Here is a 57,671-nt window from a genome sequence, read left to right as displayed (position 1 = left end):
CCATTTTTTGTATTTGAAAAGTATTGCGCTTGATTGTGATCAGGATTCATTGCTAATTAAAGTGACTCCTGACGGGCCTACCTGTCATACCGGAACTGATACATGCTGGAACGAAGAAAATCATGGTAAGATCTATTTTCTTCAGCAACTGAGTGAGGTTATCAAAAGCAGGAAAAATAATCCTGACGGGAAGTCATATACAAGCTCATTATTTGCAAAAGGCACTAATAAAGTAGCACAGAAAGTTGGCGAAGAAGCAGTAGAGTTAGTGATTGAAGCTATGGATAATAATGATGAGTTATTTAAAAATGAGGCCGCAGATCTCCTATTTCACCTTCTGGTACTCCTTGAACAAAAGAATATCGGATTAGATGAAGTACTTGATGTGCTGATTAAAAGACATAAATAAAAGTCATAATAATTAGTAGGAAAATTAATTAGCAGGGAAGTCCCGACAAAGTCATTTATGCTTTGTCGGGACTTTTTAGCTTATTATACCTTTAATATAGTCTGAAGTCCTCTTGTCTTTCGGATGTTCCAGCACTTGTTCTGCTGGGCCATGTTCAATAATTTCGCCGAGATACATAAATATAATGTAGTCGGCTATACGTATAGCCTGTCTAAGTATGTGGGTTACCATTACAATAGTATACTTATTTTTAAACTCTACAAATTTTTCTTCAATGTGAGCACTAGAAATGGGATCCAGCGCAGATGTTGGTTCATCTCCAAGAATAATTTCCGGTTTCACTGCAAGACCTCTTGCAAGACAAAGCCTTTGTTGTTGTCCTATTGATAGTCCTGATGCTGGAGTATAAAGTCTGTCCTTGACTTCATCCCACAAACTAGCTTCCTTCAGGTAATATTCAACGATCTGATTAAGTTCTGATTTTTTCCTTGTACCATGTATTCTTGGCCCGTATGCTACATTATCAAAAATTGACATAGGTAAAGGATAAGGTCGCTGAGACAAAAGTCCCATTTTTTTTCTGATATTAATCACATCCGCATGAGGGTCAAATATGTCTTCTCCATTTAACATTACTTTACCTGTAACTTTAGTTCCGTCAATGGAATCAATCAAACGGTTAAAGCATTTAAGCAAAGTTGTTTTTCCGCATCCTGAAGGACCGATGATTGCCGTGATTTTTTTTGCTGGTAAGGTAATGTTAATATCCTTGAGAGCATGTCTGTCTCCATAGTGGACATTTAACCCCTCCACACAAATATTACCTTCGGCACAAACGTCAGTCATTAGCGGAATGAATATTTCAGTTGCCTTTTTCATCTGTCTCAAATTTTAAACTAAACTTTATGTTTAGTGAATTTTTTCGTAGCTATTCGGGATAAAATACTTATTATAAGTATGATTAAGGTAAGCACTAAAGCAGATGCATAGGCTCTGTCTTGGACTTCAGGGATAGGTGTACTCAACTGAAAGAAGATGGCCAGGGGCAGATTTGCGGCGGGTTGCATCAACGAAGTTGGAATTCTATCTGTAAATCCGGAAGTAAATAACACAGAAGCGGCATCGCCGATACTTCTTCCAAAAGAAATTAAAATAGCAGTGAGAATTCCTGGTAATACCTGTTTGCTTACTACCTTCAGAGATGTTTCAAACCTGGTTGCACCAAGTGAATAAGAGGCATCTATCAAACCTTTTGGCACCGTCATTATAACTTCATCCATAGCTCTTATCATTATAGGTATAACCATTAAAGTAAGGGTAAAAATTCCTGCAAGTAATGAAGCTTTTAAACCGACCAATAGCATGATTGCAAATCCGAATGCACCATACACAATTGAAGGAATTCCCCACAAAACATCCAGACAAAGCCTGGTAAAATTTGCAAATCGGGATGTTTTTGTTCTGTAAATATTCAGATAAAGGGCAACAGGTAGACTAATGAATAATCCCAGAATTGTAGAACCTCCGGCTAGATATAATGATCCGACAATAGCATTTAAAATTCCTCCACCTTTTCCAAGGAAGAAACCTCCTTTTGGTGTTTGAGTGACCATTGCCCAGGATAAGGATGGCAAACCTTTTCGAAGTATACTGTAAATAATTAAAAATAGACTGGCTAATACAAGTAAAGTAGATGCCTTCATCAATACTTTAAAAATCCCTTCTTCCACTTTATTAATGTTCATAGTCTTAGGCAATTTTTCTTTCTATATTTTTAAGAATTCTTCTGGATATGAAATTGAAGATCAATACTATAACAAAAAGGATAAAGGATGCCAGCATTAATGCTGAATCGTAAAGAGGGATAGACATCATTTCACCATAATTATTAGCTATTAAAGCTGTAAGGGGATATCCAGGATCTAGAGGGCTGATAGGAATCATAATGACATTCCCAACAACCATTAATAGCGCAAGTGTTTCTCCAAAAGCTCTGGAAAGTCCCAGTACAATAGCAGAAATTACTCCCGGTGCAGCTTTTCTAAGAATTACGAATTTCACAGTTTGCCATTTAGTAGCTCCTACAGAAAGCGAAGCGCTTTTAAGATCTTCCGGGATTGTTTCAAAAACTTCCAGCAGAACGTGAATGATGATAGGAAAAATCATGATGGAAAGGACAATGCCCCCCGTAAGAATGGTATAGCCAGAAGAAGTAGTTCCGAAAGCAGGGGCAATAAAATCCCTAACTAGTGGTACTACTTCAATAATCCCCCAGATACCGAAGATAACTGAAGGAATACCTGCAAGGATATCAATCAAAGGGTTAACAAAGGCTATGATCCTTTTATCAGCATATTCAGAAAGGTATATGGCACTCAGAAGACAAAGTGGTACTGAAATGATAATAGCAACTATAGTTACATAGAGTGTGCTAATAATAAATGGAAGAAGACCAAATTTCATTTTCAAAGGCTGCCATTCTGTGGTAAAAAATAAATGTCCTAATGAAGTTTCTTGTAAAATGGGTATGGACTTGAATATTAGTCCTATTAATATCAAAAACAGAAGGGCTATTGAAAAGTAAGTCAGTCCTTTCATTGCCCAGAAGCTAAGCTTCTCTACCCAGAGCCGCCTATGATATAAATCTATTTTTCCCAAGATATCCCCCTTTGGTAGTGTGGTTTAGTATAACCTTATGAATTAATCTTATTTACCTTTCAGTGGAAATAAAGTTTGTCAGCAAACAAGAATTTTAAATAAATTCATTTTCATACAAATTTATGATGGATGGATTCTCCTACGGAGTTGAGTTGATGTATTTTCGTTGAAAAAGTTCATCTTCCGGAAATGTTAATATGGAAAAGAGGTTAGTTGTATTTTGGTATTTCCCGCTTTAGATGTTTTCTCCAAAATGTTATCTGAAGATTTGACGCGACATAAATCACATAATTTTGAGTCATTCAAAATGCAAAATTAAAATTGAGCAAGATGGATAATTGAGCTAAACTAAAGTTTTGGGAAGGGGAGAGTTCCTGAAACTCATTGGTGGCAGGTGCTACCTTGAATTAATATAAGGTGCCTTATATTCTTCTTTAAGAATTTCGGGAAAAAGAACTTTTTATCCGAGGAGAATAGATACTTATTGACTTACTTTAATTTTTTAATTTCTGCATCAAGTTGATCTTTGGATAGATTTACATATCCTGCTTCTTTCACAAATTTCTGTCCGTCCGTCAGTACCCAGTTTAAGAAGGTTTTAATTGTTTCTGATGTAGGTTCACCTTTAGTTACAAAATATAGTGGACGGGCAGGAGGATGAGGAAAAACTCCTTTGGCTATTCCTTCCATAAGTTCACTTAGAGTACCGTAAAAATTCTCTTCCGGACTAATTCTACCATTTCCATCAATGTCGATTGGAATGACTTGGATGCCTGGAAATGGTTTGTTTGTTTTGAGATCATATACATATGCGATGTTATTAAATCCAATTGCAAACTTGTCTTGTTTCACAACTTGAGCAAGACCTGGGTCTCCGAACACTCCAACACCTTTTAAGTCCTCCTGTTTTTTACCAAGATATTTGGCCCAGGTTTCGGGTGCGCCTGCAGCATCCGAACGGGTATAGACTTTGATAGGATCCTTGGATGTTGTCCCTAATGCATCTCCCCATGTTTTTAATTTTTCCGTGATCCAAATATCTTGAAAATTTTCTTTTGTCATTCCTTTTTTTTGTACTTCAGCGAGATTTGGATTTTTGTCATTAATGGTTGGAATTACTGCATCTATAGTGACTGCAATTCCGAAAGCTCCTCTCTCAAGTTCCACTGGATTAATTTCTCTGGAGACCATTCCTAAATCTACATTCCCTGAAATGACATCAGCCATTCCTTTTCCAGCTCCTCCTGCGGTAATGTCTATTTTCACCTCAGGATGAATTTTATTATATTCTTCAGCCCATTTTATAGCAAGAGGGTACAAGGCAAAGGCCCCTGAAATAGTTATATTATTTTCATCGTCTCCACAAGATGAAAAAAGCGTAACAATGAGTAAAAATAAAACGACCCTCTTCATAGATTATAAATTTATAAAAATTGAATAATGAAATTAGTGAATGCTGGAATCAATTCCAATTAGGATTTTCAGCTTCCTCTTTCTTTAATAGATAAGTTATTTTTTTGTTCAGGTTCAACTCATCTTACCTGATTTCCTTATCTTGTTTTTCTTTAAAAAGTTATTTTACAGTTTAATTATGTAAATAGACTAAAATAGCAAAATAAAGATGTTTGTTACAATTGTAAAGTATTTACGTTGTACTTTTTTATTTATATTTTGATATTATTTATTTTTGTAAATAAAATCCATTTTATGGCAAATAAATTGAGAGTTTACAATTATAAATAGCCTGAAATTTACATTAAACCTATTGCTAATAATATTAGTATTTTTAAAATTTTAAATAATAATTATTTTATAATCAGTTTACAAGTGTGATTATTTTTAACTTTTACTTTAAATATGCTACGAGTTATAAATTGCACTCCTTAGAAGTTTCGGTTGAGGTTTAATAAGGAAATTAATAAGGGTAATATTGTAGTATTTAGTTTTATTTATTAGAAAAGTTACATATTTATAAATGTAAATTGTATTAGATTACATTTGTTTTGTTCTAAAGTTTATAAATGTAAATAGCTTGCTTTGATATTTAATTAATGAAAAAATACAATTGTTGATTGGGGTACTTTTTGCTAAGTTTAACAATGAGGAATTTGAAAGTGTTCATTGAATAAGTACGATATTGCCTACAATCAAAAAGAACCAGAGATGAAGTATATATTCAAACTTTTAATTTCAGCAGCTATAATTCTTGGAGCAGCATTTCTGTTACCAGGAATTTTGATTAAGAGTTTTGGAGTTGCATTGTTGGTAATGTTCGTTCTGTCTATCTTAAATGTGATCCTTCGTCCTGTTTTAATCCTATTAACAATACCGGTAACCATCCTTACTTTAGGTTTATTTTTGTTGGTAATTAATGCCGTGATAATTCTATTGACAGATTGGATGATTGATGGGTTTGAGGTCAGAAATTTCTGGTGGGCGCTTTTGTTTAGTTTGATAGTGTCGTTGGTCAATTATATAGCGGACCTCATAATCGGGGATTAATTCATGGAAGTTGAAAGAAGAAGTTTTTATCAGAGTTTTCTGTTTCCTTTTATTTACTTAATGGTACTTTGGGGAGTGAAGGTGTTTGAACTCAGATATGGTTATGATCTGAGTAGATTTGGTATTTTTCCAAGAACGTTTATGGGGTTGACAGGGGTGTTTTTTGCTCCCCTAATACATGGAGATTTCAATCATTTAATATCAAATTCATTTCCCTTGCTCATTTTGGGAATGGCAATGTTCTTCTTTTACCGGACTATTGCTTTTGAAATTTTCCTCTGGATTTATTTCCTTCCAAATATCTGGGTATGGATTTCTGCAGTAGGTCAGGGGTATCATATTGGATCTAGTGGTATCATTTATGGTGCGGTAAGCTTCCTTTTCTTCAGTGGAATTTTCCGTAAAAATCAAAAATCGATGATCCTTGCCTTGATTATTATATTCATCTATGGTAGTTTGGTTTGGGGAATTTTTCCCTTTACCCGAGGTGTTTCCTGGGAAACTCACTTCTTCGGTAGCTTATCAGGTGGACTGGCAGCCTATTTTTACAGAAAAACAGGAGAGGAATATTTGAAAAGTAAAGAGAAGGAACCAGAAGCCCCTGGTAATGATTCTTTAATTGGGGAAGAACATAATGAAAGTTAAAATCAAAGAAAACTCTTATATAGCGAAAATGGCAGCCTGGTATATGGGTTCCAAAAATATAGCTATTGTGTTCGGTAAAACCATTCATTTGCATGGTGTTAACAGAAAGGAGTTTATGTCAGTGGAGCAATGGGTGAACCATGAACTCGTGCATGTGAGACAGTTTCAGCGCTATGGTTTTTTTACGTTTTTGGCCATCTATGCAATAGAAAGCATGAGAAAGGGGTATTATAATAATAGGTTTGAAGTGGAGGCAAGAATAGGGGAAACAACCGGAGAAAAAATAACCATTCATTAAAAGTTTAATGAATGGTTATGAAAATTCGATTAGTAAAGTTGTCGAATAACTCGTACTTCAATTCTATTTTGCGGACAACATCTTACTAATTAATTGGGGATTAAAGCATCTCGTTTGCAAGATTTGCCAGCTCTGAACGCTCACCTTTTTCCAAGGTTACGTGGGCATATAATTTATGATTTCTCAACCTGTCAATCAGGAATGACAATCCATTACTTTGAGAGTCCAGATAAGGAGTATCTATCTGATAAATATCCCCCGTGAAAATAATTTTAGTGTTTTCTCCAGCTCTTGAAATGATGGTTTTTACTTCATGCGGGGTCAGGTTCTGAGCTTCGTCTACAATAAAACATATATTCGAAAGACTTCTTCCTCTGATATAGGCCAAAGGTGTAATGACCAGCTTTTCTTTATTTACCATTTCGGTAATTCTCTGATAATCACTGTCGGTCTCGTTGAACTGATTTTGAATAAACTTCAGGTTGTCAAACAGAGGTTCCATATATGGATTCAATTTGCTTTTAATATCTCCCGGAAGGTATCCAATATCTTTGTTGCTTAGTGGCACAATCGGTCTTGCAAGGTAAATCTGTTTGAAGTTTTTCCTTTGTTCCAGTGTTGCAGCAAGTGCAAGAAGCGTCTTTCCTGTACCAGCTACTCCTTGCATAGAAACAAGCTTGATATCCGGATTCATGATTGCATGAATGGCAAAAGTTTGTTCTGCGTTTCTTGGCTTTATGCCATAAACAGTCTTTTTCTCTACATGCTCAATGCGATCCTCGGATGCATTGTAATACCCTAGAACTGAGTTCTTCTCACTTTTTAAAATGTAATAATGGTTTTGAATCAGCTGTTGCTTAGGTATTATTGAACTTGGGATTGATCCTTTTTCATAGATCTGATTGATATCTTCATAAGGAACATTTTCAATATATGTTCTTCCTGTATAGAGACTGTCGACATCTTTGATCTTTCCAGTTGAATAATCTTCTGCAGGCAAATTCAGTGACTTGGCTTTCAACCGCAGGTTTATGTCTTTGGTAACAAGAACAACTTTTGCGTCTTTAGCCTCATGCTGTAGATTCAGAGCAGCATTCAGTATTCTGTGATCGGCTTTGTTATCATTAAAAACTCTTTCTGCATCAAGAGTAGCTTTGCTGGTGGTGTTCATTACCACCTTAAAGCGGCCTTTGTTGCTCCCCGGAAGCTGAATCCAGTCCTGCAGCATATAAGTTCCGGAAAGGTCATCCAGAAATCTGATAAACTCTCTGGCTTCAAAGTTAATAATGTCGTTGCCTTTCTTGAAATTGTCAAGCTCCTCCAAAACAGTTATGGGAATCGCTATATCATGTTCCTGAAAATTTTTGACTGCATTGTGGTCATACAGTATGACTGAAGTATCCAGCACAAAAATCTTTTTATCTTTTTTCGCTTTAGCCATTTTAGAAGACGATTAAAAATGAATATTAAATGTACCTCTGAAATATAAGAGATATAGATATAAAACTTTATTTTATTCCTATTATTATTTAAAATATGTTTACGACCTTTTTTTAAAAATGGCTGAATAAAATAGCTCTTTCAGATAGCCTTTTTCATATACTACATTAAAACCAGATTGAAGTATTTCTGTTCGCAGGTCAATGAGAGTTTTGCCGCTGATAGCTGTTGTATTTCTGAAGAAGAAGTATAACATCTTAATATAAATGTTATTCATGAAGGTTTTGAAGGTTTTACCTCTGCTAATCTGAAGATCGGTAAAATAAAATAAACCTTCTTCAGATAGCTTGTTATGTATTAACCTGATCCAGGCTTTTACTTCATCAGGACTAAAAAGGTCCAGAAAAAAATTAGTTACTATAAGATCAAATTTTTCATCTTCAGTAATTCTGTCCAAGCTACCTCTTCTGAACTCTACATTACATTTTTGATTTAAATCTTTGATTTTGTTGGATGCTTGAGAAAGCATTTTTTCAGAGATGTCCAGATACACAATGCGTGTAACCTTGCCAGAAATAATAAGTGATCTTAAAAAAGTTCCAGTACCTCCCCCAATAATCAAGCAACTTTTTTTCTGGGGAAGGAGAGGAATTAATTCATTCTGACTTTTTATAAAACCTCTTCCGGGAGGAATTAAAAGTAGATAATCATAAATTGCAGCAAGTCGGTTAAAACCTTTTCTTTGTCTTTCCAATTTTAATTTGACCAAAACCCGATTAAATTTACATTTTAATTTTATTTCTATGCCATCTTTCGATATCGTAAGTAAAGTTGATCCGCAAACATTGGACAATGCTATCAATGTTGCTAAAAAAGAAATTCTGAACAGATATGATTTCAGAGACTCCAAAAGTACCATTGAGCTTGATAAAAAAGAAAATGTTATTAATCTGGTAAGTGAAAACTCAATGCGTATCAATGCAATGATTGATGCCATACTGACTCGTATGGTAAAGCAGGGTATTGATGGTAAGTCGTTAGATATGAGTGAGGAAGAATATGCTTCAGGAAGCATGATCAAAAAGAACCTTAAAGTAAGAACGGGTCTTGATAAAGAAGTATCTAAAAAGGTGGTAAAGCTCATCAAAGACTCTAAAGCAAAAGTAACACCTGCTATCATGGATGACATGGTCAGGGTCACAGGTAAAAAAATAGATGATTTGCAAGAAATAATAGGACTGCTAAGAAGAGAAGACCTGGGCATTCCACTGCAATTTACGAACATGAAATCTTAACGAGGCTTTAGTCGATCATATATAAAAGAGGTCAGGTCAATAAACTTTTAAGATAAGTGGTCTGGCTTCTTTTTATTTTTGACTTTTCTGACTTTTCTGAATGAAATTCTTTTAACAGTATTATATCTGAGTAGTCTTATTTTTTTGAATTGAAATTTTTAAAGTTTATAAATTCAGATTTCTGTTTCTGGTTTATTTTAATCTTTCATCCCAATTGTCTCAGTTATACCTTGATGTTCATTAAAGCTCACCATTTTGATTTGTATTTTTCAAGTTTTAAGATCAGAATTTTTCAGTGATTGACCTATCGCTTAAGTGTTTTTGCATTCCCGATAACATTAAAAGAAAAGTGCTTGTTGTAATAGTAGATTGTTAATAAGCGCGCAGAGATGAAAGTACCAAGTTCAAAATTGTATGATGTAATAATTATAGGGGGAGGGCCAGCAGGCTTAAATGCTGCATTGTTATTGGCCAGATGTTTAAGAAAGGTACTTTTATTCGATTCCGGAAAACCAAGGAATTATAAGAGTCAAGCCCTACACGGATTTATCTCAAGAGACGGAATAAATCCTTTGGAATTGCTTCGTATTGCAAAGGAAGAGCTTAATAACTATGATGTTGCTTTTGAAGAGGGCAGAATAGTAAAAGCTGATTTTTTCGAAAATGATGCATTTGAAGTAACCGATGAGGAAGGGAAAAAATTCTATTCTAGAAAAATTTTGCTTGCAACAGGCATTGTAGATCAACTGCCACCAATAGCTGGCATAGATCGCTTATATGGAAGAAGTGTTCACCATTGCCCATATTGCGATGGCTGGGAAGTGCGGTTGAAACCAATTGCGGTAGTTGGAGGAAATGGAAAATCAGGTTTGGGATTAGCCGTATCACTAACCAATTGGTCAGATGATATCGTTCTTTGTACTAATGGTAAGTTTGTAAGCAGAGATGAGATGGAGTGGATGGACATGAAAGAAATAAGAGTAGAAACCAGAAAGATTGCAAGACTAGAAGGTAGGGCCGGGCAACTGGAAAAAATTATTTTCGAGGATGGAGATTCACTGGAACGCTTTGCCTTGTTCTTCAGCAGTGATAAATTTCAACGATCAGACCTGGCAGTGCAACTGGGATGTAGATTTACGGACAATGGACTTATTTATACTGACAAATATCTTCAAACTTCTGTCAAAGGAATATTTGCAGCAGGTGATGCTGCTAAAGATATGCAGCTTGCAGTTATAGCAGCAGCAGAAGGAGCGAAAGCTGCTTTAGTGATTAATAAACTATTACAGAAAGAAGAAAAGAAATTTCACAGAGCTAAATTGTTAAGACCGATGTAGTAAAAACAATTTTTTCCAAGTTGGGTTAACTTAATAAATTTTTATAAATATTCTATTATGATAGTATTGTTGTTCGTATTTATCGCATTTACCGTGATACTGGGCATTATGTTATATGCCAATGTCAGAGCAAATAAACCAAGGCAAAACTTTGTGGTTGCTCTTCATGGAATTTTAGCCGGAGCAACGCTGTGCACACTTACTTTTGTAGGTGCAGACTATATCGGACAAGGCAATGTATTGTTTAATTTTTCCTATATGCTGTTCTGGATTGGTGGCATTCTGGGGGTGTTCATGCTCATGAAAGATAAGCTCTTTACTAAGGGTATTCCAACTTGGCTTGCAGGTTATCCTGCCGGAAAAGGGGGAATACCAAAATTCCTACCATTAGTGCATGCAGGAATTCAAATTGTAGCTGTTATTTTGCTCGTTTTGTTTGTAATAGGAAAATAATAACATTCATCAAACTATATAATTATAAAAGCCAGAGGTTATTAAAATATAATCTCTGGCTTTTTTTGTCACCTTTTGTTTATTTCTCCTCTTTTAAATTATATTAAGATGACTACGCTCTAATAGAGAAGAATTAGGATGAAGTCCGATTTAGGAATTCATAAAAAAAGCGAAGATCTTCTTCGCTTTGTACTTTGCTAGCATCTTATTTTTAGCTATTCATCAAAGAAAGCACCTTTCTTTTATGAATATTAAAAAAAGATTCCCAGTCGCTGAGTAGACATTGGTTAAAATTTATACTATGGTTTTCCAACTCACTTCTAAATTCTTCCCAGCTCAAGTTGTACCAACCACTTATTCTTTCATTGAATTTACTTATCCCAAAGTCAATGTATAATACTTTGTAAAATTGGGTCAATGCAAGAGCGAGCTCTGTGTTATTTATTTCATTCACTAATTCTATCTCCATCGTTTTTTTCTTTACTCAACCATTACTGTTAAAACCTGCTGACATGCAGCATTGTTTTGATAATGAAAATTTTTAATTTGAGTTATAAAGAGAAATGCTTATAATATCATTAAAGACCCATTGGTAATTGGCTCACTTTGTTCCAATGAATCTTTTAAATCTTTAAAGATTAATAGTGAGCATTCTTAATAGTTCAGGTTTTGGTATAAGGCCAGACTGTCTCCATTTTATCTGTCCTTTATGAAATAATATTAATGTAGGAATACCTGAAATTTTATAAGCTGTGGAAACAGCAGGATTCTTTTCAACATCTACTTTAATAACTTTAATTTTTTCAGACATTTCATCAGCAATCTCTGCAATCATAGGGGCCATTGCCTGACATGGACCGCACCAGTCCGCATAAAAGTCAACTAATACAGGTTTATCTGAATTGCTTATTAAATCTGCAAAATTAAGTTTAGTCTTTGTTTCCATAAATCAATTTGTTTCCTCTTATTAATTCAACAGTATCAAATATGATTTGTTTCCAGTGCCCTGGTATTCGTTAGTCCTTTTGAATCTCATCCATTGTTTCCAGTATAAGGTTACAAGAAACTTTTATTTCTTCTTCATTAATTACCAATGGTGGCGCTATTCTCATAGCATTATCGCAAAAAAGGAACCAATCAGTGAGTACACCCTTCATGATTGCTTTATCAATGGTCTTTTTAAGAATTTCAAAAGATTCCATCTCAACGGCCATCATCAGTCCTTTATGTCTCACGGAATGGATCAAAGGATGCTGCAGTAGTTTAATAAAGAGTTTTTCTTTTTCAGAGACCTGTTCCGACAGCTTTTCTTCCTGTACTATATTTACTGTTGCCAAGGCGGCAGCACAAGATACTGGGTGGCCTCCGAAAGTAGTAATATGCCCCAATACCGGATTTAATGACAGTTCTTTCATTAGTTCTTTAGGGGCTATAAAGGCACCTATAGGCATACCACCTCCCATACCTTTGGCGCAAACCACTATGTCCGGGATTATGTCAAAATTTTCAAATCCCCAAAAAGTACCTGTCCGACCGAAGCCGGCTTGTATTTCATCAACAATGAGAAGAGTTCCCGTTTCACTACAACGAACACGTAGTTTTTTAAGAAAGTTATTTTCAGGGACTCTCACACCTGCTTCGCCCTGAATACTTTCTACTATTACAGCAGAGGTATTGGTGGTAATGAATTCAAGATCTTCTTCCTTATTATAATTAAGATGTCTTATTCCTGGCATCAATGGTCGAAATGCTTGCTTAAAGTATTCATTACCATTTAATGCCAGCGAACCTGTAGTGCTTCCGTGATAAGCATTTTTAAAAGATATAATTTCATATCTTCCTGTAACTCTTTTCGCTAGTTTAATGGCTCCTTCAACAGCTTCGCTTCCGGAGTTTACAAAATAGACATTGTCTAATCCGGGAGGGAGGGTTTTAACCAAAGCTTCGGCAAGTTTTACTTGGGGAGATTGAATAAATTCTCCATATACCATAAGATGTAGGTATTTGTCAAGTTGGTCCTTAACAGCCTGAATGACTTTTGGGTGCCTGTGTCCAACATTGCTCACACCTATCCCGGAGATTAGGTCGATATATGCTTTTCCGTTTTTATCAAACATCTTGACACCTTCTGCTTTTTCAATTTCCAGCATCAAAGGGGCATCAGAGGTCTGAGCAAGATATTGAAGAAATAAATGCCTTTGTGAAATCATGCTTAAATTTACTAAGCATAAGGTTAAAATAATAATGAAGTTAAAGTAGGGGTATTATTTGTTATTGTACAATCTTAGAGTGGTAGTAGCTCCGGAGCGTATAGAAAAGTTTTGAACGTCTGTAAAGTTTGCCCCATTACTTTTTTTTGTTCTGAAGATAAGTTTGTAATTGCCAGGCTGCATGGTAAGCATGGTTCTGCTGGTTTCATTCTCCAGATTATGAATGAGGACCTGTTCTCCATTAGGTTTTATTTCGTAAATACTGCCATAGCCAACCAATTGGTCAATGATGTTTAATGAACCAGGCTGAACAATATCTAGAACTGTTGTTTCGCTTTGTTTGATTTTAACATCGTTAAAAATTGTTCTTGGCAATGTAAGCACTTCAATGTCATAGGTCCCAACGAGGTACTTTTCTTTAATGCCGGCATTCTGAATGTTTAACGTTTCGGATTTTTTTGCTTCTCTTACTACAGCTTTGAGTGTTTTGTATTCTTTTGAATTTTCCTTTATATATAAAGAGCCCTGTGGTGCTTTAATAGTAATAATATTTTCTTTACCTCCTATAAGGCCTATATTTTTTTTCTCCACCTTAGGGATGGTGTTTACGACGAGATCATAAGTGAGAATAGCATCTACCTTAAGTTTATCTGGTTCACCTTTGGCATCAAGATAATGTACAAAATCATAAACGGGCTCCTGAGTTACGGAATTAAAAAAGGTAATATTTACATTAGTCTCTGTTGGCTTATTGTCGCTATCCAGAATTTTTACTCGCACAGATGTTTCTGATAATGTCTGATGCAGGATCAGATTCATCATGTTTTTGAATTTATTCTCATTAATAGCATTAAAGTATTGGCCCATACATTCAAATGCTTTATCCCAGCTTACATCGTTTCCTATCCCTATAATAAACGGTTTAAGAAAGATCTTTCTTTTTTGCAGTTCTCTGGAAAGATCGCAGGGGTCGCCTCCGCACGATTCAATGCCGTCTGTAAGTAGTATGATTACATTTCTGGAATTTTTATCTATGGGAAAATCAGAAGCTGCTTCTTTAAGACTGTGAGCAATAAGTGTAGTACCTTTAGGCTCAATGTTTTTAATTCTCAACTTTATTGCTTCATGATTTCCAGGGCGGAATGGGACTTCCAGTTTTGTATCCTTGCAGTTATTATATCTTTTGTCCCATTCATGGCCATACACTCTAAGGCCAATCTCCAGATAGGGAATATTTTTAAGAGAATCTACCAGTTCGCAAAGCGTTTTTTTAGCTACTGTCATTCTGGTGCTCCGTTCCCATTTGTCAGACATACTGCCAGAAGCGTCCAGTATGAATAGTATACGGGTAACAGGGGGAGTTTTTTCTACTTTGGTCTGACAAAAAGTTTGCTGAACGTAAAGTAGAAATACTACTAGCAAATAGATGTAATTTTTATACTTCACCTTTTATCTAAATAAAAAAGGAGCAGTTCTCTACTCCTTTCTTAAAAACCCTATAAAAGGCTCATTGTTTATTTTAATATCTGTTCAGTATGGTTTTCTGTCGTTACTTTGGAGATAATTTCTTCAATTACACCATTTTCATCTATTACAAAAGTAGTCCTGACAGTGCCCATATAAGTTTTACCAAAAGTGGTTTTTTCCTGCCATACTCCATATTGTTCATTGATGATTTTATCAGGATCTGCAATCAACGTAAAGGGCAAATTGTATTTCTTAATAAATTTCTGATGCGATTTTTCATCATCGCTGCTTACACCTAATACCACATAGTTGGCTTTAAGGAGAGCTTCATAATTATCTCTCAGGTTGCAGGCCTGAGCTGTGCAACCAGGTGTATCATCCTTAGGATAAAAATAAAGGACAACTTTCTTCCCTTTATAATCAGATAGCTTCACTACTTTTCCATCTTGATCCTTGCCTTCGAATAGGGGAGCTTTGTCTCCTGTATTTAATGTCATAGAAGTTTGATAATTTTTTGAAGCATCAATATCTTAAAACAAATACCCTAAATCAAGGAATATTGGTCGAAAATGTACTGATGTTTCCTGCTTGATCTTTTACTTCTAATTTAAATGCCCCTTTGAGAGGCACCGTTTTATCATATCTTTCAGACCACAATAGATTTCTCTTGTGGTCATAGTTCATCAAAATCCATTCGTCATTTAATGTAGCCCTAAACGAATCGATTCCTGATTTATAATCCCCAATTGAAAATTTTATACAATTGCCAGATACTCCCAAACATTTAATTGTAGGCTTGATTGAATCTTCTACAATTACAAACTTTCCAAAGCTCTTTGTCTTAAATGCAATAGTGTTTTCATTCCAGCATCCTTTTTCATGCTGTTGGCCACGCATCTTGTTTTTTATATTTACATAAGAACATCCTCTGTCTATTGCTTCGGGATGGGCTGCTTCATATGAAACATCTATCCCGTTGAAAAGAGGTGTAGAATAGTGTCCCAGTATAAATGATTCTTTACCCTCAAATGTAGTATCAATATTAGTTTGCAGATAAAGTGTATCAAATATGGCATCAGCTGGAATTTTCACCGTCATATTACCTTTTCTTATTGTCTTTTCTTGTCCTGGAGGAATGCATGCAATGAAATTAAAGTTGAGATTTTTATTATCTAAGACTACAGAATCAGGTAAACCTTTTCTCAGATCATATAGATAAATAGCTTGTCCGTTTTTAAAGTAATCTGGAGTAAGGGTAAATAAGCCCTTTGAGCTATAAAGCTTTGCAGATGCATTGTTACTTGCTTTACCTCTTATTTTTAAGACATTTTCCGAAACTTCGAAATCGCATGTTGCTTTTGAATTTGGAACAATTGCTCCTTTGGTAGGCTCAGTTGATTGAATATTGAATGCAAGTTTTGAAATATTATCATAACTATCTTCAATCTCAATTTCTATTTTATGGTTCTGACCATCTGTAAGATTAAGAAGACCTTTCCCCAGACTTCTGTTGTATGTACTAAGCTTATCGCCATCACTGATATAACATTTCTGAAACTTAACACCTCTTTCAAGAAGCGCTTCATAGTCCATGTGAACATTGATATACCTGTTTTCATGAAAACCGAAAGTAGACAGATCATGGTCAAATATTATTTTTCCATCAGCGTATACTCTTATGTATTTAACACCATATGAGTTTGCTGTTCCATTCATTTTGTCAAATACCTTAACTTGAAGACCAACATTTCCCCAGGCGTTAATTTTTGTAGGAATAGTATAATTAGTCCCAACTTTTGTTGCTTTAAATTCAAACCTCCCGAATTCCTGGTTTACTCTTGATTTGTCATCAGTGGCAATGAGCGCTATTTTATCAAAAGAAGGAGCAATGTTGTCTTTCAGCTCTGTGAACTTAAAGTCTAAAGGGTTGAGAAGGTTTTCTTTCACGTCTCTGATTTCATAGTGAAGATGAGGACCTCCCGAACTACCTGAATTTCCTGATAAAGCGATGATGTCACCCTTTTTAATAGGAAGCTTACCTTCTGTCGGATTGAAGTCTACCTCAAATTGCTGATTCTCATATTGGTACTGGCGTACAAAGTCACCTATTTCTTTATTAAATTTATCCAAGTGGGCATAAACTGTGACCAGACCATTGGGGTGAGTGATATAGACGGTATTTCCATATCCGAAAGAAGAGACTTTTAATCTGGATACATATCCATCGGCAGATGCATAAACAGGAAGCCCGATTCTCATATCAGTCTTTACATCAAGTCCACCATGAAAGTGGTTAGGACGTAATTCCCCCATATTTCCAGCAAGAAAATTTTGTTGACCTGGTTTTATCGGAAACAAGAAGTAGCCGACGGGAACTTGTGTTTGAGAAAAAGAGGTAAGAGGTAAAATAACCAATAAATATTTTATCAGCTTATTTAACTTCGAAATCAATAAATTTTTCATTTTCAATAAAACCTTCTAATCTGTCGCCAATCTTAACAGGGCCAACTCCAGCAGGAGTACCAGTGAAGATGATGTCTCCCTGTTTTAATGTTATGAATTTTGATATATAACTTATAATTGCATCAAAATTATGTATCATTTGTCCGGAATTTCCAGACTGTTTTAGTTCTCCGTTTTTTACTAGTGAAAAGCTGAGGTTATTCAGATCTTTAAAATTTGTTTTCTGAACAAATTCAGAGATGGGAGCACTTCCATTAAAACCTTTGGCAAGAGTCCATGGTAAGCCTCCAGCTTTAGCTTTATCCTGGATATCTCGGGCAGTAAAGTCAATTCCAAGGCCAATTTCCTGATAATACTTATGAGCAAACCTCTCTTCAATATTCTTCCCTTCTTTTGAAATCTTAATTACTAACTCAACTTCAAAATGGATGTTATTGCTGAAGTCAGGATAATAAAACGGAGAATTATTTCGGAGTAATGCAGTGTCGGGCTTTAAAAATATTACAGGCGCTTCAGGCTGCTCATTTTTTAGTTCCTTAATATGATCTGCATAGTTTCTCCCTATAGCAAGAATTTTCATATAAAATTTTGGCGCAAAAATAGCATAAAATCTCAATGCAAGTATGTTGAAAACAATACTTTTCCCTAAATGGTTTCTAATATAGGACCAAAATGGAGATGAGATTGATGAAGATGTTAAACAAAGGGAAGTTGATACTATTGTCATTGGCCATAGCCATAGGCTGCAGCAAGGTTCCCGTGACAGGAAGGAAACAGTTGGATATTGTTCCTAATTCGCAGGTGCTTGCCCTTGCAAAGTCAGAATATAATGAGTTTTTAAGAACCAATAAGGTCGTTAACAATACTTCACAGGCAGAAGAAGTAGAAAGGGTAGGACGGAATATAGCGAATGCTGTGGAGGTTTATCTGAAAAGGGAAAAACAGACTAAACTGCTTGAAGGATATAATTGGCAGTTTAACTTGGTGGAAGATCAACAGGTCAATGCCTGGTGTATGCCTGGAGGGAAGGTTGTGGTTTTTACTGGTATTATGCCAATCGCTCAATCTGAAGCAGGGCTTGCAACAGTAATGGGACATGAGATTGCACACGCCGTTGCAAGGCATGGTAATGAAAGGATGAGCCAGGGGTTAACTGCTCAGCTTGGAGGTGTTGCATTGGATGTTGCTTTGAGTAGTAAGCCAAATGAAACCAGGAATTTGTTTATGGCAGCGTATGGAGTTGGAGCAAATGTGGGAATTTTACTTCCCTACAGCCGCTTGCAGGAATCAGAAGCGGACCGTATAGGATTGATATTTATGTCAATGGCTGGTTATGATCCGACAGAAGCTATAAACTTTTGGGAAAGGATGGAAAAAGCTAGCCAGGGAGGGCAACCACCAGAATTCCTTTCTACTCACCCAAGTCATAAGACTAGAATTGAGGAACTGAAAAAACAACTTCCGGAAGCGCTTAAATATTATAACCAAAGCGTCAGTAAAAGATAAACTGTATAAATGCAGAAAGCTTCCATCTGGAAGCTTTCTGCATTTATTTATTAAATATTTTATTGTTTTAAATTACAAGCCTTGCAAAAATATACTTTTAGCTCTTCTTCTTTAAATAGCATAAAATTAATTTTATCATTACCGAAAAGACTACAGAACCTTTGTGCATTCATATCTTTAGCTTTAAGAAAGTAAGATTCAAATTCCTTTTTTTCAAAAAGATCTGGTCTTGTAATTGCAATAGCCAGAAAGTTAAATAACATATCTTCCGAATATTCACCTTTTTGCATAATTGGAAATAAAATTTCCAGCGCCCATGCTGGGCGACCGTTTTCTGCAAAAAACTTTGCTACAGTAAGCAAATCGTCTGAATTTAACTCAGTTGTTTTATAGTATTTTTTAACCAGATTAATAGCGTCGTCTCTATATTTAAATTTTTTATTGGTAAGGAAATAAGGGGATATAAGAATCTGAAAGTTCAGGTATAATTTATTTACCAGTTTCTTATCAATCTTTGTATTGTAAAGGGCTTTTATATTTTTCATAAAGCCTTCAGGTGACTGAAGGAATGCTGAGTCTGCAGCCCAGGCTTTTAAAGTGAGATCGCAGATATTGTATTTGATAAATACATTGGTCGGGTCTAATGCCGAGGCCTGATTTAACTCTCCTATATAATCAAATTTCTGACCAAGTTCCTGCCTGAATAGGATCTGGTTGTTGATCAATTGGGCAAATTCTTTTGTCTTAGGAGGATTCAATGAAGTTAGTAAGTCTGCTGAAAGCTCTTTATTACTAATAGCATCAAATATAGCTGTCTGGAGCGTTGTGGCTACAGCAACATCTTTTTTAGCTAATGCATTCTGGTAATGAATAGCCAGGGAATCTTTATTCCTTGTTAAGTCTATCCGTTCAACAATTTTAAGGAATAGGATAGCTTTGCGTTCCCTTGCAAGAAGAAATTCCATTGCTTTGGAAAGACTGTCTTTCTGGAGTGCTTCTTTTATTTTTTCTTTACTTAATGTCGTAAGATAATTGAACGGGGTATTTTTAACATCACGGTAGAACTGGTCCCAGTTTTCCTGAGCTTTAATGACACGTTTTATGGTATCATTAAGCTGAAAAGATTGCAATACTTGGATGATACTTTCAGCCCTGCTTTTCTGCAATTCCTGATTTCTTTCAGCGCTACCTTCAATAGATGAATAAGCAAGTACAACAACCTCAGTGATATTGAATTTATTTAAATGGAGGGAATCATAAAAAGGTCTGATGTCTTGTTCTGAATAAACAGACTTATCTTTTTCAAATGGTATAGTAAATTTTAAATTCTTCTTTTTGGTGATCTCTGATTTCAAAAGGGTGTCAACGAAAACCTCCGTAGAAATAATAGATCTGCTGGAAGGAAGCCTGGGATAATCCACATAATAGGTGCAGAGGTGATTGTCTTTAATGACCATCAGATTGCAAACATATTCATCGTTTTTTAATTCCCCTGGAATATCGCCGAGGTAGGCATACAAGGCATTTGAGGAAGCTTTTGAGTTGGATTTTAAAATGTCTTTTAAAGAAACCGGAACAAGCATAATACCATCAAAAGCAAATGATCTGTGTACAATATTTCCGCTGGAACAAGGAAATTGACTTCTGAGAACAATATCTACAGAAAAAGAAAACTCACCTTCTGTTTCCGGAAATGTTTTGTTGAAAAGTCCCAGATCACTAAAGGAATAATAAACCTTTCCATTTTCTACGACGATCTTATTTTCTATATAATCCGGAATTTTATTGAAATCACCTACACATTTTCCGCACACCACTTCATTTGAAGGTTCTATGCCGAAAGCATTTTCAATATTTATTTTTTTTGAAGGATAAAATGTCTTTTTGTCTTTGGTCCTAATAGAGGAGGGGAAGTTATAGGCCATAGGTCCAAAAACCTGAGCTATATAAATACATTTCTTTTCAGGAATAATTCCTATTCCTATTCCTGTGGCAGAAAATTCACGGTTTAAAACGTTTACCGAATTACTTGAAGTATTCAGACTAGACCTTACAAATGCTAATGCGGCACTTTCGTAGGTATTTATTTTGATTGGTTCTTTCTCTTTATAAACAGTAAACGGACGGTCGGTATAAATAACGTCAACATTTTCAGCTACTTTCTCATGAGTGCCTTTAAAGCTTTCAACCCTTTGTTCAACTGTAGCCATATTAGGATTATCCTGATTATGGACTAGATTGTCTACTTTCTTGATGTGTTTAGCCTGGTTATTGGCTGCAGCTGTAAGTATCGAGTCTTTGACAAAAGGGGAGAGACCCAGAGAATCACGTACCTCATTAAGTTTGAAGTAGATTTTCTGTGTTAGAAGCTTATCGTCAAAATTATTAAAATCAATCGGTGTTTGAGCAAATAGTCCTCTGAAAGAAAGTAATAATATTAAAAATGAAAAAGTGATCAGTCTCATATTTTACCTCAAACCTTAAATGCTTTTACTAAACTTTGTGATTAAATTTTCTAAGTTTTATTTCTGTAAGTTTCTTCTTAGTGCTTAAAGCAAAGTCTCCTTTCATCATCCAATCGTAGTATGATGGATCCTTTTGCAATACATCTGTAACCTTCATGTTCTTATATTTACCGAAGTTGAATACTTCTTCACCTTTGTCGTTAAGAACCATTCGGCCGGCTAGATCTACAAATTGGGAAGCTGTGAGGTCATGCAAAGCATTCATATCGTTTTTAACAGGAATGAATTCTTTGCCATCTCCGTCTTTAATTGTGCAGCCTTCGTATTTTAAAATCTGAGCTTTAAGAACTTCGAAGGTGGCAATGGTATCGGCTTCAGCACTATGAGCTCCCTCAAGATCTTTATTGCAATAGTACTTATATGCGGCAGAAAGGTTACGTGGTTCCATTAAATGATAGATTCTTTGTGCATCTACCATTTTTCTGTTGGTAATATCGAAATCAACTCCAGCTCTTAAAAACTCTTCTACGAGCACAGGAACATCAAAACGAAGAATATTAAACCCTGCAAGGTCACAGCCCTGAAGCATTGAGGCAAACTGAGCTGCCACACTTTTAAAGGTAGGTTTATCTTTTACATCTTCATCATAAATACCATGAATGAGACTGGATTCCAGAGGTATTGGTATTGTGGGGTTTATTCTGGTGGTTTTAATGATTTGCTCATTATTGGGCATTACCTTTAGTACTGATATTTCGACAATTCTGTCGTTGGTAATGTTTGTGCCTGTTGTCTCCAGGTCAAAAAAAGCGAGAGGTTTTTTTAGATTTAGCCCCATTGATGTTTTACTGAAAATTGATAACTGGTTCTGATTTTCCACAGTGCAAACTGAAGTTAATAATTCCTCTTTCAGTAAATAACCATGTTAAATATTTGACTAAAATAATAAAGCAATTGAAAGTTTCCAATTGCTTTATTATTAAAATTATTGCTGTACTATCTCTTTGGCAAGTTTCTTCAGATCAAAGCCTCCAAAGTTTCCTGAGCTCATGAGTAAGAGGTTTTTACCTTTCCAATTGGTGTTTAAGATAAACTCTTTTAATGATTGATTTTCAGTAAATACTTTTAATTTTTCACTATTAAAAGCTTTTATTACGTCTTCAGGTAAAATCGGATCAAGCTTTTTATGCTCAAGTGTTTGAGGATTAAAATATACCACCGGCAAGTCTGCCGACTTAAAAGTATCTTTGTATTGTTCTAGAAATTCCTTATTTAAAGAACTGAAAGTGTGTAATTCAAGGATAGCTACCAGTTCATTGTCAGGAAATTGTTTTTTTACAGCTGCAGTTGTAGCCTTTAGCTTTGAGGGGGCGTGAGCAAAGTCTTTGAATACAGTAGTATCATTTGTTTTCTCAAGCACTTCCAATCTATTCGCTGCACCTTTAAAACTTTGAATAGCTTCATAGAACATATCGTCTGTTATTCCAAGTTTTGAAAGCACTGTTTTAGCACCGCTCAGATTGCGCATATTATGCTTCCCGAAAACCTGTACAGGAATTTTTTTATTATGATCAAGCAAATAAGTCTGTCCATTAATAATATCATGCTTATGAGCAGAGTATGCTATTCCTTGCACGTCTTCTCTTTCTTTTCTGCAGATTACAGAAACAAGATCATCGTTTTCACAGAAAATTAAGGTGGCTCCTTTAGGTGAAGAATCTGCAAAAAGATCGAATTGTTTTACGTATTCATCAAATGTAGGATATACATTAATGTGATCCCATGCTATTCCACTCATTAAGCCTATATGATGATGGTAATGAAGGAATTTAGGTGTTTTATCTATTGGTGAAGACAAATATTCATCACCTTCAATGATAATAATAGGAGCATCCTCAGTTAATTTTACCATTAGGTCAAATCCTTCTATTTCAGCTCCAACCAGATAGTCGAATTTTCTGTTAAAGTGCTTCAGAACATGAAGAATCATGGAAGTAATGGTGGTTTTGCCATGGCTTCCTGCTACTACTATTCTCTGTTTGTCTATAGATTGCTGATAGACATATTCAGGATAGGAATAGATTTTTAATCCAAGTTCCTGAGCTTTTATCAATTCGGGGTTGTCCTTTCTGGCGTGCATGCCAAGAATGACAGCATCTAATTCTGTCGAAATTTTTTCAGGAAACCAACCAATTTTTTCAGGAAGAATTCCTGCTTTTTCAAGTCTGGCTCTGGAAGGTTCAAAAATTTCATCATCTGATCCTGTTACTATTAAACCTTTTTGATGCAAAGCGAGTGCGAGATTATGCATTGCACTGCCTCCGATTGCAATAAAATGGACTTTTTGCCTTTTGGGGTTCATCAATTCCTATTTTGGGACTGCAAAATTAAAATAAATTAAGAGAGCAACAAACAGTTGCATAGAATATGACTTTTCCTGTGAATAACTATGAGGATAATTTAATGGAAAATAAAACAGTTCTATCCCTGAAGTTTTACTGACTTATTATATTTTTGTTAACAATATGGAGTCAGAAAAATCGGTAAGAAAATCTTCAGGTAAGAGTAAGTTAGCACAAACTGGTCTAATTCAGTCATTAGGGAAAATGCCACCACAAGCATCGGAACTTGAACAGGCTGTGTTAGGCGCATTAATGATTGAAAAGGAAGCCTTAACTATTGTAATAGATATTTTAAAGCCGGAAAGTTTTTATCATGAAAAACATCAGAAGATTTACGCCTGTATATTGGAACTTTTCGATGAATCTGAGCCGGTTGATATTTTAACAGTTACCCAAAAGCTGAGGACAAAGGGGGAACTGGAATTTGCGGGAGGGGCATACTATGTTACAGAGCTAACTACCAGAGTCAGCTCCGCTGCCAATATTGAAACCCATGCCCGTATTATTTCTGAACAGGCTATCAAAAGAGAGCTTATTTCTATAGCTTCTGAAATTCAAAGAGAAGCTTTTGAAGATACTACGGATGTTTTTGAATTGTTAAATAGAACGGAACAATCTCTTTATCAGGTTTCAGAAGCGAATATCAGAAAAAATTATGCTGAAATGAGGGCCATTTTGAGAGAAGCTCTAGATGAACTTGTTTCAAGAAGAAACCAGGAAAATGCACTTACCGGAGTACCAAGTGGATTCACTGAACTTGATAGAATTACTTCAGGTTGGCAAAGGAGTGACCTTATAATTCTGGCGGCCCGTCCAGGTATGGGTAAAACTGCATTCGTTGTATCAGCGATGAGAAATGCTGCAGTTGATTTTAAAAAAGGTGTTGCAATTTTTTCTCTTGAGATGTCTGCTGTTCAATTGGTGAACAGGTTGATTTCTGCAGAAGCAGAACTTGATAGTGAAAAAATCAAAAAAGGCAATCTGGAAGAATACGAGTGGCAACAGTTGCACCACAAAATCAGAAAACTGGATTCTGCTCCTATATTTATAGATGATACTCCAGGTCTTTCAATTAGAGAGCTTCGTACAAAATGTCGAAGGTTGAAAGCAAAGAATGATATTCAAATGGTTATCATAGATTACCTTCAGCTAATGACTGCGGAGGGTGGAAAAGGTGGACCGGGAAACAGAGAGCAGGAAATTTCTCAGATATCAAGAGCCTTAAAGAACCTGGCAAAGGAAATAAATGTGCCGGTTATCGCGCTGTCTCAGCTAAGCCGGGCCGTGGAAACCAGAGGGGGAGATAAGAAGCCTCAGCTATCAGATTTAAGGGAATCAGGAGCTATTGAGCAGGATGCCGATATGGTAGTCTTTCTTTATCGTCCTGAATACTACAAGATTGATGAAGATGAGATGGGGAATTCATTAAAAGGTATGGGTGAGGTAATTATCGCCAAGCACAGAAATGGTAGTCTTGATAGCGTTTTCCTCAAGTTTATTGGGAAATACACTAAATTTGCCGATCTTGAAAAATCTTCATTCGGAGGTGGAGGTGGCGGAGGTGCCAGTCCTATCGAAGATAACTACAATCCTAATAATTTTGATACCGGAGGAGCGAAGACTTTCAGTAGTAAAATTAATGACTTCGGAAAACAAAATAGTCAGGAAGGTGGTAATGACGATGATTCGGTTCCTTTTTAATAAATAAAACAAGGTTCATGAAATTTATATCCCATCAGGAAATAAACCCCGTCATTTGTGGATATTACATTCACCCATTGGACCTTGAAATTCCAAAAGATAAAGAGCTGTTTGTTAAAATTATTAAATGTCTCTTCAAACCGGGCGATGAAATTTATTTCATCGCATATGGAAAAGAAAATAATGATTTTGACTTCGATTTAATTCGGGAACAATTTTACGAATTTGGAGATATCAAAGAAGTTGAGCTGGAAAGGGTGGACGATATAGCTTGCTTGTGCAGGATACCTTATGAGAAAGAAAGGCATCGTTTAATTTTTGCCCTTTGGTCATTTTTTAAATCACTTCGTTTTTTTAATCCATTGCCAGATCTGGATTGGAATACGTTTTCCTCTTATGACTGCAATTTATTTGAATCAGATCCTGAAGGCAGAAAAATGTTTGCTTTTAACTTCATGAATTACCTTTGCATTAAAGGATCCGGTGGTGAAAGTATGATGATCAATTATAAAAAGGAATATGCTATTCCTGATATCCATCAATTAATAGGAATTTGATATTATGATGTTGAACTTTAAGTCGTATGAATTTATTTTTTAATTGGTTATATTAGCCAATATATTGTTTAGTCTTTTTATAAAATTTATCATTTTCTGATTTCATGTACTCAAATAAGGAACTTTCACAAAAACTCAAAGCCAATCTCCCTCAAACAAATTTTATTGATACATTGAAGATCGCCTACAGGCCTTACATTTGTCCTTTTGACGAACTATTAATGTTAATTGAGAAAGAAAAGAAAGTCTTTGATATTGGATGCGGATCAGGAATGTTTTTGACTTTGGTAGCAGAATATAACGCTCCTGCAAAAATTGGAGGCATCGAAATTGCTGAAGGATTGGTTAAAAATGCAATTGACCTATTAAAGCCATATAATGTACCATTCTTTCTAAGCAAGTTTGATGGAATAAACTTACCTGAAGAAATTAGAGAATATGATTACATATTTTTAATTGATGTTTTTCATCATGTACCAAAGGAAAATCAGAAAGAATTTGTGAGAAGGATTTATGATATTATGAAGCCTGGAGCTAAGCTTATTTTCAAAGATATTGATGCTTCTCAAAAGATTCTGGTTTTATTTAATAAGTTACACGATCTGGTACTTTCCAAAGAAATTGGGAATGAGATCGGAGCTGCCGAAGCCCAGAACCTTCTTGAAAGAAATGGATTAAAAATTCAAAGTTCAAAATATATTAGAACTTTATGGTATCCGCATTATTTAATCATTTGTGAAAAATAATCTTCTCATTTAAACAAAAATACTTATTCCGATATTTTAATCATTATTATTCCTTCTTTGTATAAGAAGAGATTTGTTGCATTAGATAAGAATAGAGTTCCTTTATTTCTGAAGGTGCATCTTTGCTACCGCTTCCCCATACAAATCTGTATGTTTTTCCATCTTTCTCAATTTCTATAAAATGAAAAAGATTTCCGGGTTTATTATATTTTAATGATTCAACCTTTACCTTTCTAAGCTCTTTATTAATATTCTTAATATCATTTTTATTCAGTGTTCCGATTTTTTCCTGAGACTTGCTTTCATGAAAGCCTTCTGTCGAGTAGATTTCTCCATCCTCAGTAAAGCCATAAGTTTTTTCCATACCAGTAAATCCGCCTCCACTGCCAAACTCCACTGTGTTATACATTAACTTTTTTGAACCTGAACAGGCAAATGAGCAAAGTAAAAGCGAGGAAATTATAATTCTGGTAAATGTCATATCTAACAATCGATTTTTAAAAATTAAATTCTGGCTAAAAATAAAAAATGCCTGATTAAACAGGCATTAAAATTACTTATATTTTTTCTTGAATTGCTTTTCTTGTTTAGCGAGCTTACTCTTTTTCTTTTCAAGTTTTATTTTGTCGCTATACATATCATCCTGGTGTCTTAGTTTTTTACGCTCTTTTTTCAGTTTCTTAACTTCTTTTCCAGGACCAGCAAGGCTGATGTGATTGTCAGCAGCCATAAGTGAAGATGCAGAAGATAGAGAAATCATTGCAGCTGCTGCCATTACAAACAGTTTTTTCATAGCTTTTAATTTTTGATGAATAATCATTAATTGTTGGATACTAGACTAAACCGGTAATCAAAAAAAATAGTTCCTATCTGATATTTCTGTAGTCAGGATACTCTTTTGTTCAGTGATATTTTTATCTATCTTTGCAAAAAAATATTCGGGGTGTAGCGCAGCCTGGTAGCGTACTTGTATGGGGTGCAAGGGGTCGTGGGTTCAAATCCCGCCACCCCGACGAATATAGAAAAATAGCCGGTCCTTTGGAGTGCCGGCTATTTTTTTAGTCTTCTGAAATCTCGTCCAGAAACTGATTGTAAGCAGATCTCAATTCCTGATTAGCTTTCATATCCTTAGCTTTAAGGGTAATTTCCAAGCCTTTCTTATAAATCTCTTCGGCCTTTTCAAATTGACCTAATTTAAAGAATAGGTTGGCAGCATGATAATAAGTCCCTGTGTAATCCTCATGATTGTCCAGAAGGATAGAAAAATAATTTACTGATTTTTGAACATCACTTTTGAGATACTCTGTAGCTAATGCATATATGGTAAATGGATCGTTTGGGTCTTCCTTATAATATTGCAAGAGTAATTCAAGCCTTGAAATATTCATTAATTTTTATTTTTATTGGTGAAATATGTAACTTCATCGCAAATTTATAGTTTATTAGAACGAATTAAACATATTTTTATGAAGATATTAGTTTGTATCAGTAACGTTCCGGACACCACTTCCAAAATATCATTCACAGATAACAATACAAAATTAAATACTTCGGGCATTCAGTTTATAATAGGACCATATGATGAATATGCCCTATCAAGAGCTATAGAGCTGAAAGAAGCTGCCGGAGGTACTGTTACAGTTTTGAATGTAGGGGAAGCCGATACAGAGCCTACCATAAGAAAAGCTCTGGCAATAGGTGCTGATGATGCAATCAGAGTCAATGCATTTCCAAAAGACGCGTTCTATGTTGCAAGTCAGATAGCGGCTATTGCTAAATCTGAAAATTACGATTTAATACTAATGGGAAGAGAATCTATTGATTATAATAGTGGTCTTGTCCATGGTTTAGTTGGAGAATTGCTCGGAATCCCTTCAGTATCTCCAGTTATGAAACTGGACGTTGAGGGCGGAAAGGCTGTAATGTCTAGGGAGATTGAAGGAGGAAAAGAAATTGTTGAGGCGTCTCTTCCTTTGGTTGCTGGCTGCCAGGAGCCTATCGCAGAATGGAAGATTCCAAATATGAGAGGAATTATGTCTGCACGGACAAAACCCTTGAAAGTTGTTGAACCTGCTAGTGTAACTGATAATATAAAGTTGCTGAATTATGAATTGCCCGCTCCCAAAGGTGCTTGCAAAATGATTGATGCATCAACTCCTGAAAAGCTTTTTGATTTGTTGAAAAACGAAGCAAAAGTTCTTTAATTAAATAAAATCTAATTTTTAAATCATTAACTAAATTTATATATGTCAGTTTTAGTTTTTGTAGAAGGCGCAGGTGGAGAGATAAAAAAATCTTCTCTAGAGGCTGTAGGATATGCTTCAGCTCTTGCCAAAAAAATCAATACACAGGCAGTCGCATTAGTTATTGGAAATTATTCCGATGACCAAATAAACTCACTGGGTAAATTCGGTGCTTCAAAAGTTTTATCCTGCAAAAATGATAAGCTTTCTCAGCCTTTACCCATGCCATATGCTTCTGTAATCGCTGAAGCTGCAAAAAAGGAAAATGCAGATACTATTATCCTTTCTAGATCTTCTGTAGTAGATGCAATTGCTTCCAGATTAGCACTTAAGCTTGGAGCAGGAATTGTAACTAACGTTGTTGATCTTCCCGATCTTTCTTCCGGATTTAAAGTAAAAAAATCGATTTATACCGGTAAAGCTTTTGCTTTTTATGATTTAACATCACCTAAGAAAGTAATTACAATATCAAAAAATGCATTTTCAGCCATAGAGGGTAGTGGCTCTGCTACAGTTGAGGCTTTTGATCCTCAATTAGCTGATAGCGATTTCAAAGTACAGATAAAGGAAACTCAAAAGGCAACCGGTGATGTTTTATTAACTGAAGCTGATATAGTTGTATCCGGAGGAAGAGGCCTGAAAGGTCCTGAAAACTGGAACCTGGTGATAGACCTTGCAAAAGCTCTGGGAGCGGCAACAGGTTGTTCCAAGCCAGTATCTGATCTTGACTGGAGACCTCACCATGAACATGTTGGTCAAACAGGTGTAAAGGTAAGTCCAAATTTGTATATTGCATTAGGAATCTCGGGAGCAATTCAGCATCTTGCAGGTGTGAATTCCTCAAAAGTGATCGTCGTGGTTAACAAAGATCCTGAAGCGCCGTTTTTCAAAGCAGCAGATTATGGTATTGTGGGCGATGTTTTCGAGGTAGTGCCTAAATTAATTGAAGCTGCCAAGGCATTAAAATAAAAAAAAGTGGATAAGATCAAGTTAGAAATATTAGGTCTCTCTTCGAGCCAGTCTCAATCTGGCTCTTTTGCATTAGTATTAGGTGAAGAAAGTGGTAACAGACGGTTACCAATTATAATCGGTATGTTTGAAGCACAAGCGATTGCCATAGAAATTGAAAAGATTGTGCCCAACAGACCAATGACGCATGATCTCTTTAAATCGTTTGCACTCGGATTTAATTTCACAGTTGATGAAATCGTAATCTCAGACCTAAAGGAAGGAGTTTTCTTTGCTAAAATAGTTTGTACCGATGGTATTAAATCAATTGAGATAGATGCCAGACCTTCTGATGCTATTGCCATAGGCTTGCGATTCGAAGTTCCTATCTATACTTATGAAAATATTCTTTCTGAAGCTGGAATTGTTCTTAGCGACCTTAGTGAAGAAGAATCAGGTGTAAAACCAGAAAAAGAAAAGAAGGAAGAAACGAAAAAAGCAGAACCGAAAAATCTTTCTGATCAAATTAAAGATACTTCATCTGATCAGCTAAAAGTTATGCTTGATGAGGCTTTAATGAAAGAAGATTACGAAAAAGCTGCTCGTATTCGTGACGAGTTAAATAAAAGAAATTAACAAGAACCGGAGTAACCCTCCGGTTTTTTATTTTGAAAGCTACCTTTTTTAATTTTTATTCAAATTTAAGACTCCCGCATTGTCTTGAGGTAGTTTTATCTAATCGATTTTGTTATTACTCCCTTTGAGAAAGTAGACTTCAAATTAACTTTAAATCATTTTTTTAGATTACAGTTTCATGTTTTAGCAAACTGTAATCATGGTGAGGATAATTTGATTCGATTTTTAAACCCTTTGATTCAAATTTTAAATCTCAATAAAATATCCAAGTATATCTATGTATAATTACAAATTGTTTACTTTCACTATTCAATTTGGTAGTATTAAACATGATAGATAATATGAAATTAACTCTACAAAACCTTCTACTTATCTTTATCCTTGTTGTGCTTTCTTCCAATTATTCTTTTTCTCAAAATGAAGAAGAGGAAAATGAAGAGATGCCTGAATTTATGGAAATGCGAAAACCTAATTTCCATAAAATACAAAAAAGAGCAGATCGGTATTTCAGACGAAAGAAGCTTAGAGAAAAAGATGATATTTTTTCCAGAGATTCATTTGCTTCTGAAAATATAATGGGTGGAAGAGAAGAAGACAACGAATACCATAGATATAAAAGATGGGAATGGTTCTGGAGAGCCAGAGTTGATCCGGATGGAAGTTTTCCTGATCCCTTAAAATCATTTGAAGTTTATAAGCGGATGCAAGGTCACATCAAGCGATCTAAGAATGCAACAGCTCAGTGGACAAGCATCGGGATGAAAACTAATAGCGGAGGCTATTGGGGCTTAGGACAGGCAAGGTCGGTAGCAGTGTTTCCTGGTAACCCAAGTATTTATTATGTCACTACTGTTGGTGGTGGTATTTGGAAAACTACTAATGGTGGAACATCCTACACTCCGGTAGGTGATGGTTTACCTCAATTATTTTGTGGAACTGTGCTTGTAGATAATCAAGATGCCAATATAGTTTATGTAAATATTGGTGGAACCGGGGAGTGGTGGCTTCCTGGATTGGGAGTTTATAAGTCTACAGATGGCGGTCTTACATGGGCTGCTACTGGTCTGACAGGTACGAGGGCAAATGGTATTAATGTAAAGAAAATGGCAATAAGTCCTTCCAATTCGCAAGTCATTTTGGCTGCAACCAATAAAGGTCTTTATAGAACAACCAATGGTGGAACAACCTGGACTGTTGTCAGGACAGGAGAACATGGAGAGGTTGTATTTCGTCCCGGAGATGGAAATACAATATATGCAGCATCCGATGATTACTATAATGGAAGTGAAATCTTACGTTCTGTTGATGGTGGTATCACATGGACGAGGGTAACCAGTTTGGGGAAAACCAAAACAAGAATTTGGATCGCAGTTTCCGCTTCTGATAAGGAGTTTGTAGCTGCTGTTTTTAAGACAGACGGATCTACAAAAGACTTATATGTTTCAAATGACAGAGGTAATTCTTTTACCTACAAATCGAATACAATGCCGGATGCAGATATTTTTTATGTCTCTCAGGTAGATAAAAATATAATGTATGGTGCTGCGGTTACGATGAAACAATCCAAAGATGGTGGAAATACCTGGACCGAAATTACTAATTGGTGTTGTGGCAATGATGCGGTAAGAACTGAGGTACACGCAGATTTTCATGGAGCCACGCACAATCCTTCTAATCTTGCTGAATTAGTTTTTTGTAATGATGGTGGTGTCTATAAATTTAATGAATCAACTAAGAAATGGACAAACCTCTCTAATGGCTTGGTGATTACAATGTATTATCGTATTTCATCAGCTCAAACCAATAATTTGATGGTCTCTGGTGCTACGCAGGACAATGGCGGGAATGCCAGGCTTTCTAACGGAAGCTGGCGAAATACTGCAGGAGGCGATGCAACCATGAGTATCATTGATCCAACCAATGAAAATATTCAATATGCATCCTATATTAATGGTGATGGTATTGTGAAAACTACTAATGCATGGAATAATACCGTTGCATTGACTGATGCTTTAAGAAATGCCGGAGCTGTTGGTGGCGATTGGGCTACACCATTTGAAATAGACTTCACCAATCCGCAAATTCTAGTTGCAGGTTATCAGGATGTTCTCAGAAGTACTAATCGCGGTGACTCCTGGACTAAAATAAGTACTAACCTTACTGGAGGTGCTAATTTGCAACACATAACAATAGCCCCTAATGATGGCAAAACAATATATACTTCTAACGGAAGTAATTTTTATCGAACCTTTGATACAGGAGCTAACTGGACTAAAAAAGCCAGTCCAGCCGGAGATATAACAAGAATTTCCGTAAGTCCAACAGATGCTAAGACAGTTTATATAACCACAAATGGAGGAAACGGTAAACGCGTTTACAAGTCAATCAATGGTGGAGACAGTTGGACAAATATCACCCTTAATTTCCCCAATGATGTAAATGCAATTTGTATTGCCTATGAAAAAGGTACCAATGAAGGATTATATGTTGGATCACCAATTGGTGTATTTTATAAAAATGCTTCATTAAGTCAGTGGATCTATTATGGACAAGGACTTCCGAATACAGAGGTCAATGATATCAGCATTGCTTACGGAGCAAAGAAAGTAAGAGTAGGAACATGGGGAAGAGGGGTATGGGAATGTGATCTTTATTCAGATATAAAAGTGTACCGAGAACCTGAAAACCCGCTTAATGTAGTAAGTGGACTGAACTTTGATTATTATCAGAAAGGTTACGATATGCTTCCTGACTTTTCTCAGGAGACCCCTCTCTGGAAGGGCGGAGTAATTGGCACATTCAGTACGTCTTTTACACATACTCCAGATAGTTTTGCGGTAAAATACTATGGTTATATTGATGTACCCTCAGATGGAGAATATACCTTCTACACAAATTCAGATGATGGGACAAAACTTTATATAGGAAATCAACTGATCGTTGTAAATGATGGTATACATGGTATGACTGAGCAATCAGGGAGTATTCTCCTTAAAAAAGGAAAGCATGTTATTTCACTTGAATACTTTGAAAGAAATAATGGAGACGGTCTTGAGGTAAGTTACAGTGGTCCTGGTATTTCAAAGCAAATCATTCCTTCGAGCGTTCTTTACATGCCTTCGCTGCGTGATCCTGAAAATCCGACAGGTTTTGCAGTTAATGGATTAGATTACAAATATTATACAGGATCTTATACTACATTGCCTGATTTTAACTCGCTTGTTGTAAATAAATCCGGCCGTATCAATCAGTTTGACCTGAGCTTACCACAAAGAGCAACATCCAATATAGCTGTCAAATATGTGGGATATATTGATATTCCTACAGATGGTATATATACGTTTTATTCAAATTCAGATGACGGATCAAAGTTGTATATAGGAAATACTGCTATCATTACAAATGACGGAATCCACGGTATGATTGAAGTTCAGGGAAGTATAGGACTTAAAAAAGGAAAGCATGCCATTGCATTAGAGTATTTCCAGGGAACAGGTGGTATTGGACTTGAAGTGAGTTATTCAGGCCCTATGTTGACAAAAAGAATAATCCCTACATCATCCCTATTCAGAATTGTACCTCTCAGAACCCCGGAAAATCCAGTCTCTGTAATGAATGGGGTAAACTATAATCTTTATCCCGACTATGGGGGAAGCGTAATTCCTGATTTTACTACATTAGGAAATTCATCTCAAGCAGACCGAATAAATCAGATCAATCTGAACATAGGTGGCTTACCTGCGGATCATTATGCTATAAGATATACAGGATTTATTGAAGTGCCCGAAGATGGAGAATATACATTCTATATAAGCAGTGACGATGGAAGTAGATTTTTTATCGGTAATACAATGGTTGCCAATAATGATGGTTTACACACAACTGCAGAGCAAAGTGGTTATATAGGATTAAAAAAAGGTGTTCATGAATTTACTTTAGAATATTTTGAATATGATAATGGTCAGATACTTACAGTCAGTTATGAATCATCGAAAATAGCAAAGACAGTGATCCCTCCGTCTGCATTATATGCAGATGCTATTATAACTTCTTTAGCAAAATTAAATCGAAAAGGAAATATTGAAGTATTCCCAAGTCCATTTATAGACAAGCTAAATATAAAATCACAAAACAAGATTCAATCAGTAAAGCTTATAAGCAATGATGGTAAAACTGTTGAAGATGCTACTCTGATTGCTTCTCCATTTCAATATATAATTTCTGTCCCTGAAGAACTTCCATCCGGAGTTTATTTCGTTCAGGTTGAGATAAATGAAGAGTTGAATACAATTAAAGTATTGAAAAAATAAAGATGCTCCCCTAATTACCTATAAGACTCCATAAGTAATTAGGGGATTTTATTTATAAACAGTCTTTCATAACTCAAAGGTGAAAGCCATTTTCAAATCGTTATTTTATTTCCTTTTCTATTTTGCAGATTTGCTCGGAAACGGAAGATTTGACAATACTGCCCCATATGTAAGTATTGCATTGAAAAAGATAACCTTACTTTATATTGTCAGATTTTTAATATTGGTTTAGATGATAAATTTTTTTTAAAACATTATAAATTCAATATTGACTATATCTTTCATTATCAGCTGGTGATTATAAATACACAATTAATCTCATAGGATTTTAAATCCTAATGTATCTTTTGTTACCATGTATTTCTATAGAATCTTTTACTTTCGACTACTATAAATAAGTCCCATAGATAATAGGGGTTTGGTTTTATAAACAGTTTTTCTAAACTCAAAGGTGAGAGCTCTTGTCATATTCGTTATTCTATTTTCTTTTTCGTTTGCCGAATTAGTCGGATATCTGTATTGGGAGAACAGGAGATTTGAAGCCAAAGAAGATGCAATCTCTGCAATTGAAAGCAATAGTGAACCATTCGTGTGCATTGCTGTAAAAAAAGATAACTTTACCTCAGGCTGGAATAAGTCAAAGGAATTTTTACACAATGGAATGATGTATGATGTTGTTTCATCAGAGATCAATAAAGACAGTATTGTATTTTTGTGTTTTCAAGATATAAATGAAACCTGGATTGAAAGAGAAGTTGAGAAATGTATTAGTAATTTCTTTGGAAAGTCTGGGCAAAAGAAAAAGCATAATTTTTATGGTAAATATGCTGTTAAAAAGTTAATACAGGTTTTGGAAATTGGCTTAGAAGATAGAATTTTTTTAAAACATTATAAATTCAATATTGACTATATCTTTCATTATCAGCTGATGATTGTGAACGCTCCATTTGTACCTCCGGAGTTTAAATCCTAATGAATCTTTTATTATATGTACCTCAATAAAAGATATTATTTGTAACATCAGTAATTCTATTAAAAATTAAACATCACTCAATAATGAAAAGATTTTTACTCTTAAATCTTTTCCTTTGGGCTACTATTTCTATGTCTTTAGGGCAAGAAATGTTAAAAGGAAAAGTAATAGATAAACAAACTAAGTCTCCTTTATCCGGAGCAAATATTTTTGTTAAAGGCCAAACTGCAACTATGACTGATGAGCAGGGGCAATTTGAAATTGCGTGCAATGACTCTCTTAAGATTATTGCATCTTATATCGGTTATGAAGATTATCAGTTAAATGTAGTTGGTTGTCGCGAAGTTCTAATTGAATTGATTCAGTCAGCTTCACATTTGGAAGAAATTGAAATTTCAGCAACTTCCAATTCTAATAAAGCCATTCTGAATCAGCCTCAATCTATAGTTAAATTAAGTGAAATAGAATTGAAAAGAGGCACAGGACTTTTTCTTGATGATGCCATTAATACTAATGTACCGGGAGTATATATGGAACGAAGGACAGTATCTGCAGGTCAACAATTCAATATTAGAGGATATGGCAATGGCGCACGGGGAACTAATGGAATAAATAGCAATTTTGATACTCAAGGATCCAAGGTTTACCTTAATAATATTCCAATTACTGATGCAGAAGGAATCACGCTCATGGATGATATTGACTTTGGATCAGTGAGCAATGTGGAAGTTATCAAAGGTCCTTCCGGATCTTTATATGGATTGGCAATTGCAGGAGTGGTAAACCTTCAAACTAGAAAAGCAGAGAAAGGAAAAACGTCTGTCAGCCAGAATGCTATGATAGGGAGCTATGGATTGCAAAGGTATACGACCACGCTTGAAATAGGAGGAGAGAAATCTTCTTTAATGATCAATTATGGTAAGCAAAAATCGGATGGGTTCATGGCGCATACTGCTTCTCATAAGGATTTTGTTAATGTAATGGGAGATTTTAATATTAATGCGAGACAGGCAATAACTACATACTTTGGATATAGCAATAGTTACGATGAAAGAGGTGGAGAGCTTACTATTGCTCAATACAAAAATAAAGACTATTCCGGGAATCAGGTTTATATTAAAAATAATGCTCATTCGGAAATAATAAGCTTCAGAGCTGGCATCGGACATACCTATAAGATAAACAGAAATATTACTAATAATACTGCAGTTTTTGGTTCGGGGTTAAATAGCAATGCTAGTTCAGCAGGTGGATGGACCGATAAAAGACCTGTAAATTATGGATTACGTTCTACCTTAGATACCAGATTTTCGCTTGGTAGTAAATTCAGTTTATCAGGAATTACCGGAATTGAATTTCAAAGTCAGCAAGCTCAAACCATCGGTTATGGAATGGTTGCGGATAGTTTTAATCTGAAAGGATATAACATTATAGGAGCGCAAAGAAGCAATCAGTCAACAGTAACTTCGACTTCATCCATATTTTCAGAATGGACACTGACTTTACCACATGATGTATCATTGACTGCTGGTCTGGGCTGGAGTACCATGAATATAAAACTGGATGACAGAAATTATCTTGTTGCAAATAATAATCCGTCAAATACGAAAGTGAAACATGTACCGACCTCATACAAGGCTTCGTACATAGACATGGTTTCTCCTAGGTTTGCTGTTAATAAGGTGTTTAGCAAACAACTTTCTGTTTATGCTTCCTTTACCAAGGGATACAAAGCTCCTGTTAGCTCTTATTTTTATATACCAACAACTGGAGAGTTAAACCTCGGATTGAAACCTGAAATAGGAACTCAATATGAAATTGGTTCCAAAGGAAATTTACTGGACGAAAGATTGCAGTTCCAAATAGCTGCTTTTAACACTGTATTTTCCAATAAAATGACAACTGTTGCGGTTCAAAACCCGGCAAATACTGCCACTCTATACACCTATCTAGTAAATAGCGGAAGCCTTAACAATAAAGGCCTAGAAGTAACACTCATGTATACAGCATATAGGTCAAAGAATAGTACCTTTACTTCAATCCGTCCATTTGCTAATTTTACTTATTCTCATTTTAAGTATGATAATATCAAATATCAATCTGTAGCGAAAACCAAAGCTAACAAGGATAGCTTGGTAACTGTTGATTATAGCGGAAACGCAGTGGCAGGTGTTCCTCCGGTTACTTTAAATGCAGGAATTGATTTTCTTACAAAATATGGAGTTTATGGTAATATAAATTATTCATACAGAGATCAGATGCCTTTTACTTCTGATGGGAAAAATAAAACTTCAGGTTATAGTTTGTTGAATGCAAAAGTAGGATATCAACATAAATTTTTCGACCATTTGAATGTTGGAGTCTATATTGGAGCTAATAATATTACAAGTACACAGTACTATTATATGATTTTCCTCAATCAATTACCTGACGCTTATCTTCCAGCCCCTTATAAAATCAATTACTTCGGAGGCTTAAATCTTAATTATTCATTCTGATAAATTCAAAACGAGGCATTCATTTTATGGATGCCTCTTATAATTGATATAAAATATGAAGCAACTGATTTTACCAGTTTTAGTTTTATTGGTTCTCTTTTCTTGCGGACGTTTTGGAAATGAAGCAAAAATTGAAGGGAAAAAGGAGCGTATTGTTTGTATTGCCAAACAATATAGTGAGATTATTTACGCATTAGGGGCTCAAGAAAATCTTATTGCTGTAGATGTTTCAAGTACCTATCCCGCTGAAATAAAAAGCCTTCCTACAGTTGGCTACCACCGAGCATTAAGTGCAGAAGGAATGATTGCAGCCCAGCCAACGTTGATCATTCATGATAACAATGTTGGTCCTGAGCATGTCATGTCTCAAATGGAAAAACTACAGATTCCTATGAAAACGTTTTCAAAAGCCAAAGACATTGAAGAAACAAAAACTTTGATTAAGGAAATGGGCGCTTACTTTCATAAGGAAATTCAAGCTGATTCACTCTGTAGAAAAATTGAAAATGACTTGAATGCAGCTCTAAAGGATGAAAAGCCAATTGTGGATACACCCAATGTTGTCATTATTCATTATGGAAGAGCTTCGAATGTTTACCTGGTGATGACCAAGCTAAGCAATGCCGCTCAAATGGTTACGTGGGCTGGGGGAAGAATACCTATAACAGGAGGAAAAGGTATGCAAAATATTTCGGCGGAAATTATAGCTGATGCAAATCCTGATATTATTCTGCTTACTGACTTCGGATACGATCGTTTAGGTACTCCCGAGAAGATCAAGGAACTTCCAGGTATTGCAACTACAAAGGCCGCAAAAAACAATAAAATATACAGATTCGAAGAGCATGATCTAGTTTATTTTGGTCCTCGTACAGGTGAAAATGTTCTAAAAATGAAAAAGTTAATTCATCCTGATGAATAGATTTGATCAGCAACACAGACCAGTATTTTTATTTCTTCTGTTGATTCTAATCATGCTGGCAATGACTTCTGTAAGGTTTGGAGCAGTGAATATCTCTTGGATCGAAATCTTAAGTTCAATTCAAAAGTGGATTAAATCAGAAGAAGCAACACTTAGTTTGAGGGAAAATATATTTCTTCAAATAAGATTCCCAAGAGCCATTCTTTGCATTGCGACAGGAGCGTCGCTGGCAATTGCCGGAGTATTGATGCAGGCGTTATTTCGTAATCCAATTGTTGAACCTGGGCTGATTGGTACTTCAAGCGGCGCAGCTTTTGGAGCAGCGTTATACCTTGTACTTGGATCATCAATGGAAATCAATGCAGGAGAATGGACCTTGTCCATAGCTGCTTGTATAGGGGGAATAATTGCGACACTTTTAGTAATGATGTTTGCCAATTCGAATGAGATGGCTAAATCTTCTGTGGTTGTTTTATTACTTACCGGTATCGCAATTAACTCTTTGTTTATGAGTGGGGTTGGTTTCTTATCATACATTGCAAGAGATCCACAGGCAAGGTCTGTTACATTTTGGAATCTTGGAACTTTATCTGGAGCGAGTTGGAGTGCAGTATGGGTTGTTAGTGCTATTTGTGGATTATGTTTTTTAATAGCCCTTCGTTATTCAAAAGCCTTGAATGCTCTAATGTTGGGTGAAGAAGATGCCTTAATGCTGGGCGCAAACATCACAATGCTTAAGAAAAATGTTATGGCTTTGAATGTCCTTCTGGTAGCAGTGACTACAGCTTTTGTCGGAGTCATCGGTTTTGTCGGATTAATCGCTCCTCATCTAATTAGAATTTTGATAGGGTCAGATAACAGGTATCTTATAATTGGTAGTGCAATGATGGGTGCAATTTTACTTACAAGTGCTGACCTTATCGCAAGACTTTTACTTGCTCCGGCTGAACTCCCAATAGGGGTAGTTACTTCATTTGTTGGAGTTCCTATTTTTTTATACTTATTAAAAAAAAGAAATCAATACTTCTTCTAATTATGTTGAAAGTTCATAATGTAAGTTACGAAGCAGCAGGTAAAAAAATTTTACAAGATGTTTCTTTAAGCCTGGAGTCGGGTAAATTGAACTTAATATTGGGGCCTAATGGCGCTGGCAAGTCTACTTTAGTCAAAATATTTTCAGGGTTTATAAAGCCAACAACAGGAGAAGTAAGTATTGGAAATCAAGCATTGAAGACTTATGTCAACAACGATCTTGCAAAAATGAGGGCAGTTTTGTCTCAGCAGATAGAGTTGCCTTTTTCTTTAAAAGTGTGGGATGTGGTAATGATGGGTAGGTATCCTCATTTTCATAGCAAAGCTACCAAGAGGGACTTCCAAGTTTGCGAAGAGCTAATGAAGTTCTTTGAGCTTTATGAATTGGCAGAAAGAAACTATCATACCTTAAGTGGAGGAGAAAAACAGAGAGTCCAATTTGTACGAGTTATGTCTCAGATCGACTTATTGTCAGAAGATTCTTCTGTAAAATACCTTATTCTGGATGAACCACTTACCTATCTTGACATTTATTATCAATGGCATTTTATGACCAAGCTTCGTGAGATATTAAGACCGAACCTGGTTATTGTAGGAGTAGTACATGATCTAAACTTAGCAGCTCAGTTTGCCGATAATCTGATATTAATGAAGAATGGAAAGATAGTGATGCAGGGGCCACCGGATGTTGCTATAACGAGTGAAACCCTGTATGACCTCTATAAGGTTAAAGTAAAAGTTAAACATCAGGATGATGCTCCAACGCAGTTAATTTTTTCTTAAGAAATATAGATAATTAAAGATCTCTTCAGAGAAGACAGAATTACATTTAGTAAATGTGATGCAGGTATAAAATAAAAAAGACATCATCTCTGATGTCTTTTTATTTTTTAAGATTAAGCTCCTTATTGTTTTGCAGCTGCTTTCTTAGCTGCAGTCTTCTTAGAAGCTGCTTTCTTAGAAGCTCCTTTTTTAGAAGCTACTTTCTTAGAAGCTGCTTTTTTAGAAGCTGCTTTTTTAGAAGCTACTTTCTTAGAAGCTGCTTTTTTAGAAGCTGCTTTCTTAGATGCTACTTTTTTAGAAGCTGCTTTCTTAGAAGCGGCTTTTTTAGAAGCTGCTTTCTTAGAAGCGGCTTTCTTTGCTACTTTTTTAGCAGCGGCTTTAACTACTTTTTTCACTTTTTTTAGGGTTTTGGTGTCTACTGATTTTAAAACATCTTCAAGTGATTTGAGGAACCCGTCCTCTATGATCTTGAAAAGTTCTTTGTTACTATATTTTGACATTAGTTATATAGTCTGAGTAAAAAATAAAATAACAGTTTCTTATTACTTTATTGTATTTATACTTAAAAATAATAAAAAAGTTTTTTTTTTTACAAATATATAGCAATATACTTTTTAAAAAAAATAATTTTTCTATCTATAAGATTACACATCAAGTGAAAATTTTTGACTTAATTACTTAAATAATTTTTTAAATATGTTTTTTATTGACCTTCTGTCTCCCTTTGATATCAATGCCTTCAGAGTATCTTGTGTTTTGAATATGATCATAGAGTTCATCTCATCATGACCTTTCTATATATCAAATAAAAAAAGTTAAAGCTTGAAAAAAAATTATGTATTAATATCAACTCTGAGGTAATTTTATGATAGCTCTTGTTCCTTCATCTAGTTTACTTTTCAGAATCAACTCTCCAGACAATCTCTGAATGGCTACTTTTGCAAGGTATAACCCCATACCAGTTCCAACGGAATAGTCTGATCCTTTATAAAACATTTCGAATACTCTTTCCATTTTATTTTCAGCAATTCCAAGTCCATTGTCTATAACTTCAAATTCAATAGCAGAGTTGTTTTTACTTATCTTAAGCTCAACTATTGGTTGTTGCCTTGTCTTCTTTTGAAATACAAATGCATTCAGCAACAAATGCTTTAGTGCGATTCGGAACACTCTAACATCGGTAGTAAAGGTTGGAAATGCATCAGGAATGGATAGTTGAACATTGTCATACAACACTGGTACTTGTTTCCTGATTTCATTTTTTAATTCGGAAATAAGCTGATAAAGCTCTGTTGCTTCTTCAACTATTGGAGTAGCCTGAACCCGTGATAGCTCGAGTAAGGTGGTAATAAGTGCTTCAAGCTTATCAGAACATGTTCGGATCATGTTTAAAAAAGGAATGAATGCACTGTCTTTCAATTCATCTGCTGCAATATCAAGTACACCATTCAAACTAGTAAGAGGTCCTTTGAAGTCATGTGAGACCTTATATATGAAGTTATTTATATCCTCTTCTTTCTTCTTTAGCTCATTCTCCTTTAAGGAACTATTAGCCTGAGGCAATAGGGTAATAATATTATGATCAGATACAGAAAGTATGGACACTATATAATCAGTATTCTGTCCATTGAGCTTTAGTTGAAGTGCTATTAGGAAACAATTCCCAGTAGAAAAGATACCTTCATGGATAAAATTACCATCTTTATCTATTAATACATCTTTTAAATCCATTCCTATTATTGTTCTGGATAATGCAGGGTTTACCTTCTCAAATGCTTTGTTGTAAGATGTAATCTTAAGAGATGAGTCAGTTATGATGATGGGATAAATGTATTCCTGAATTTTATTCTGAACTTCGGAAGCGGTAAAATCTGGTCTTATCAAACCATTAAGTGAAAAGGAATTTCCATTATCGTTTAAGGTAACTGTCCATTCAATCTCAAGTATGTCTTTGCTATATTTATGTTTGAGGATTATAACAGAAGGATCATTTTTTTCAACTATTGAAAGAAAGGAAGTAAAAAGTTTAGCATATTTATCCAGACATGAACTAAAGAAGTTTGAAGAGGTTTGGAGATTGCCTTCCAATAAGATAGTTCTGCATGCGTCATCAACTTTCAGAAATGTTCCGTTGACGTCTATCAGGCAAGAGAGCCTCGTCTGTTCTATATGTCCGTTAGATTTTTCCATATGCGGTAAAAGGGAAACTCTTCAGTTTGTAACTTGTTTAATAATATTTGAATTAACTCAATTAATCGTTAAGATAAATGATTGCAAGAATATTTCCAGTATTAACAATTGGTTTGTTTTTTATTTTAAGCTGTGCATCAGGCCAGGGCGCATTGACAGAATTGAAGAAATTGTCTGAGACAAATGATTTGAGGAGGGGGAGTATTTCTTTTTATGCTCATGAGTTATCTACATCTAAAACGATTCTCAATTATTATGGTAATAAACTCTTGATACCTGCATCTAATCAGAAATTACTGACGACAGCTGCTGCATTGAGTATTCTTGGACCTGACTTTACATTTAAAACTTATCTGGAATACGATGGTCATATTAGTAATAAAGGAGTACTTGATGGAAATATTTACATTAGGGGAGAAGGTGATCCAACATTTGGAAGCGGTAGGATTTCTTCATCGGAAGCATGGAGTGAAGTACTGAATAAAATTTGTAAAATTTTATCTGAAGCAGGCATTAAACAGATCAACGGTAGTATTATTGGAGATGCATCGTGGTTTGAATATAATTCTATCCCTGACTATTGGATATGGACAGATATCGGCAATTATTATGGTACGGGGGCCTATGGTGTGAATGTAAATGAGAATACTTATAAGCTTTTATTAAAACCAGGAAAAGCAATTGGGGATTCTGTCGAAATTTTGGGAACAGATCCGGTAATACCTAACATTCATTTTCTCAATTCTATTAAAACTGCAACAGAGGGAAGCGGCGATAATGGTTACATTTATGGAGCACCGTTTACCAGTCTGAGGGTAGTATCGGGGACTATACCTAAAGGTTTAAATTTTTCAATTAAAGGATCAATGCCCGATCCTGCATATTTTGTGGCTTCAGGTATAAAGGATGCTCTAGTGAAAAGTAAAATAGAAGTAACCCAACCCGAAAGGTCTATATATACTTTTAATGGCCGGCCAATAGCAGAAAGAAAGGTTATACACACATTTATTTCCTCTCCTTTGAAAGATATAATAAAGGAAACCAATGTCAATAGTCTTAATCTTTATGCTGAATCATTATTAAAGACGATTGGTAAAAAGTTATATAATGAAGGTTCTACTAAAGCCGGAATAAAGGCATTGCAGGAGTTTTGGAATTCGAAAGGAATAGATCCATCTTCAATTGTTATATTCGATGGAAGCGGACTTTCTACATTCAATTGGGTATGTTCAGAAGCATTCAGTCAAGCGCTTTTACAAATGAGTAAAGAAAAGTACTATGCTGATTTTTATAACTCGCTTCCTGTTTCAGGAGTGAGTGGTACTTTGAAAAGAGTTGGGAAAGGTACTAAACTGGAAAATAATATGAGGGCCAAAAGCGGTAGTATGAAAAGGGTCCTCTGTTACTCAGGCTACATTAGAAATCCAGAAACCGGAAAGGAATATTCATTTTCAGTAATGGTGAATAATTTTGAATGTACTGCTTCTGCTTTAATACCAAAACTTGAAAAAATTCTTCTATTACTTCAGGCTGGTCAATATAATTAATCTTGATCTGAATAGAATAATGATTATATGAGTCAAAGATCTTAATGAAAAACAAAAGATTCTTGACTAAGTAATTTTATCAAAGGAATTTCAAGAAGAATAATGAAAGGAAGGGGCTAAGCCAAGATACATCAGTCAAATCTTAGATATAGATCTATCAAATAGATATAACTTCTGGAAAACTATAAAATATATAACTGTTTTTACAGTCGGCTTACTTATTTTCATTGGCTTCAACAGATTCATCTTTAGGCTCTTCATCATTATGGTCCTCTTCTTTTTTAGGGAACCAAATTGAAAAAAGAATTGAAAGAGTCAGTATTCCTGCAACTATCATCAGGGCATACTTCATATCAATTTCAAACCATCCGCCAGAATCACCGACAAGCTTTATACCTATAAATACTAAAATCAATGAAAGTCCATAATTGATATAATGGAAAAGCTGCATTATTCCTGCAAGGGCAAAGTAGAGAGATCTTAGACCTAATAATGCAAAAACGTTAGAAGTATAAACGATGAAAGGATCTTTACTTACAGCAAGGATTGCTGGAATTGAATCAACTGCAAATACAACATCAGTTGTTTCTACCACAAGGACTACTATGAATAAAGGAGTTGCATATAATTGACCATTTATTCTCGTAAAGAAATCGCTGCCATGATAATTCTTGGTTACTCTCAAGAATTTGTTAACCAATAATATAATAGGATTTTTTTCCGGATTGATTTCTTCATCTTTTTCAAGGGCCATTTTAGCACCGGTAAAAATTAAAAATCCTCCAAGAATGAACCCCATCCAGTGAAATTGATTAATGAGAGAAACTCCGACAACTATAAAAAATGCTCTGAGTACCAAGGCTCCAATGATTCCCCAAAACAAAACTTTTCTCTGATATTCTGCAGGGACTCTGAAGTAGTTAAATATCAGCATAAATACGAAAAGATTGTCAACGCTTAAAGATTCCTCAAGCAGATAACCCGTAAGGAATTCAAAAGCAGCATTTTTACCCTTCCACCAATATACAAATATATTAAATGCTACAGCTAGACCTATCCAAAATGCAGACCACCACAAAGCAGATTTAACACTCACTGTCTGGGTTTTTTTATTCAGAACAAACAGGTCCAGAATCAGAAGGCCCAGTACAAAAACATTAAAGATTACCCAAAAATAAATGTTATCCATTAAGTTGATTGGTCAGCAAATACCCTAATAAAATCCAATAAAATTAACCAAAAGAACAGACATTGAAAGTAAAATAATTAAAAATTTTTTCAGACCTGTTCGTTAGCTTTCTTAACTTTTCTTCTTTCTGTAAGGTAGGTTTTTATAACAGGAATCCAGGTAATGACTACAATTCCTCCTATAAATAATTCAAGATGCTCTTTAATTTGAGGGAACATTCTACCTAAAAAATAACCTAGTAAAAGCATTGAAAAGACCCAAAGTATTCCACCTATTATATTATATGTAAGAAACTTTTTGAAGTCGAATTTTACAACTCCCGCGAAAATGGGTGCGAAAGTTCTGATAATTGGTAAGAATCTTCCCATCACTAAAGCCAAACCTCCATATTTAATAAAGAAGGCTTCAGCAGCCATAACATATTTCTTTTTAAAAAGGAGAGTATCTTTTCGGGAAAGTAATGCTTCTCCCATTTTTTTCCCAAAGGCATATCCCGCTAAATTACCAAGTACTGCAGATAGTGATATCGTACCTAAGAGCAGGAGAATAGATGTATTCAAGATGCCTGTTGCACAGAATATTCCTGTTGTAAAAAGTAGTGTGTCTCCTGGAAGAAAAAAACCAAAAAACAAACCGTTTTCTATAAATACAACTAACAGGATTAAAGTTACACCTCCAAACAGAATCAGTTTCTCGGGATCGATCAATTGCTGAAAGAGGTGTACTATAGAATCCATGTATTAATAAACTATTTGATTAAACTTCTGTCTTTAGGTTAAAGACTTTATAGCATCAATAAACAGGCCAGGAGTAACTCCAAGAAGAATTATTAGGCACCCAATTAATACTAATACAGCTTTATTTATAACAGTAAGTTGTATTGATTCTGTTTCAGATTCTCCAGAATACATTGAAATAATTACTCTGAAATAATAGTAAACGCTTATTAAAGAACCTAGTACAGCTACAATTACCAATGCCAAATACCCTTGTTGCAGAACAGCTGAGAACAGATAAAATTTAGCAAAGAACCCGACAGCTGGAGGAATTCCTGCCAATGAAAGCATAGAAATCACCATTATTACAGCAAGTAGAGGATGTGATTTTCCTAAACCACTGAATGATTCGAATGTATCACTGCCTTTTATCTTAACTACATAATGAAGAACTGCAAAAGCACAAAGTGTTGATAGTGCATAAGAGGATGTATAAAGTATCAATGCATTCTGACTTTCGTAAGTTGTAAGAAGGATAGTCATTAACATGTAACCCGCCTGAGCGATACCGGAGTATGCAAGCATTCTTTTTACACTGGTCTGATATACAGCAAGAATGTTTCCTGTTAAAATTGTAAAGATAATAATAACAGACAGTGTAGATCCCCATTGGTGAATTAGAGGAGCAAATGTTGTATTGAATAATCTATAGAAAGCTGCAAATGCTGCCGTTTTTACAATGGTTGCCATGAAAGCGGTAATCACAAGTGGCGATCCTTCATAAACATCAGGTGTCCAGAAGTGGAATGGTACTGCAGAAACTTTGAATGCAAGACCAATCATCACCATAAATATACCAGTATAAAATAAGATAGATACAGAACCTGAATTATTAGATGCAATTAGCGCAATTTCGTGGATATTGAATGTTCCGGTTGCTCCATATAAAAGAGCAATACCAAACAATAATATACCTGATGCAAAAGCACCCATGATAAAGTACTTTAAAGAAGCTTCATTCGAAGACAATTCATGTTTTCTGCTACCTGCAAGGATAAACATTGGAATAGAAAGGATTTCGATTCCAAGGAAAAGCATTGCCAGATGGGTAAATGATACCAGTACAATTGTACCGGTTAATGCAAACATTATCAGTGAGTAATGATCTGCCTGATTGAATTCATTTGAATCATACTGATCTTTTGAAATAAAAAACCAAACAAGAGCCATCAGGATTATCAAACCAGAAAATACTCCTGCATAATGATCGAATACAACCATATTCGGGAAATACTGATATGCAGAAGTTAACTCAGATAGGTTTACACAAAATACACCTGTAAGGCCAAGAACTAAAATTGTCCAAAGGTATTTTCTGAATCCGAATATCTCGGATAACATTGAAACGATGCCAAGTAATGCTGTTAGAATTAATGTTTTCATCGGTTATTTCAAACTTAAAGATGTCCCTGTTCCTTTGATTAATGCTTTAACTGCTGGTCCCGAAATTTCAAGGAATGTATCAGGGTAGATCCCCATCCAGAATATTAAAATGATTATTGGTATTAATACCAGTTTTTCGCTTGTAAACAGATCTGCAAATCCTGAAGTTAAGTTGTTGGTTTCTCCCAACATGATCTTCTGGAAGCTTGACAACATATATACTGCACCAAGAATTACAGAAACTCCTGCTACTGCAGCTATCCATGGATTGTACTGGAATATTCCAACGAATAGAAGAAACTCACCAGGAAAACCTCCTGTAAATGGTAGTGCTATGCTGCTGAAAAGCAAAATAATAAATGTAACAGTGAAGAAAGGCGCAACATTTCTTATACCACCTAAAGAAGATAATTCAAGAGTTTTGGTTCTATCAAATAGAACATCAATCACAAAGAACAATCCTACTACGTTGATACCATGAGAAAGCATTTGAATGATACCTCCTTGAAGACTTTCTTCTCCTAGAGTGAATATTCCTGCTGCTATCAAACCTACGTGCGCGATTGAAACATAAGCAATCAGCCTCTTGAAGTCTTTTTGCTTTATTGCAATGATAGAAGCATAGATAATTCCGATTACACTAAGAATAATTGCCGGCATTCCATAAGTGTGAGCTGCCTCTGGAACAAGTGGAAGTATCCATCTGATAACTCCGTAGATACCCATCTTTAGCATAATGCCAGAAAGAAGCATAGTTCCCTGAGCAGGTGTTACAGTATAAGTATCAGGTTGCCAAGTATGAAAAGGGAAGATTGGCATCTTGATAGCAAATGCAAGAAAGAATGCAACGAATACAAGAGCCTGGTCTGTTGAACTTAATGTACTTCCAACTGCGTAGAATTGATTAATGTCAAAAGAACCGTTTGGTGTCTGAAGATACAGATAAATGATCGCAACAAGCATTAATAAACTACCTGCTAAGGTATAAACGAAGAACTTGAAAGTGATTTTCTTTCTGTTTTCACCTCCCCAGATCAATGCAATGAAATAGATCGGAATAAGTGCCAACTCCCAGAATACATAAAATAGAAATGCATCACGGGCAACAAATACGCCTACAAGCGCTGACTGCATAATCAATACAAGCCCGTAGAAGTAGTTGCTGTTAGCAAATGTTCTTCTGAATGAAGATAGAATAATTAAAGGAATAAGAAAGGTGGTAAGCATTACCAGAAGTATGCTGATTCCATCCATTCCTACACTGAATGAAATGCCCATTGATTTAACCCATGGTACTGAAGTAGCATAAGCTAAAGTTTCCTGAGGATTAAATTGTAAGAGTAAAACCAGAGAATAAGCAAATTCAGCCAATGCAGCTACAAATGCAAATTGTTTTGCCCTGTTGTCAGGAAGCAGGAATGAAATTAAGCCTGCTACCAGCGGAAGAAAAATTAATATACTGGTTTCCATTAAAGCTTGATAATCGTGTTAAAGAACAATATTAATATGATGCCAATAACCATAGCAAACATGTAGAAACTGATGCTACCGTTTTGTAGAAATCTTAAACCTGCGCTACCTCTGTCAACTCCTTTACCCCAGGCATTTACAAAGTTGTCGATAATTCTTATCTCAAACACTTTGTAGAATATATCTCCAAGCCAGTAAAGTGGTTTTACTACCAGAGTTCTGTAGATTTCGTCGATATAGTATTTGTTGTAAAGCACTTTGTGAGGAGCAGAAAGATCTGATCCTTCTGGAGATGGAACTGCTTTTTTCGAAATATAAACTATAGCAGCAATTATAATTACCAATAAAACTGCCCCTACTGAAATTCCCATTAGCATTAATTCAGTCGAATGGCTTAATGCGTGTCCAGTATGCTGATTAATAGGTGCGATTATCGGGCTTAAAAAAGATTTAAGGAAGTTATGCCCTCCAAGAACTTCAGGAACACCTACAAAACCTCCAATTATAGAAAGAACTGCAAGTACCATCAAAGGAATAGTCATAATTAGCGGAGACTCATGTAAATGAGATTTCTGATGCTCTGTCCCTCTGAAGGATCCGAAGAAAGTTAAGAAAACCAGACGGAACATATAGAATGTAGTCATCAATGCGCCTAAAACTCCAAGTGCCCATAGGATAGGGGAGTGCTCATAAGCATGAGCCAGTATTTCGTCTTTAGAGAAGAAACCTGCAAATGGAGGAATACCTGCAATGGCAACTGTTCCTATGATAAACGTAGCGAAGGTAATCGGAAGTTTTTTCCAAAGACCACCCATGCTTCTGATATCTTGTTCGCCACTCATTGCGTGAATTACACTGCCAGCACCAAGGAATAGAAGTGCTTTAAAGAATGCGTGTGTAGCTACATGGAAAATTGCTGTTGAATAAGCTCCCATTCCAAGAGCGAAGAACATATATCCTAACTGACTCACTGTAGAATAAGCAAGTACTTTTTTGATATCGTTTTGAACCAGACCGATTGTTGCTGCAAAAAGAGCAGTTGTAAGTCCGATGATTTCAATTACTTCTAAAGTGAATGGCGCTAAAGAGAAAAGTACGTTAGATCTTACAATCATGTATATACCTGCTGTAACCATGGTTGCTGCGTGAATAAGTGCAGAAACTGGTGTCGGACCTGCCATCGCATCAGGTAACCAGGTATAAAGTGGAATTTGTGCGCTTTTACCAGTTGCTCCAAGGAATAATAGCAATGTGATTGCAATTAGTACAGGTTGAGCAACTCCTGGTTTAAAGATAGTTTGAGCCTGCTCGAAAACAGCGCTATACTCAAGGCTTCCGAATGTAACGATGATCAAAAGCATTCCTAAAAGGAAGCCAAGGTCACCTATACGGTTCATTATGAATGCCTTTTTAGCAGCATTGTTATAATCATTGTTTTTAAACCAGAATCCGATAAGTAAATATGAACAAAGTCCTACACCTTCCCATCCTGCAAACAGAACAAGGAAGTTGGATCCCATCACAAGGATTAACATGGAGAAAACGAATAGATTCAGGTAAGCGAAATACCTCGCAAATCCTTCGTCATGAGACATGTATCCGGCAGAATACAAATGAATTAAGAAACCAACTCCTGTGATAATGGTCATCATCGTAACAGAAAGCGGGTCTATAAGAAATGAAAGCTTAATATCAAGTGAACCTGCTGAAATCCAGTTGAAATAGGTGAGGGTTTCAGACTGAATGGTTCCGTTTAAAACTTCGGTTAGTAAAGTAAGTACAATTGCGAAGGATCCAAGAATACTTCCACAACCTACAAAACCAACAACGGCTTTAGGTAATTTTTTATTAGCTAAACCAATTATCAAAAATCCTATAAGAGGTAAAACAGGTATTAACCAGGCTAATTGTAACATCTTTTATCTATTTATTCTACCACTTTAATTTATTCAGAGAATTTATATCTACCGATCCTGTATTTCTGTATATCATTACAAGGATCGCAAGACCGACTGTGACTTCAGCCGCTGCAACTGCCATGATAAAGAAAACGAATACCTGGCCTGATGCATCATTATGAAATACAGAAAATGCCACAAGCAAAAGGTTTATGGCATTCAGCATCAGCTCGATGGACATAAATATGATAATGATATTCCTTCTTACAAGGACACCCATGACGCCTATCGCAAAAAGGATGCTTGCAAGAACAAGGTAGTTGTTAACTGTGTTTGATAAAACTTGCATGATCTGCTATTTCAAATATTAATGATCTTTAAGATTCTTTTTTCCTAACATCACAGCTCCGATCATTGCAGAAAGGAATAGTGCGGATGAAACTTCAAATGGAAGCAAATATTCGCTGAAAAGGATTTTGCCCAGATTTTTAACTGAACCCATATCTGCATTTACGGCTTGACTTGCTTCTGCTTGATTAAGGCCTTTTACTGCTCCCAACAATACGATCAGTAACAGCCCTCCTGAAATAGCACCCGCTATTTTAGGTAGCATAGATTTACTGGTTTCGTTAGTTTTGTTGAGGTTTAAAAGCATGATGACAAAAAGGAACAAAACCATGATTGCTCCTGCATAAACTATGATATGCACAATGAAAAGAAATTGTGCATTCAATAGAACATAATGCCCTGCTATAGAAAAGAAAGTCAATATCAGAAATAATACACTATACACTGGGTTTTTAGAAAATATAACCGCCAATGCAGCACCTATCGAAATGATAGACAAAATCAAAAATACCAACTGATCCATCGTTACTTTTTGTAAGGTTTATAAGTTTTGGGATGCGCACTTGTTCCTACTGGTTGAACAAGTTTATCTTTTCCGAAAATAAAGTTCGATCTGTCAAAGTTTGCAGGTGCCAGTTCTTCTGTAAGATATACAGCATCTTTAGGACAAGCCTCTTCACAAAGACCGCAGAAAATACATCTAAGCATATTTATTTCGTATGTCTTAGCATATTTTTCCTCACGATACAGATGTTCCTCACCTTTTTTTCTTTCAGCGGCAACTATTGATATAGCTTCAGCAGGACAAGCTACAGCACATAGACCACAGGCAGTACAGTTTTCTCTGCCTTGCTCATCTCTTTTCAGAATGTGTCTGCCTCTGTAAACCTTACTGAACTCTCTTTTTTGTTCAGGATATTGAATGGTTGGTTTTCTTTTAAAGAAGTGCTTGATAGTGATCATCATACCACCAAGTATTGCCGGAAGATACATTTTCTCCGTCAATGTCATTTCTTTCTTAACTACAACCTTTGATCTGTTAGATAAAGAGTGCATAACTGATTTATTTTAATACAACGATTAAAAGACCTGTAATAATTATGTTGATCAATGCCAATGGAATAAGCATTTTCCAGCCCATTCTCATCAATTGATCGTATCGGAATCTCGGAAGTGTCCATCTTACCCACATGAAAAGGAATATGAACATAACGATTTTCGCGAAAAGGAATGTTGTTCCTAGGATAGTTACTAGATTATGAGATAATCCTAACTGATCCATGAACGGGAAGTTATATCCTCCGAAATAAAGCGAGCTCATAATCGCAGAAGATATAAACATATTAGTATACTCAGCGAAAAGGAAGAATCCAAGTTTCATACTGCTATACTCTGTATGATAACCTCCGACAAGCTCGTTTTCAGATTCCGGAAGGTCAAATGGAGTTCTGTTACACTCAGCAAAGGCACAAATCATAAAGATTAAGAAGCCAAGTGGCTGATAAATAATGTTCCAGGAAGCTCCGGAAATACCGAATATAGAACCATTCTGCTGCTGCACAATTTCACCAAGGCTTAATGTACCAGTTGTCATTACAAGAGCTATGATAGATAAGCCCATTGCAATTTCATAACTGATCATCTGTGAGCTAGCTCTCAATGCTCCAAGAAGAGAGAATTTATTGTTCGAAGCCCATCCTCCGATCATAATTCCATAAACTCCAATCGAAACAACTGCAAATACATAAAGGATACCGATGTTAAGGTCAGTGATTTGCAGGCTGATGACTCTGTCAAATAATTCTAATGAATTTCCCCAAGGAATAACTGCACTTGTCATTAATGCAGTGGTCATTGATACTGATGGACCTAAAATAAATAAAGCCTTATCAGCATGGGCAGGTATAAACTCTTCTTTTAAAAAGAATTTTACTCCGTCGGCAAGAGGTTGAAGAATACCGAAAATTCCGGCTCTGTTAGGACCCAGTCTGTCCTGAATAAACGCAGCGACTTTTCTTTCAGCATACGTGCTGTATAGTGCGAATAAAAGTGTAATGCCGAAGACGGCTACAATTAATACTATCTTATCTATCAGAAATATTTCCATAACCTATGTTCTTCGGTGCATCTACTTTTATTCCCTGTAAATATTTATTTTGAGCCTGAACAGAATTTCTCTGAATCGGAGCAGGTCCTTCTACAGTCCAGTCGCTGGCTAATTTTTTGTCAAATCTACAATCGTTGCAAATGAAATCTTCTACTTCTCCGTACTGATCTTTTCTTGCTGTTACTCTGAAAACTTCATCACCTTTCATCCAGACGGTAGTTTTTCCACAGCATTTATCGCAATTACGATGAGCGTACATAGGTTTTACAAACCAAACTCTGCTTTTGAAGCGGAAGGTTTTATCTGTAAGAGCTCCGACCGGACAAACATCGATTACGTTACCTGAAAAATCATTTTCGATTACGTTTTCAATGTAGGTGCCAATTTCGGCAGCATCTCCTCTGTTAAGAACGCCGTGAACGCGTTCATTAGTGATTTGATTAGCAGTGAAGACACATCTGTAGCAAAGAATACATCTTGTCATGTGCAATTGTATCTTGCTACCGATATCTATTTTATCAAAAGATCTTCTTTCTTCTTCGTATCTGGTCTTCGCAGAACCATGCTCAAATGCAAGATCCTGTAAGTGACATTCACCAGCCTGATCACAGATAGGGCAGTCAAGAGGGTGGTTTATTAATAAGAATTCAACTACACCTTTTCTTGCTTCAAGAACTTCAGGAGAAGTAATGTTTTGTACAACCATACCGTCCTGAACAGGAGTGGAGCAAGATGCAACCAGTTTCGGCATTGGTCTTGGATCTTTAGCAGAACCGGCAGATACTTTTACAAGACAAGTTCTGCATTTTCCTCCTGAACCTTTAAGTTTAGAGTAATAACACATGGCAGGAGGTACAAGATCGCCTCCGATTTGTCTGGCAGCATTCAGGATCGTTGTTCCTGGTTCTACCTCTGTTTCAACACCATCTATAGTTACCTTAATCATTGTAATACAGTATTTAATTCTCTTTTATAATCCACACTATGTGCAAATGGACTATGTGCTACTTTTTCAGGAAATTTAACATGGTATTCAAACTCCTCTCTGAAGTGTCTGATGTGACTTGCTACAGGCCATGCTGCAGCGTCTCCAAGTGGGCAGATTGTATTTCCTTCAATCTTTTTAGCAATGTCAACCAATAGGTCGATATCACTCATTGATCCATGTCCGTGTTCTAGTCTGTGCAACACTTTTTCCATCCATCCAGTACCTTCTCTGCAAGGACTGCACTGACCGCAAGATTCATGATGATAGAATCTTGTAAAGTTCCATAGATTTCTTACAATACATGTAGTCTCATCCATTGCGATAAATCCACCTGAACCAAGCATAGAACCGCTTGCAAAACCTCCTTCAGAAAGTGATTCGTAGCTCATTAATCTAGCTACACCTTCTTTGGTTTTGTAGAACAGTTCTGCAGGTAAAATAGGTACAGAAGAACCTCCAGGTACAACAGCTTTAAGTGTATGTCCGGCTCTGATTCCACCGCAATACTCGTCAGAATTTAGGAATTCGTCAACAGGCAGACCCAATTCGATTTCGTAAACTCCAGGTTTATTCATATGTCCGCAAGCAGAGATCAGTTTTGTCCCTGTAGATCTGCCAACGCCAATTTTAGCATATTCATCTCCACCCATGTTAATGATAGGAACTACTGTTGCCAGCGTTTCCACATTGTTTACCACTGTAGGGCAGTTGTATAGTCCTGATATAGCAGGGAAAGGAGGTTTCATTCTTGGATTTCCTCTTTTTCCTTCGAGTGACTCAATCAAAGCAGTTTCTTCACCGCAGATATAAGCACCACCACCTGGCTGAACATAAATTTCAAGATCGTATCCTGATCCAAGAATGTTTTTTCCTAGGAAACCGTTGTGTTTAGCTTCAGCAATGGCATTCTCAAGAATATCCACGATCCATCTGTATTCGCCACGGATGTATATATAAGTAGTATTTGAACCTAAGGAATAACTGGAAACGATTAAGCCTTCAATAAGAAGGTGAGGAATGTATTCCATTAAAAATCTATCTTTGAATGTACCTGGCTCACTTTCGTCAGCATTACATACAAGATATCTTGGTTTATCAGATTTTCTATCCAGGAAACTCCATTTCATACCGGTAGGGAAACCGGCACCACCACGTCCTCTTAGTCCTGATTTCTTCACTTCTTCCATCACGTCGTCAGGAGACATGGTTTTCAGAGCTTTTTCAACTGAACGGTAACCGCCATTTGCCCTGTAAACGTTAAAGGATTTAATCCCCGGAACGTTTATATTTTCTAATAATAATTTCCTGGCCATTAGATCTCGTATTTATTATCAGGATTAAAATCTTCTTGTCCTAGTCTTGCAATAATTTTGTCCATCTTTTCTTCTGTAAGATGTTCATAATAGAACTTACCGATCTGAGCCATCGGAGCATATCCGCATGCACCTAGACATTCAACAGCTTTCAAAGAGAACTTATTATCTACAGTAGTTTCACCTACCTTTATACCCAGTTTCTTTTCAGTATATTCTATAATCTGATCGGCTCTGTTATGCATACAAGGACCTGTTCTGCAGAACTCAATGAGGCATTTGCCAACAGGTTTCAGGTTAAACATTGTATAGAATGTAGCAACCTCGTAAACCTCGATTGGCTTAATGTTCAGCAGAGTGGCCACATAATCCATTACAGGAACTGAAAGCCATCCGTCAAACTCTCTTTGCGCAAGATGGAGAATAGGAAGTAATGCAGATTTTTGTCTGCCTTCAGGATATCTGGAAATGATCTCCTGAACCTTTTTCAGCTTTTCTTCTGAAAATTTGATTTCTGATTGTACTGCTCCCATTGTATTTGCTGTAGGCACATAGTTTTTGTCCGAAGGAAAACCGTACAAAAACTTTTTACTCAGTTTATATTAAACTCAAATTTATTAAATCTTATTGAAATCAGGCATCCATTTCACCTGCAATCAGGTTAAGGCTACTCATGGTCATAACAGCATCAGAAATTGTTGCTCCTTTGATCATTTCACCATAAGCCTGATAGTAAACGAAACCTGGTCTTCTGAAGTGCAGTCTGTAAGGCATTCTACCACCGTCACTGATCAGATAAAATCCAAGCTCTCCGTTTGCACCTTCAATGCTATGATAAATTTCACCTTTAGGTACTTCAATTTCACCCATCACAATCTTGAAGTGATAGATCAATGCTTCCATGTTGGAGTATACTTCTTCTTTTGGAGGAAGGTAGATATCTGGAACTTCTGCATGGTAAGGGCCTGCAGGTAGTTTCTCCAGTGCCTGACGAATAATGCTTAGGCTTTGCCAAACTTCTTCACTTCTTACCATAAAACGGTCGTAAGTATCACCGTTTGTTCCAATAGGTATTTCAAAGTCAAAATCTTGGTACGAAGAGTAAGGGTTCATTACTCTCACGTCATAGTCAACGCCGGCAGCTCTCAAATTAGGACCTGTAAATCCATAGTTTAATGCTCTTTCGGCAGAAATGGCTCCCACGCCAATGGTTCTATCCATGAAAATTCTGTTACGATTAAACAGATTTTCCATTTCTTTCCATACTAATGGGAATTCCTCAAGTAAGGTTTTTATTTTAGCAAAGGCTGCAGGAGTGAAATCTCTTTCCAAACCTCCGATACGGCCTATGTTTGTTGTAAGTCTAGCTCCGCAAATCTCTTCAAAAATCTCGTAGATTTTCTCCCTTTGCTGCATTACATAAAGGAAGCCTGAATAAGCGCCGGAGTCAACACCAAGAATACTATTACAGATCAGGTGATCGGCTATTCTTGAAAGCTCCATGATGATTACTCTAAGGTATTCAACTCTTTTCGGAACTTCAACACCAATTAATTTCTCAAC

Annotated in this window: 55 protein-coding genes and 1 tRNA gene (2 of these 56 running past the window's edge); 22 read left to right on the top strand and 34 right to left on the bottom strand. The window is 35.8% G+C overall.

Features of this window, described 5'->3' with window-relative positions; genetic code table 11:
- A protein-coding gene (gene hisIE / locus J7604_RS11135) for a bifunctional phosphoribosyl-AMP cyclohydrolase/phosphoribosyl-ATP diphosphatase HisIE (protein ID WP_293895623.1) crosses the window boundary here: on the top strand, window positions 1-409 show its 3' portion. 203 nt of this gene lie to the left of the window's left edge; only the last 409 of its 612 coding nucleotides appear in the window; its start codon lies beyond the left edge, outside the window; its stop codon occupies window positions 407-409.
- Between the two features lie 75 nt (window positions 410-484).
- On the opposite strand, the gene pstB is transcribed toward hisIE, so the two are convergent.
- The 4 genes from pstB to J7604_RS11115 all read right to left on the bottom strand — a co-directional run bounded on the left by pstB (window position 485) and on the right by J7604_RS11115 (window position 4,480).
- The gene (gene pstB / locus J7604_RS11130; protein WP_367113564.1) at window positions 485-1,255 is read right to left on the bottom strand and encodes a phosphate ABC transporter ATP-binding protein PstB; all 771 of its coding nucleotides are present in this window, start codon (window positions 1,253-1,255) and stop codon (window positions 485-487) included.
- Window positions 1,256-1,305: 50 nt separating this feature from the next.
- Complete coding sequence (gene pstA, locus J7604_RS11125) at window positions 1,306-2,154, bottom strand: phosphate ABC transporter permease PstA (protein ID WP_293895617.1); 849 nt, start codon at window positions 2,152-2,154, stop codon at window positions 1,306-1,308.
- 4 nt (window positions 2,155-2,158) lie between these two features.
- Window positions 2,159-3,007, bottom strand: coding sequence for a phosphate ABC transporter permease subunit PstC (gene pstC, locus J7604_RS11120; RefSeq protein ID WP_293895614.1), 849 nt, complete (start codon window positions 3,005-3,007; stop codon window positions 2,159-2,161).
- A gap of 549 nt (window positions 3,008-3,556) precedes the next feature.
- Window positions 3,557-4,480 (bottom strand): substrate-binding domain-containing protein, encoded by a 924-nt coding sequence (locus J7604_RS11115; RefSeq protein WP_293895611.1) that lies wholly within the window; start codon window positions 4,478-4,480, stop codon window positions 3,557-3,559.
- A 750-nt stretch (window positions 4,481-5,230) separates the two neighbouring features.
- On the opposite strand from J7604_RS11115, the gene J7604_RS11110 reads away from it, so the two are divergent.
- From J7604_RS11110 to J7604_RS11100, 3 genes are read left to right on the top strand one after another with little or no spacing between them, the layout of a single operon-like run.
- Window positions 5,231-5,569 carry a phage holin family protein gene (locus tag J7604_RS11110; RefSeq protein ID WP_028982216.1) on the top strand — a complete coding sequence of 113 codons (339 nt, stop codon included), beginning with the start codon at window positions 5,231-5,233 and terminating at the stop codon, window positions 5,567-5,569.
- 3 nt (window positions 5,570-5,572) lie between these two features.
- On the top strand, window positions 5,573-6,214 hold the full coding sequence (locus J7604_RS11105; RefSeq protein WP_293895606.1) for a rhomboid family intramembrane serine protease: 642 nt from the start codon (window positions 5,573-5,575) through the stop codon (window positions 6,212-6,214).
- The gene (locus J7604_RS11100) at window positions 6,204-6,512 is read left to right on the top strand and encodes a hypothetical protein (RefSeq protein ID WP_293895603.1); all 309 of its coding nucleotides are present in this window, start codon (window positions 6,204-6,206) and stop codon (window positions 6,510-6,512) included. Before J7604_RS11105 ends, J7604_RS11100 begins: the two co-directional genes overlap by 11 nt.
- Window positions 6,513-6,612: 100 nt before the next feature.
- Here J7604_RS11100 and J7604_RS11095 read toward each other — a convergent pair whose 3' ends face one another.
- Both J7604_RS11095 and J7604_RS11090 read right to left on the bottom strand, forming a co-directional pair.
- Entirely contained in the window at window positions 6,613-7,953 is a 1,341-nt protein-coding gene (locus J7604_RS11095; protein WP_293895600.1) for a PhoH family protein, read from the bottom strand.
- 99 nt (window positions 7,954-8,052) lie between these two features.
- Window positions 8,053-8,706 carry a bifunctional 2-polyprenyl-6-hydroxyphenol methylase/3-demethylubiquinol 3-O-methyltransferase UbiG gene (locus tag J7604_RS11090; RefSeq protein ID WP_293895597.1) on the bottom strand — a complete coding sequence of 218 codons (654 nt, stop codon included), beginning with the start codon at window positions 8,704-8,706 and terminating at the stop codon, window positions 8,053-8,055.
- A gap of 49 nt (window positions 8,707-8,755) precedes the next feature.
- Here J7604_RS11090 and J7604_RS11085 point away from each other — a divergent pair, with 49 nt between their 5' ends.
- The 3 genes from J7604_RS11085 to J7604_RS11075 all read left to right on the top strand — a co-directional run bounded on the left by J7604_RS11085 (window position 8,756) and on the right by J7604_RS11075 (window position 11,037).
- Window positions 8,756-9,247: a YajQ family cyclic di-GMP-binding protein gene (locus tag J7604_RS11085; protein WP_293895594.1), complete on the top strand. Its 492-nt coding sequence runs from the start codon at window positions 8,756-8,758 to the stop codon at window positions 9,245-9,247.
- 389 nt (window positions 9,248-9,636) lie between these two features.
- Window positions 9,637-10,584: an NAD(P)/FAD-dependent oxidoreductase gene (locus tag J7604_RS11080; RefSeq protein ID WP_293895591.1), complete on the top strand. Its 948-nt coding sequence runs from the start codon at window positions 9,637-9,639 to the stop codon at window positions 10,582-10,584.
- A 57-nt stretch (window positions 10,585-10,641) separates the two neighbouring features.
- Window positions 10,642-11,037 carry a hypothetical protein gene (locus tag J7604_RS11075; RefSeq protein WP_293895589.1) on the top strand — a complete coding sequence of 132 codons (396 nt, stop codon included), beginning with the start codon at window positions 10,642-10,644 and terminating at the stop codon, window positions 11,035-11,037.
- Between the two features lie 211 nt (window positions 11,038-11,248).
- Here the strand turns inward: J7604_RS11075 and J7604_RS11070 are convergent, their stop codons facing one another.
- The 7 genes from J7604_RS11070 to J7604_RS11040 form a co-directional block, all read right to left on the bottom strand.
- The gene (locus J7604_RS11070; protein WP_028982210.1) at window positions 11,249-11,506 is read right to left on the bottom strand and encodes a hypothetical protein; all 258 of its coding nucleotides are present in this window, start codon (window positions 11,504-11,506) and stop codon (window positions 11,249-11,251) included.
- A 162-nt stretch (window positions 11,507-11,668) separates the two neighbouring features.
- Window positions 11,669-11,983, bottom strand: a complete 315-nt coding sequence (gene trxA / locus J7604_RS11065) for a thioredoxin (RefSeq protein ID WP_293895583.1) — start codon at window positions 11,981-11,983, stop codon at window positions 11,669-11,671.
- Between the two features lie 70 nt (window positions 11,984-12,053).
- Window positions 12,054-13,244 (bottom strand): aspartate aminotransferase family protein, encoded by a 1,191-nt coding sequence (locus J7604_RS11060; protein ID WP_293896073.1) that lies wholly within the window; start codon window positions 13,242-13,244, stop codon window positions 12,054-12,056.
- A 57-nt stretch (window positions 13,245-13,301) separates the two neighbouring features.
- Window positions 13,302-14,669, bottom strand: coding sequence for a VWA domain-containing protein (locus J7604_RS11055; protein WP_293895580.1), 1,368 nt, complete (start codon window positions 14,667-14,669; stop codon window positions 13,302-13,304).
- Between the two features lie 92 nt (window positions 14,670-14,761).
- Window positions 14,762-15,211 (bottom strand): thioredoxin-dependent thiol peroxidase, encoded by a 450-nt coding sequence (bcp, locus tag J7604_RS11050; RefSeq protein WP_293895577.1) that lies wholly within the window; start codon window positions 15,209-15,211, stop codon window positions 14,762-14,764.
- 52 nt (window positions 15,212-15,263) lie between these two features.
- Window positions 15,264-17,177 (bottom strand): M23 family metallopeptidase, encoded by a 1,914-nt coding sequence (locus tag J7604_RS11045; RefSeq protein ID WP_293895574.1) that lies wholly within the window; start codon window positions 17,175-17,177, stop codon window positions 15,264-15,266.
- Window positions 17,146-17,757, bottom strand: coding sequence for a fumarylacetoacetate hydrolase family protein (locus tag J7604_RS11040; RefSeq protein ID WP_293895571.1), 612 nt, complete (start codon window positions 17,755-17,757; stop codon window positions 17,146-17,148). The genes J7604_RS11045 and J7604_RS11040 overlap by 32 nt, the downstream gene beginning before the upstream one ends.
- 92 nt (window positions 17,758-17,849) lie before the next feature.
- Here J7604_RS11040 and J7604_RS11035 point away from each other — a divergent pair, with 92 nt between their 5' ends.
- Window positions 17,850-18,683: a M48 family metallopeptidase gene (locus J7604_RS11035; RefSeq protein ID WP_293895568.1), complete on the top strand. Its 834-nt coding sequence runs from the start codon at window positions 17,850-17,852 to the stop codon at window positions 18,681-18,683.
- Between the two features lie 59 nt (window positions 18,684-18,742).
- Here the strand turns inward: J7604_RS11035 and J7604_RS11030 are convergent, their stop codons facing one another.
- The 3 genes from J7604_RS11030 to murC form a co-directional block, all read right to left on the bottom strand.
- The gene (locus J7604_RS11030) at window positions 18,743-21,148 is read right to left on the bottom strand and encodes a CAP domain-containing protein (protein WP_293895565.1); all 2,406 of its coding nucleotides are present in this window, start codon (window positions 21,146-21,148) and stop codon (window positions 18,743-18,745) included.
- A 28-nt stretch (window positions 21,149-21,176) separates the two neighbouring features.
- Window positions 21,177-21,986 carry a 3'-5' exonuclease gene (locus J7604_RS11025; protein ID WP_037577240.1) on the bottom strand — a complete coding sequence of 270 codons (810 nt, stop codon included), beginning with the start codon at window positions 21,984-21,986 and terminating at the stop codon, window positions 21,177-21,179.
- Between the two features lie 147 nt (window positions 21,987-22,133).
- Window positions 22,134-23,510 carry a Mur ligase family protein gene (murC, locus tag J7604_RS11020; protein WP_293895562.1) on the bottom strand — a complete coding sequence of 459 codons (1,377 nt, stop codon included), beginning with the start codon at window positions 23,508-23,510 and terminating at the stop codon, window positions 22,134-22,136.
- Window positions 23,511-23,673: 163 nt separating this feature from the next.
- Here murC and dnaB point away from each other — a divergent pair, with 163 nt between their 5' ends.
- The 3 genes from dnaB to J7604_RS11005 all read left to right on the top strand — a co-directional run bounded on the left by dnaB (window position 23,674) and on the right by J7604_RS11005 (window position 26,554).
- The gene (gene dnaB, locus J7604_RS11015; protein ID WP_293895559.1) at window positions 23,674-25,251 is read left to right on the top strand and encodes a replicative DNA helicase; all 1,578 of its coding nucleotides are present in this window, start codon (window positions 23,674-23,676) and stop codon (window positions 25,249-25,251) included.
- Between the two features lie 17 nt (window positions 25,252-25,268).
- Window positions 25,269-25,808: a hypothetical protein gene (locus J7604_RS11010; protein ID WP_293895556.1), complete on the top strand. Its 540-nt coding sequence runs from the start codon at window positions 25,269-25,271 to the stop codon at window positions 25,806-25,808.
- A gap of 104 nt (window positions 25,809-25,912) precedes the next feature.
- A complete protein-coding gene (locus J7604_RS11005; protein ID WP_293895553.1) occupies window positions 25,913-26,554 on the top strand; it encodes a class I SAM-dependent methyltransferase in 642 nt (213 codons plus the stop codon).
- Window positions 26,555-26,600: 46 nt separating this feature from the next.
- Here the strand turns inward: J7604_RS11005 and J7604_RS11000 are convergent, their stop codons facing one another.
- Together J7604_RS11000 and J7604_RS10995 are read right to left on the bottom strand one after the other, a co-directional pair.
- Window positions 26,601-27,035, bottom strand: a complete 435-nt coding sequence (locus tag J7604_RS11000; RefSeq protein WP_293895550.1) for a hypothetical protein — start codon at window positions 27,033-27,035, stop codon at window positions 26,601-26,603.
- A gap of 72 nt (window positions 27,036-27,107) precedes the next feature.
- The gene (locus J7604_RS10995) at window positions 27,108-27,347 is read right to left on the bottom strand and encodes a hypothetical protein (protein ID WP_293895547.1); all 240 of its coding nucleotides are present in this window, start codon (window positions 27,345-27,347) and stop codon (window positions 27,108-27,110) included.
- 146 nt (window positions 27,348-27,493) lie between these two features.
- Here J7604_RS10995 and J7604_RS10990 point away from each other — a divergent pair.
- Window positions 27,494-27,567, top strand: a tRNA-Pro gene (locus J7604_RS10990).
- A gap of 45 nt (window positions 27,568-27,612) precedes the next feature.
- Here J7604_RS10990 and J7604_RS10985 read toward each other — a convergent pair.
- A complete protein-coding gene (locus tag J7604_RS10985) occupies window positions 27,613-27,942 on the bottom strand; it encodes a tetratricopeptide repeat protein (RefSeq protein WP_293895544.1) in 330 nt (109 codons plus the stop codon).
- Between the two features lie 78 nt (window positions 27,943-28,020).
- Here J7604_RS10985 and J7604_RS10980 point away from each other — a divergent pair, with 78 nt between their 5' ends.
- The 9 genes from J7604_RS10980 to J7604_RS10940 all read left to right on the top strand — a co-directional run bounded on the left by J7604_RS10980 (window position 28,021) and on the right by J7604_RS10940 (window position 40,899).
- The gene (locus tag J7604_RS10980) at window positions 28,021-28,758 is read left to right on the top strand and encodes an electron transfer flavoprotein subunit beta/FixA family protein (protein ID WP_293895541.1); all 738 of its coding nucleotides are present in this window, start codon (window positions 28,021-28,023) and stop codon (window positions 28,756-28,758) included.
- A gap of 42 nt (window positions 28,759-28,800) precedes the next feature.
- Window positions 28,801-29,766 (top strand): electron transfer flavoprotein subunit alpha/FixB family protein, encoded by a 966-nt coding sequence (locus tag J7604_RS10975; RefSeq protein ID WP_293895538.1) that lies wholly within the window; start codon window positions 28,801-28,803, stop codon window positions 29,764-29,766.
- A 6-nt stretch (window positions 29,767-29,772) separates the two neighbouring features.
- Window positions 29,773-30,381 (top strand): bifunctional nuclease family protein, encoded by a 609-nt coding sequence (locus J7604_RS10970; protein WP_293895535.1) that lies wholly within the window; start codon window positions 29,773-29,775, stop codon window positions 30,379-30,381.
- Window positions 30,382-30,722: 341 nt separating this feature from the next.
- Entirely contained in the window at window positions 30,723-34,691 is a 3,969-nt protein-coding gene (locus tag J7604_RS10965) for a PA14 domain-containing protein (RefSeq protein WP_293895532.1), read from the top strand.
- A gap of 451 nt (window positions 34,692-35,142) precedes the next feature.
- Complete coding sequence (locus tag J7604_RS10960) at window positions 35,143-35,664, top strand: hypothetical protein (RefSeq protein WP_293895529.1); 522 nt, start codon at window positions 35,143-35,145, stop codon at window positions 35,662-35,664.
- An 83-nt stretch (window positions 35,665-35,747) separates the two neighbouring features.
- Window positions 35,748-38,162, top strand: coding sequence for a TonB-dependent receptor (locus tag J7604_RS10955; protein WP_293895526.1), 2,415 nt, complete (start codon window positions 35,748-35,750; stop codon window positions 38,160-38,162).
- 55 nt (window positions 38,163-38,217) lie between these two features.
- Entirely contained in the window at window positions 38,218-39,084 is an 867-nt protein-coding gene (locus J7604_RS10950) for a hemin ABC transporter substrate-binding protein (RefSeq protein ID WP_293895523.1), read from the top strand.
- Entirely contained in the window at window positions 39,077-40,117 is a 1,041-nt protein-coding gene (locus J7604_RS10945; protein ID WP_293895520.1) for an iron ABC transporter permease, read from the top strand. The genes J7604_RS10950 and J7604_RS10945 overlap by 8 nt, the downstream gene beginning before the upstream one ends.
- Before the next feature lie 2 nt (window positions 40,118-40,119).
- The gene (locus tag J7604_RS10940) at window positions 40,120-40,899 is read left to right on the top strand and encodes a heme ABC transporter ATP-binding protein (protein ID WP_293895517.1); all 780 of its coding nucleotides are present in this window, start codon (window positions 40,120-40,122) and stop codon (window positions 40,897-40,899) included.
- 122 nt (window positions 40,900-41,021) lie between these two features.
- Here J7604_RS10940 and J7604_RS10935 read toward each other — a convergent pair whose 3' ends face one another.
- Both J7604_RS10935 and J7604_RS10930 read right to left on the bottom strand, forming a co-directional pair.
- The gene (locus J7604_RS10935; RefSeq protein WP_293895514.1) at window positions 41,022-41,294 is read right to left on the bottom strand and encodes a hypothetical protein; all 273 of its coding nucleotides are present in this window, start codon (window positions 41,292-41,294) and stop codon (window positions 41,022-41,024) included.
- A 451-nt stretch (window positions 41,295-41,745) separates the two neighbouring features.
- On the bottom strand, window positions 41,746-43,089 hold the full coding sequence (locus J7604_RS10930; protein WP_293895511.1) for a HAMP domain-containing sensor histidine kinase: 1,344 nt from the start codon (window positions 43,087-43,089) through the stop codon (window positions 41,746-41,748).
- A gap of 77 nt (window positions 43,090-43,166) precedes the next feature.
- On the opposite strand from J7604_RS10930, the gene dacB reads away from it, so the two are divergent.
- Window positions 43,167-44,636 (top strand): D-alanyl-D-alanine carboxypeptidase/D-alanyl-D-alanine-endopeptidase, encoded by a 1,470-nt coding sequence (gene dacB, locus J7604_RS10925; protein WP_293895508.1) that lies wholly within the window; start codon window positions 43,167-43,169, stop codon window positions 44,634-44,636.
- A gap of 214 nt (window positions 44,637-44,850) precedes the next feature.
- On the opposite strand, the gene J7604_RS10920 is transcribed toward dacB, so the two are convergent.
- The 13 genes from J7604_RS10920 to nuoD form a co-directional block, all read right to left on the bottom strand.
- Window positions 44,851-45,825, bottom strand: a complete 975-nt coding sequence (locus tag J7604_RS10920) for a TerC family protein (RefSeq protein ID WP_293895505.1) — start codon at window positions 45,823-45,825, stop codon at window positions 44,851-44,853.
- An 89-nt stretch (window positions 45,826-45,914) separates the two neighbouring features.
- Window positions 45,915-46,562 (bottom strand): VTT domain-containing protein, encoded by a 648-nt coding sequence (locus J7604_RS10915; protein ID WP_293895502.1) that lies wholly within the window; start codon window positions 46,560-46,562, stop codon window positions 45,915-45,917.
- Window positions 46,563-46,595: 33 nt separating this feature from the next.
- A complete protein-coding gene (locus J7604_RS10910; protein ID WP_293895499.1) occupies window positions 46,596-47,984 on the bottom strand; it encodes an NADH-quinone oxidoreductase subunit N in 1,389 nt (462 codons plus the stop codon).
- A 3-nt stretch (window positions 47,985-47,987) separates the two neighbouring features.
- Entirely contained in the window at window positions 47,988-49,454 is a 1,467-nt protein-coding gene (locus J7604_RS10905) for a NuoM family protein (protein WP_293895496.1), read from the bottom strand.
- Window positions 49,454-51,370 carry an NADH-quinone oxidoreductase subunit L gene (nuoL, locus tag J7604_RS10900; RefSeq protein WP_293895493.1) on the bottom strand — a complete coding sequence of 639 codons (1,917 nt, stop codon included), beginning with the start codon at window positions 51,368-51,370 and terminating at the stop codon, window positions 49,454-49,456. Before nuoL ends, J7604_RS10905 begins: the two co-directional genes overlap by 1 nt.
- A gap of 16 nt (window positions 51,371-51,386) precedes the next feature.
- On the bottom strand, window positions 51,387-51,701 hold the full coding sequence (gene nuoK / locus J7604_RS10895) for an NADH-quinone oxidoreductase subunit NuoK (RefSeq protein WP_028982175.1): 315 nt from the start codon (window positions 51,699-51,701) through the stop codon (window positions 51,387-51,389).
- 18 nt (window positions 51,702-51,719) lie between these two features.
- The gene (locus tag J7604_RS10890; RefSeq protein ID WP_293895488.1) at window positions 51,720-52,223 is read right to left on the bottom strand and encodes an NADH-quinone oxidoreductase subunit J; all 504 of its coding nucleotides are present in this window, start codon (window positions 52,221-52,223) and stop codon (window positions 51,720-51,722) included.
- Between the two features lie 2 nt (window positions 52,224-52,225).
- On the bottom strand, window positions 52,226-52,756 hold the full coding sequence (locus J7604_RS10885) for an NADH-quinone oxidoreductase subunit I (RefSeq protein WP_293895484.1): 531 nt from the start codon (window positions 52,754-52,756) through the stop codon (window positions 52,226-52,228).
- A 7-nt stretch (window positions 52,757-52,763) separates the two neighbouring features.
- Window positions 52,764-53,807, bottom strand: coding sequence for an NADH-quinone oxidoreductase subunit NuoH (nuoH, locus tag J7604_RS10880; RefSeq protein ID WP_028982172.1), 1,044 nt, complete (start codon window positions 53,805-53,807; stop codon window positions 52,764-52,766).
- Window positions 53,785-54,753, bottom strand: coding sequence for a 2Fe-2S iron-sulfur cluster-binding protein (locus J7604_RS10875; RefSeq protein WP_293895478.1), 969 nt, complete (start codon window positions 54,751-54,753; stop codon window positions 53,785-53,787). The genes nuoH and J7604_RS10875 overlap by 23 nt, the downstream gene beginning before the upstream one ends.
- Window positions 54,750-56,108 (bottom strand): NADH-quinone oxidoreductase subunit NuoF, encoded by a 1,359-nt coding sequence (gene nuoF, locus J7604_RS10870; RefSeq protein ID WP_293895475.1) that lies wholly within the window; start codon window positions 56,106-56,108, stop codon window positions 54,750-54,752. The genes J7604_RS10875 and nuoF overlap by 4 nt, the downstream gene beginning before the upstream one ends.
- Entirely contained in the window at window positions 56,108-56,641 is a 534-nt protein-coding gene (gene nuoE, locus J7604_RS10865) for an NADH-quinone oxidoreductase subunit NuoE (protein WP_293896069.1), read from the bottom strand. The genes nuoF and nuoE overlap by 1 nt, the downstream gene beginning before the upstream one ends.
- Before the next feature lie 100 nt (window positions 56,642-56,741).
- Window positions 56,742-57,671, bottom strand: the 3' portion of a protein-coding gene (gene nuoD, locus J7604_RS10860) for an NADH dehydrogenase (quinone) subunit D (RefSeq protein ID WP_293895472.1). It continues 279 nt past the right edge of the window; the window shows 930 of its 1,209 coding nt (coding positions 280-1,209); the start codon falls outside the window, past its right edge — the gene reads right to left on this strand; its stop codon occupies window positions 56,742-56,744.

It is taken from the genome of Sporocytophaga sp. (genome assembly GCF_017745095.1).
GTDB lineage: Bacteria > Bacteroidota > Bacteroidia > Cytophagales > Cytophagaceae > Sporocytophaga.
Note: the sequence above shows the minus strand (reverse complement) of the source record. Positions and strands in the feature narration are given on the sequence as shown.

Coding starts and splice junctions, on each gene's coding strand:
- dnaB (WP_293895559.1), top strand. CDS start 23,674: ATGGAGTCAGAAAAATCGGTAAGAAAATCTTCAGGTAAGAGTAAGTTA.
- J7604_RS10905 (WP_293895496.1), bottom strand. CDS start 49,454: ATGGAAACCAGTATATTAATTTTTCTTCCGCTGGTAGCAGGCTTAATT.
- J7604_RS10985 (WP_293895544.1), bottom strand. CDS start 27,942: ATGAATATTTCAAGGCTTGAATTACTCTTGCAATATTATAAGGAAGAC.
- J7604_RS11105 (WP_293895606.1), top strand. CDS start 5,573: ATGGAAGTTGAAAGAAGAAGTTTTTATCAGAGTTTTCTGTTTCCTTTT.
- J7604_RS11115 (WP_293895611.1), bottom strand. CDS start 4,480: ATGAAGAGGGTCGTTTTATTTTTACTCATTGTTACGCTTTTTTCATCT.
- J7604_RS10965 (WP_293895532.1), top strand. CDS start 30,723: ATGAAATTAACTCTACAAAACCTTCTACTTATCTTTATCCTTGTTGTG.
- pstB (WP_367113564.1), bottom strand. CDS start 1,255: ATGACTGACGTTTGTGCCGAAGGTAATATTTGTGTGGAGGGGTTAAAT.
- dacB (WP_293895508.1), top strand. CDS start 43,167: ATGATTGCAAGAATATTTCCAGTATTAACAATTGGTTTGTTTTTTATT.
- J7604_RS11045 (WP_293895574.1), bottom strand. CDS start 17,177: ATGAAAAATTTATTGATTTCGAAGTTAAATAAGCTGATAAAATATTTA.
- pstC (WP_293895614.1), bottom strand. CDS start 3,007: ATGAAAGGACTGACTTACTTTTCAATAGCCCTTCTGTTTTTGATATTA.
- J7604_RS11080 (WP_293895591.1), top strand. CDS start 9,637: ATGAAAGTACCAAGTTCAAAATTGTATGATGTAATAATTATAGGGGGA.
- J7604_RS10920 (WP_293895505.1), bottom strand. CDS start 45,825: ATGGATAACATTTATTTTTGGGTAATCTTTAATGTTTTTGTACTGGGC.
- J7604_RS10940 (WP_293895517.1), top strand. CDS start 40,120: ATGTTGAAAGTTCATAATGTAAGTTACGAAGCAGCAGGTAAAAAAATT.
- J7604_RS10930 (WP_293895511.1), bottom strand. CDS start 43,089: ATGGAAAAATCTAACGGACATATAGAACAGACGAGGCTCTCTTGCCTG.
- nuoL (WP_293895493.1), bottom strand. CDS start 51,370: ATGTTACAATTAGCCTGGTTAATACCTGTTTTACCTCTTATAGGATTT.
- J7604_RS11110 (WP_028982216.1), top strand. CDS start 5,231: ATGAAGTATATATTCAAACTTTTAATTTCAGCAGCTATAATTCTTGGA.
- J7604_RS11030 (WP_293895565.1), bottom strand. CDS start 21,148: ATGAGACTGATCACTTTTTCATTTTTAATATTATTACTTTCTTTCAGA.
- J7604_RS11005 (WP_293895553.1), top strand. CDS start 25,913: ATGTACTCAAATAAGGAACTTTCACAAAAACTCAAAGCCAATCTCCCT.
- bcp (WP_293895577.1), bottom strand. CDS start 15,211: ATGACATTAAATACAGGAGACAAAGCTCCCCTATTCGAAGGCAAGGAT.
- J7604_RS11070 (WP_028982210.1), bottom strand. CDS start 11,506: ATGGAGATAGAATTAGTGAATGAAATAAATAACACAGAGCTCGCTCTT.
- nuoH (WP_028982172.1), bottom strand. CDS start 53,807: ATGGAAATATTTCTGATAGATAAGATAGTATTAATTGTAGCCGTCTTC.
- J7604_RS11100 (WP_293895603.1), top strand. CDS start 6,204: ATGAAAGTTAAAATCAAAGAAAACTCTTATATAGCGAAAATGGCAGCC.
- J7604_RS11075 (WP_293895589.1), top strand. CDS start 10,642: ATGATAGTATTGTTGTTCGTATTTATCGCATTTACCGTGATACTGGGC.
- J7604_RS10955 (WP_293895526.1), top strand. CDS start 35,748: ATGAAAAGATTTTTACTCTTAAATCTTTTCCTTTGGGCTACTATTTCT.
- J7604_RS11040 (WP_293895571.1), bottom strand. CDS start 17,757: ATGAAAATTCTTGCTATAGGGAGAAACTATGCAGATCATATTAAGGAA.
- pstA (WP_293895617.1), bottom strand. CDS start 2,154: ATGAACATTAATAAAGTGGAAGAAGGGATTTTTAAAGTATTGATGAAG.
- J7604_RS11000 (WP_293895550.1), bottom strand. CDS start 27,035: ATGACATTTACCAGAATTATAATTTCCTCGCTTTTACTTTGCTCATTT.
- J7604_RS11035 (WP_293895568.1), top strand. CDS start 17,850: ATGGAGATGAGATTGATGAAGATGTTAAACAAAGGGAAGTTGATACTA.
- nuoK (WP_028982175.1), bottom strand. CDS start 51,701: ATGCAAGTTTTATCAAACACAGTTAACAACTACCTTGTTCTTGCAAGC.
- J7604_RS10910 (WP_293895499.1), bottom strand. CDS start 47,984: ATGAAAACATTAATTCTAACAGCATTACTTGGCATCGTTTCAATGTTA.
- J7604_RS10885 (WP_293895484.1), bottom strand. CDS start 52,756: ATGCACTCTTTATCTAACAGATCAAAGGTTGTAGTTAAGAAAGAAATG.
- J7604_RS10975 (WP_293895538.1), top strand. CDS start 28,801: ATGTCAGTTTTAGTTTTTGTAGAAGGCGCAGGTGGAGAGATAAAAAAA.
- J7604_RS10890 (WP_293895488.1), bottom strand. CDS start 52,223: ATGGATCAGTTGGTATTTTTGATTTTGTCTATCATTTCGATAGGTGCT.
- J7604_RS11025 (WP_037577240.1), bottom strand. CDS start 21,986: ATGGGGCTAAATCTAAAAAAACCTCTCGCTTTTTTTGACCTGGAGACA.
- J7604_RS11095 (WP_293895600.1), bottom strand. CDS start 7,953: ATGGCTAAAGCGAAAAAAGATAAAAAGATTTTTGTGCTGGATACTTCA.
- J7604_RS10980 (WP_293895541.1), top strand. CDS start 28,021: ATGAAGATATTAGTTTGTATCAGTAACGTTCCGGACACCACTTCCAAA.
- J7604_RS10995 (WP_293895547.1), bottom strand. CDS start 27,347: ATGAAAAAACTGTTTGTAATGGCAGCAGCTGCAATGATTTCTCTATCT.
- murC (WP_293895562.1), bottom strand. CDS start 23,510: ATGAACCCCAAAAGGCAAAAAGTCCATTTTATTGCAATCGGAGGCAGT.
- J7604_RS10945 (WP_293895520.1), top strand. CDS start 39,077: ATGAATAGATTTGATCAGCAACACAGACCAGTATTTTTATTTCTTCTG.
- nuoF (WP_293895475.1), bottom strand. CDS start 56,108: ATGGCCAGGAAATTATTATTAGAAAATATAAACGTTCCGGGGATTAAA.
- J7604_RS10950 (WP_293895523.1), top strand. CDS start 38,218: ATGAAGCAACTGATTTTACCAGTTTTAGTTTTATTGGTTCTCTTTTCT.
- trxA (WP_293895583.1), bottom strand. CDS start 11,983: ATGGAAACAAAGACTAAACTTAATTTTGCAGATTTAATAAGCAATTCA.
- J7604_RS11085 (WP_293895594.1), top strand. CDS start 8,756: ATGCCATCTTTCGATATCGTAAGTAAAGTTGATCCGCAAACATTGGAC.
- J7604_RS11010 (WP_293895556.1), top strand. CDS start 25,269: ATGAAATTTATATCCCATCAGGAAATAAACCCCGTCATTTGTGGATAT.
- J7604_RS10875 (WP_293895478.1), bottom strand. CDS start 54,753: ATGATTAAGGTAACTATAGATGGTGTTGAAACAGAGGTAGAACCAGGA.
- J7604_RS10915 (WP_293895502.1), bottom strand. CDS start 46,562: ATGGATTCTATAGTACACCTCTTTCAGCAATTGATCGATCCCGAGAAA.
- nuoE (WP_293896069.1), bottom strand. CDS start 56,641: ATGGGAGCAGTACAATCAGAAATCAAATTTTCAGAAGAAAAGCTGAAA.